Below are 57,671 nucleotides of genomic sequence, written 5' to 3' on the forward strand. Positions count from 1 at the left end.
TTCGCCTAGAAAATTGCTTTTAAGAGCCTTTAACAGGATGTCTTTTGTTTTGAATTTATGCATAATAAAGTCTTGCAAGTGTTTGCCAGATTCCAGATACTTCTGATAAGTAACTAATTTAATATCTATTCCGATTAGCCTTTTAATTCTATCGCTATGGAGGTTATACACTTCCATCACGCATAGCTCATCTTTTGGAGCTTCTCCCTTGTATTGATTATAGATGTCAAGCACATTAAATGAAGTCCCTTTAACTTGTAAAAATAAAAAAGCCTGATTCAAATTTTGATTGATCAGGCTTAATTGGCTGTTTAGATATTCACTTTGGTCACTTGGTTTGACTCGCTGTTTTTTCCCATCCCAATAGTCAGGGTTTATAAATAAACCTGTAGAGAACTCTTTCCTCTTTTTTAAGAAGGTTATACGGCATCTGAGCGCACATTTGTTGGATTGGTTCATTCGATTGCGTGCAAGCACAAACAATACATTGATAGTACTTGTATTCATTATTTTATATTTTTTTTGGTTAGTAAATGGACATGCACACCTTGTAGAAAAGATGCACACCTAATTGCACACCTTTCAGATGTAAAAAACGTATCAATGTTGCCTTTTGAAGATGAATCACCCTAAAACAAAAAAAGCCCATCCATTTGGATAAGCTCTTCATCGGTTTACTACATAAACCCTCCGCCACATTTAAGACGGACAACACAACGCGTTTGCGTTCCCTTGCAGAAGGGAACCTCCTCATATAACCTGAGAAGTATTTCAAAATATCCCCACTTTCGTGGGGACGTTGGCGGTCTGGACGAGACTCGAACTCGCGACCCCCTGCGTGACAGGCAGGTATTCTAACCAACTGAACTACCAGACCGTGCTACTATTTTAAAGACTTTATTAGCATGTCTTTGCTTATATTGCTACAAGCGAGTGCAAATATACACCCTCTATTCAATCTGACAAACATTTTTCGAAAAAAAATTTCACTTTTTATCCAAACTTCTGACGTTCCACTAAATAGGTAGTCAAAATTTTATTGAAACTCTCATTAATATTCGTCGGAACGTACTTAATACGGTATTGCGCGCACTTCAACTCTAAATCTGTAAAGTAGGTTTGTACCGCCGTTTCGTATTGCTCCTTTATGGTATCTGCATATAAATTTACAAACTCACCCGTCTCAACATCTATAAAACGCTTGGGGCGATTCGTAAAATCAAACTGCAACTCCTTTTCTTTATCAAACGTATGAAATAACACTACTTCGTGTTTGTTGTATTTTAAATGCTGTAAGGCTTCAAATAACTTTTCTGCTTCCGCATCACTTTCAAACATATCGGTAAACAAAAACACCAACGACCTTCGCTTCAGTTTTTCTGCTATTAAATGCAAATGACTGTAGGTTTTGGTCTGTACTTGTGTTTTTGATGCTACAACGGCATTATTAAGTTGCGCCAAAAGCATTTGATGATGGCGCTCACTCCCTTTTTCCGAAGAATAGAACTCATACGTATCACTATAAATACTCATCCCCACCGCATCGCGCTGACGCTTTAGCAAGTTCATAATCGCAGCACTTGCCAATACCGAGAAACCAATCTTATTTAACGAATTAATCCCTTGCTCTTTGAGTGCAGGATAATGCATCGAACTACTGTTATCAATAATTAAATGGCAACGTAAATTGGTTTCTTCTTCGTAGCGCTTGGTATAGAGCTTATCCGTTTTAGCAAAAAGCTTCCAGTCAATATGCTTGGTGCTTTCACCATTATTATAGGTTTTATGCTCCGCAAATTCCGCAGAAAAACCGTGAAACGGACTCTTATGAAGTCCAGAAATAAACCCCTCTACCACTTGCGTAGCGAGCAACTCCAGGTGTTTAAACCCAACAATTTCGTTTATTTCTTTGTCTATATTCATTAGGTTATCTTCCTTGTATCGTGATTTGTGAGTGGTGAGCGGTGAATAGTTTGTTTTATTTTTTTTGTAAATAATTTCTTGTACCAAGCAACAATTTTCCAACTGAATTAAGTTGGTTTTTTAATGTTTCAGATTCTTGAATAAAACCCAATCGTACAGATAAATAATATTGAGTCTCAACTTCAGAAAGCGAGCCTAATGCAATACTTATAAACTGTATAAATTCCTTATCGCTTTTTCTTGCCGCTCCTTCTGCCACATTTGATGGAACAGAGACCGCAGAACGTCTTATTTGACTTGTAAGCCCGTAAATTTCTTCTTTAGGAAACTGAGCGCTAATTTTATAAATAGCTTCAACTAGATCCATGCTCTTTTTCCACACATCCATGTCTTTATGATTCATACCTAAAGCATTACTTACTATTCTCCTGCGCACCATTCACGGTTCACCGTTCACAGTTCACAGTTCACAGTTCACTAATAACTACTTACACAATTCCGTCAACAATTCCGTAGGAAACAGACTCATCAGCACCCATCCAATGGTCACGATTAAAATCTTTCATTACCTTCTCAAATGTTTGTCCGCAATTATCTGCTAAAATCTGAGCACTTAATTCCTTAGTTTTAATAATTTCTTGAGCTGTAATCTGAATATCACTTGCTTGTCCACTAGCACCTCCACTAGGCTGGTGAATCATAACACGCGCATGTGGTTGGATAAAACGACGTCCTTTTTCACCTGCCGAAAGCAACAAACTTCCCATCGAAGCTGCCAATCCAGTACAGATTGTAGAAACAGGACTTTTTATCGACTTAATAGTATCGTAAATAGAAAAACCTGAAGTAACATATCCTCCCGGACTATTTATATAAAATTTAATCTCTTCATTATTAACCGAATCTAAATATAGCAATCTATCTACCACGTGGCGTGCACTTTTATCGTCTACCATACCCCATAGAAAGATAGTTCTATCATCTAACTGCTGACTTTCAATTCTATCTTGAACTTTTACTGTTTTCTTTTCCATACAAATGTCCTTGCCGTAACAAGGGTACTTTTTAAATTAACTTACAATCTTACTAAAATAAGAAAAGGCTTAACATATCGCCAAGCCTTTTATAATTTAATTTTCTAAACTTATTACAAAAGCTTATCAATCGCTTCTGCGTATACATTTTTAGGAGCAACACCTACTTGGCGTCCTACTAATTCACCTTTATCAAAAATCAAAACAGTTGGAATATTACGAACTCCGTACTTCGCTGCAAATTCTTGATTTGCATCTACATCTACCTTTCCAACAACTGCTTTACCGTCGTATTCGTCACTAATTTGATCAATGATTGGTCCAACCATTCTACAAGGACCGCACCATGCTGCCCAAAAATCAACCACTACGGGTTTATCACTTTTTAATACTGTTTCTTCAAACGTTGCGTCTGTTATCTCTAAAGCCATACTATTTGTTTTAATTACTAACACAAAAGTAGTCAAAAAAAACTCGATTCCTTACAACCTTTACATTACTTTAGACAATATCCGTATCGATTAATCTTATCATGCGGGTTGCCTTTTATTCGGCGCTGCCCAATAAAAAGCACCGGGCTTTCAGCTATATCCCCGATTCTCATCGGGGGATGCCGCTTCTATCCCTACCCGAAACACTTAAAACCCCTTTCTTATCATACATCAATGCACACCTTCAAAACCCATCGTATTTTTGAATAAAATTAATACCGTTATGAGCTACACATTAGAACAAAATACCGAAAAAAACCGCTTCGAAGTGAAAGTAGAAAGCGCAACTGCCATTGCAGAATACAAACTATTCCCTGGCGGAATTGCATATACCCACACCGAAGTTCCTAAACAATTAGAAGGCAAAGGCATAGGGAGCTTTATTGCGAAAGGAATATTAGACTACGCTCAAGAGCATAACTTACACGTAAAACCCTATTGCTCTTTTATAAAAGCATACATAGACCGACATCCTGAATACCAACAAAATTCAGTATTTCACAATAAAGATTTACAAAATGAAAACTAAAACCATAGAACGTATTGTAGCACCAAGTACCCCTCATTTTGTGGGCGACGGATTTAGAGTGCACAATTTTATACCGGGCAGCCAAGGGTTGAGTATGCCTCGCATGACGCCTTTTATCATGTTAGACTACAATTCCAAATTTTACTTCCCTCCTTCCGAAGTACCTAAAGGTGTCGGCGTACATCCGCATCGTGGTTTCGAAACGGTGACCATTGCCTACAAAGGAAAAGTGGCACATCACGACAGCAGCGGCGGTGGCGGTGTTATTGGCGAAGGCGGCGTACAATGGATGACGGCAGCTTCAGGAGTATTACACAAAGAATACCACGAAGAAAGCTTCAGTAAAACGGGAGGCGACTTTCAAATGGTGCAATTGTGGGTAAATTTACCCGCTGCACATAAAATGTCGAACCCAAAGTATCAAGCAATTTCAAAAGAGGAAATGGCAACGTACACCCTTCCGAAGCAACAAGGAACTATAGAAGTAATCGCCGGAGACTACAACGACGTAAAAGGATCGGCTTCCACCTTCACCCCATTACACATGCTAAACGCACGTTTGCACAAAGGCGGAACAGCAAACTTTTCATTTCCTGAACACTACACCACCTGTTTGTTAGTGATAGAAGGAAGTATTACCCTTCAAGATTCCGAAGTAATCGCAACCGATCATTTGGTATTGTTTGAAAACGAAGGCGAAAACATCACAATCACTGCTTCAGAAGAGGCTGTTGTTCTCGTATTAAGTGGCGAACCTATTCTCGAACCTATCGCAGCACAAGGTCCGTTTGTAATGAACACCAAAGAAGAAATTGCACAAGCCATCACCGATTACAACATGGGTAAATTTGGTTATTTAGAAGATTAAAAAATAAATTATGAAAACAATCACACACAAAGCAAACACACGAGGACATGCCAATCACGGTTGGTTAAACTCTCACCATACATTCAGTTTTGCAAACTACCAAGATCCAGAACGCATGAATTTTGGAGCCTTACGCGTTCTAAACGACGATACAGTTTCTGGCGGAAATGGGTTTGGCGCACATCCGCACCAAAACATGGAAATTATTTCCATTCCGTTGGAAGGCGATTTGCAACACATGGACAATATGGGCAACTCGACGGTTATTAAAGAAGGTGACGTGCAAATAATGAGCGCCGGAACCGGAATTACACACAGCGAATACAATAAAAACAAAGAGATTGCTGTAAAATTTCTTCAAATCTGGATGTTTCCGAATAAAGAAAATGTAAGCCCGAGATACGATCAAATTTCTACGGCTTCCATCGCAAAAGAGAATGAGTTTTATCAAATTCTGTCACCCAACAAAGACGATAGCGGAGTTTGGGCACATCAAGACGCTTGGTTTCACTTGGGGAGTTTTGACAAAGACACCACAACCAACTACACCTTTAAAAAAGAAGGTAACGGACTTTACGTCTTCCTTTTAGAAGGCGAAATTGAAGTGGAAAATCAGAAACTCGAAAAAAGAGACGGCTTCGGAATTTGGGATACAAATTCGGTTGCTTTTACTACTTTTAGTGGCAGCAAAGTGTTGCTCATGGAAGTTCCTATGAATTTTTAAACTGAAATCCTATGTCAAACATCAATACCATCGTACCCGAAAGAGCCGCCAATATTGGTAATTTTATGGTAGGACGCTTGCTTCCATTTCGCCAAAAAAGAATGGTAGGCCCTTTTGCGTTTATCGACCATATGGGACCCGCAACATTATCCGAAACCGAACATCTGGACGTAGCACCACATCCGCACATCGGATTGTCTACGCTCACCTATCTTTTTGAAGGGCATATAATGCACCGAGACAGCATTGGTTCGGTGGTAGAAATCAGTCCAGGAGCCGTGAATTGGATGACAGCAGGAAAAGGGGTGGTACATTCAGAACGGACACCAGAACGCTTTCGAGGGGTGAAAAAGTCACTCCACGGACTTCAAATTTGGGTGGCGCTTCCGAAACATTTAGAAGGGATGGAGCCTTCTTTTAGTCATGTTGAAAAAGAAGACATTCCCACTTGGCAACAAGACGGCGTTACTGTGAAACTGATTGCTGGAAAAGCATTCGGAAAAGAATCGCCAGTTCCCGTGCATAGCGACTTGTATTTTATAGAATTAAAAAGTGATATCCGACAAAAAGTTTCTATCGGTAAAGATCTTTTTGGAGAGAGTGGCTTGTACATTTTAGAAGGTGCCGTGCATAGCGAAGGCAACACCTATGAACCCAAACAACTTCTCGTTGCCAACGACAGTACGCTATGCGAATTTGAACTAGAAGCGAAAAGTACGGTGTATCTTTTTGGCGGCGAACCCTTTCCTGAAGAACGTTTTATTCATTGGAATTTTGTGGCTTCAGAAAAAGAAATGATAGAAGAAGCGAGAAATAAGTGGATTGCACAAACCTTTCCGAAGGTTCCGGGCGAAACAGACTTTGTTCCATTACCGCGTTAATAAAAAACAGCCCCGTTATTTTAAAAATCATTTCCGATTTCAAAAACAAAAGAGCTGCCTTAACAAACTTCACAAAAAAATTATACCATTGCCAACTCCTGTACTTTCAAAACATTAGATGGAATTTTCGTTCCATTTGTAACAACTGTTGGCGAAACAGGAGCTCCGTTATCAGACACTATAGAATTTACATAAGTGATAGAATTTTCAATATTGTACTCCCTTCTGAAACCAATAAGTTCTACCGTAATATTACGTTCTGCAGCACCTTCATTTACAAAGTCTTTTATTAGCTGTAGCACATCATAATCTATATAAACTGTTGCAGAAGCATCCAACACAACTTTACTATTTTCTGGTAAATGAGCAAAAGTTTGCTTTATTGCTGCTTTATTTAAAAATGATACTTCTTGTGCCAATTCCATTTGTATGGTCTCCCCTTTAGTATGCTTGTCTTTTTTAAAAAAATAAGCCAATTTTAAATTTCCTCGTAAAATAAAATAAACACTTACAGCCAAACCAATTCCAACTCCAACCAATAAGTCTGTAAATACAATAGCAACTACAGTTACTAAAAAAGGAATAAATTGAAACTTTTTACTGTTATGCCACATATGAATAAATATTCGAGGGCTCGCTAACTTATATCCAACAACTAGTAATACCGCTGCAAGGGAAGCTAAAGGGATTTTATTTAATAAAGACGGAATTGCTAAAACTGCTATCATCAAAAAGAAACCGTGGGAGATGGCCGCAATTTTAGTTCTACCTCCAGAATTCACATTTGCTGAAGTCCTAACAATTACAGATGTTACTGGAATCCCTCCAATTAAACAACTCAACATATTCCCAACACCTTGTGCTTTTAACTCTCTATTCGTATTTGTATATCTTTTTAACGGATCCATCTTATCTGCTGCCTCAATACACAATAAGGTTTCTATACTAGCAACAGCGGCTATAGTAAGCGCTACTACCCAAACGTCTATATTTACAATTTGCGAAAAGTCTGGCATACTAAATTGATTCCAAAATTGATTCATAGATTCTGGAATAGGGAGATTAACCAAATGCTCTTGACTTATCACCAAAGAAGAACCTGTTGCTTTTAAAGTTTCATTAATTGCAATACCAACTAATACCGCAATTAAAGCCCCTGGAATAGATTTTAATCGCATCAAAAAAGGGACTTTCTTAAATGCTATTAAAACCGTTAGCGAAGCCAAGACCACCAACAAGGCTCCTGGATGAATATAATTGATTGTATTTGCCAGAGTTACAAATATTTGATGCTGCCCATCAGCGTTGATAAAGAAGTAATCGCCTTCGTGCATTTCATCAAAACCCACTGCGTGCGGGAGCTGTGATAAAATTATAATGATTCCAATTGCTGCGAGCATCCCTTCAATAACGTTAGAAGGTAGGTAATTTGAAAGTACTCCAGCTTTAACAAACCCTAGCGTAATTTGGATTATCCCCGCCAAGAAACCAGCTAACAAAAAGGCTTCAAACGAACCTAAACTTGCTATAGCAGCCAACACAATCGCTGTTAACCCCGCTGCCGGTCCAGAAACACTTAATTGTGAACCACTAAGAGCCCCAACCACAATACCCGCTACCACACCTGAAATGATTCCAGAAAACAATGGGGCGCCACTCGCCAAAGCGATTCCTAAGCATAGTGGTAATGCGACCAAGAAAACCACCAATCCTGACTTAATATCAGACTTTACATATTTTGTTGTGAAATTTTTCATAGCTATTATTTTAAAATTTTATGAATTGAAAAGGCTTACAAGAGAAAACTTTCGCTGTGGTTCTTCATCAGTTACATCCAAAGAAACTTCAACAACGTTATTGACACACTTTTTTAAATACTTTGTGGTATCAAACCATTTATGATTTGGACTATGAGAGAAGGCCCCTTTCGGAACAACAGCATCTTCTACATCTAATTGCTTCAAAAAATTCTGGAAAGAATAAGAGTTGATTCCTGTAAATAACTCAAAAGAAATAGCCTCAATATGGTTTTCGTGCTCAAGAATTAAGCGACGTTCATACGCTATAAATTCATTGCTTAACTGTTTGCGAAATTGCTCTTTTGCTTTAAAGTGGGTAACCTCCCAACGAGTGTCTGGTAACTTATAACCCGCAATGAGAATAATTTCTAATTTGGTATTTGGAAAATTTAAAATAGCATACTCGACAAGCTGTAAAGACTCAACGGTAAAATCTGTAGGAATTAGTATCTTTTTCATAGTTTTTAACTTTTAACCAAACTTAATTGGCAAAAGTTAAAACAGAATAAGAATGAAATTAAAATGAGATTAGAATGCTAATACCCCTCTAAAATTAGAGGTGCTTTTTGTTTTTTAACTTAATTTTAACTATTGTACCCCTATTTTCTTGGGAGTAAACTCGAATTTCTCCAGAATGCATTTTTATGATTCGATACGCCAAAGGAAGTCCAAAACCAAAACCTTCAATCCCTCTTACATTAGAAGCTCTGAAAAATGGTTCAAAAATATTTTTCAATTCGTCTTCAGGAATTCCCACTCCCTCATCTTTTATAGTGAGTAAAATATGATCGGAATCTGATACAATTTTTAAGGTTACTTTTTTCTCTTCTGAAAACTTACAGCCATTTTCCAAGATATTACTCAACGCAACATTCAGAAGTGACTCACTTCCTAAAAGGGTAATGCAATTTTCATTTTCAGGCAGTCCTTCAAAATCTAAAATAATTTTATTATCAGGAATAGACACATCGAGGTTCTTCTTGATATCCAATACCAATTCATCAATCCGTAAAGCTTCAATCACCAACCCCTTAGAGTCAAAGTCTGTTTTCGCAAGCTTCAGAAGTCCGTTTACTAAAAAATCGAGTCTCGCCGCCTCTAATTCGATGTTTTTCAGTGTTGAAAGATAATCTTCTACACTTCGTTCTTTATTGAGCGCAATTTCGGTCTGACCTAAAATAGCTGTTAAAGGATTCCGAAGTTCATGCGATGCATTATTAATAAAATTACTCTGCAAGTCGAACGAGATTTGCAATCGATCTAGCATATTGTTAAACGTGCGTGATAAATCTGCCAACTCATCCTTTCCATGAGTCGTGTCCAACCGAAGTGATAGGTTTTCAGCACGTATTGAGTTCACCTCTTCTATAATTCTTAAAATCGGACTTAAGGCTTGCTTCGCGAAATAATGCCCTAAAAAGAATATAAAAATAATACTCACAAAAAAGGCTGCGATGAGGATGTTTCGCAGGTTGTCTAGCTTTCCAAATCCGTACAAATCTGTAGCTGAAAGCACCACTATAAAATCTCCTTTATCATCATGATACAACAATCCTGTATAGTAATACTGATCTTGCTTTAGTTCGGCATATTTTTTTGTAAATATTTTTTTATAAAAACGTTCAGGCAAAGTAGTATCTAAAGCCACCAAAGGCTTTTTTCGCTTCGCATCTACAGGGTAGATAACTTCCTTTTCGTTGGGCAAAGTTTGTAAGTGACGAAGCCTTATATCTTCATAAATATCAACATTCAAATCACCTTCATCCAAATACGCTTGTGCGGCAATAGTAGCTCTCTGACTTAACCGTAAATAAAATTCTCGTTCGGTATATTCTTTCGAAAAATAATAAATAAAGATAAAAATACCTGTTAAAAACAAGCTCGTTAAAACAACGAAAATAGATGTAATTTTTGTCCGTAATTGCATAGAATAGCTTATTCTTCTTTCAATACATACCCCATACCAATAACGGTGTGAATTAGCTTGTTATCGTACTGCTTATCTATTTTATTTCTTAAATAGTTCACATACACATCGACAACATTGGTCCCTAGATTAAAATTGATATCCCACACATTCTCCAAAATATCCATTCTACTTAACACCTTATTCCTGTTTTTTAATAAATATTCCAGCAATCGAAATTCGGTAGAGGTTAATTTTACTTCACTCCCAGCACGCTTCACTTGTTTTGCATCCCCATCCAATTCTAAATCGGCCAATGTCAATAGTTGTTCTTCATTTACAGGAACCCCAATCGTTCGGGTACGAGCTCTAATTCTAGCTAACAATTCCTTAAACTTAAAAGGTTTCAGCAGGTAATCGTCTGCACCTGCATCCAGTCCCTTTACAATATTCTCGGTTGTTCCTAAAGCGGTAAGCATGATGATGGGAAGTGTAGCATAGCCCAAATTTCGTATTTTTTTGGCAACCTCTCTTCCATCCATTCCTGGCAATATAATGTCGAGCACTACCAAATCTATTTCTTTTTGCTTCAGTAACTCCAAGCCGTTTGCACCATCGTATGCCACAAATACCTTATACCCTGATTCTTGCAGTCCTTGGCTTATAAATGCCGCCACATTGGGTTCATCTTCTATGACTAATATTTGTTTTACGATAGTAGTAGGCTTTAAAATATGGGAAACACACAAAGATACCTATTTACTAAAAAATACATTTTAGCACCACGTTAGAATTGCATTAGAATTTCAATATTTAAAAAACTTAAAACATGACACAATTAGATTAATACGGCTTAAAATTTTTGGCCGCCAATTCTTTGCGCACCCGACTTAAGCTTTCGGGCGTCATTCCCAAATACGAAGCAATCATCCATTGCGGAACACGAAGCAACAAATCTGGATATTGGGTAATAAACGTGAGGTATCTTTTTTCTGCCGAAGCGCTTAGCAACAAATTAATGCGTTTTTGCAACTGCCGAATGTGATTGTGCAACAGTTTTTTATTAAACTGCCGAAAGGTTTCACTCATTTCTGAAGCCTTGTTGATAAAATCGTCATTTACAAACACCGCTTCGGTATCTTCAATGGCTTCAATACTAAAATAGGCAGGATCGTTAAAATAAATACTCCCGCGATCGCCTGTAAACCAATTTTCGGGTGCAAACTGAACAATGTGCTCCTTCCCCGCTTCATCGAGCGTATAGGTTCGTAACAAGCCTTTTTCCACAAAAATCGTATCGCGACAAATGTCACCTTCTTTCAACAACCGCTCCCCCTTTTTAAAACTTCCCGCTTTCAAAAAAGGCTCCAAGGCAGCAACCTCAGTAAGAGTGAGACCGCCGTTTTCCACGAGATAGGATGTGATATTTTTAATAGGCATTGTGCTGTATTAGTTGTTTTTTGAAGCTATTTCCTGCTTTCCGCTCCAATCTTTTTAGTCATGCTTCCTAAAAAGGATTTCCACTGCAATCAGGGCTAGGGCTTGGAAGTTTATTTTTTAAGTTTAGCTGACATTGAATTTAAACAAGGACTCACGTCAAAATACAACCCTTCCAACCCTGCATCATTCTCAGCAACGGTTAAGTAATCGTAATGTTCAATTAACTGTTGCATGCCTCCAAAATCAAGACCGACAATTTGTATCAAATCATATTCATGCGCCGTGTAAATCACATAAAACGAATCTTCCTTAGAAGTCCCATCACCTGAACTTATTAATGCATCCACAATCATATCACGGCGGCGAATTGTTTTATCGTAATTCTCTCGATCCCTTAATTGCTCATACACATATAACTGACGGTTATAAGACCGTAAATCAAATGGATTTGTTTTTAAAATGGTTTCTGAAAACTGAAGTACATTCGTTAAATCGTCAGGGCTCAGTGTTTCTTTTTGCATGATAACACGTAGCGTATCATTCAATTTTGAGCGAGAATAGGGCGAATAGTTCTCGTTAAAGGAATAACCATAATACAAATGCCTTTTTTCCTCCAACGTTAAGGTTGTATCTGCTTCCACAAAGCGCCCCATCAAGGTTTCATAAAATAGCCCCGAATTTTTATTTTCTATGTTTTTCTTAATAACGCTGTAGTCGGGTTTTTCAAACTCCCAATTTTGAGCATATCCCAAAAAACTGACAACTAAAAATGACACTAGTAGTAGATGTTTCATGTGGTGGTGTTATTTTAAATAAATTTCGTCTCTTATGTAACTCGCATTTAGCCAAAAACAATGTTTAGTATATTCCTTTACTCCTGTTAACTTATCCGTAAGAGGTAATTTATAAGTATCATCAGCATTTCTTGTATGTGGCCTAACGTGACTTATTCTGTTTTCTGTTTTTTTGGGAAAATAGATTTGTCTTAAAATATTGGCTTTTCTTCCTATGATTTTTTTGACTGAGTATGAGCATAATTTATAAAAATAAGAAAATTTAATATTAATTATGATACACATTGTATGTTGACTAAAGCATACAATAAGTATAGTTTTAATAAATGATTAATAAATTTCTTTTACAAGAATTTGGTAACAGAATTCGGGAATTAAGAACTCAAGAAAACTTGAGTCAAGAACAACTTTCTTATAAAACAGGATTTCACAGAACTTATATAGGAATGATAGAAAGAGGTGAAAGAAATATTTCACTTACTAATATGGCTATTTTTTCTAAAGCCTTCAATTTAACACTTGACGAACTATTAAAATTTGATAACGCAAAAGAATTACTTAAAAAGTATAAATTAAAAACTGAAGATTAAGTTTTCAATAGTCAAGCATTTTAAAATGGCACTTAAAAAAAAGAATATGAGTATAGAAAATATTAGACAATTTATAAAAGAAAAAGCAGAAGAATTCGGTGCTAAGATGGACAGCGAATTCAATAAGTCTTATGTTGAAAGGAATAACACAGGACAAGAACCACTTAAAGACAATGGTGCTTATTTTGGCTTTATTCACCCAGAAGAAGAAGTATCTGGTCCATTTCATGACTTTTCTTTAACAATATTCCCTAATGATCAGAATAAACCATGGCTTGTTTGCCTCGGAATTGGTTCTAGTGGTTTTAAAAATGACTATGAACTTGCAACCTACCCTGGATTAAGACGATTGTTTTCTAATTTAACAAACGAAAGAGGCTTTTGTAAAACGGATTTTTCAGATATAGAAACTAGCTTACCTAAATCAATCACTGGAAACCCAAGCTTACAGCATATAAAAAACACTATTAAAACTTACACCAAAGTTTTACCTACTTGTCAAATCGTTAATGACCCGGAAAGCGAAGAAGGAAAAGAAGTTATTGCAGCGTTCGTAGCAGGTTATGCAAAGCTTAGAGACTGGCCTACTAACAAAGACCATCGAAAAGCAGTTACTGTAGCACTAGAACCTTTTCTTAAAACAGAAATTAATGATAAAGCAGAAGAAGTTGAGAGCCTATTAATGGAGCGAAAATATATTGTTCTTCAAGGTCCTCCAGGAACGGGAAAGACGAGAACAGCAAAAGGGGTTGCAGACAATATTAATGCAATGACATTTTTTACCCAATTTCACGCAGAAACTAGTTATTCCGACTTCATTTTTGGATTAAGACCTGACACCGCAAACGAAAAACTTCGATATAGAGGTTATTTAGGTAGTTTCTCGGAAGCATTGAAGCATGCCGTTGAGCATAGCTCAAAAAAAGTCGTTTTAATCATCGACGAAATAAATAGAGCTAACCTTTCAAATGTTTTAGGACCAATTTTTTACTTATTCGAACATAAGATGGATGTCTCAAACGTAGAAATTGAAATTTCGCCTAATTTCAAAGTAAAGAAACTACCTAACAATTTTTTCGTGATTGCTACTATGAATTCAGCCGACAGAAGTTTGGCTGTTGTAGATTTTGCCTTGAGAAGAAGATTTGCTTGGTATCCCATGACTCCAAAAATCATTAATGGCCAAAATAAAAAACTTGAGAATGTCTCTGTTAATAAGGTACCTAATGAAGAGTTTTTCTTTAAAGAAGACTTTGCTGTTATCGAAGAAATTTTTAATTGGTATGCTTCAAGTACTGAATTAAACCTTCAGCCAGGTGAAGGGTACTTCATTGCTAAAAATGAAACGGAAATGCTGAATAGAATCCGTTACGAAATCTTTCCTTTGATTAAAGAATATTTGCAAGAAGGGCTTTTACGAAATGCTAAAGAAGAGTTCAATAATTATTTCTCTACAAGAATAAACTTATCTCTCTTTGAATGACAAAATCATTAGATGTATTTTGTGAAATACCTTGTTTAACTGAACAATCAAGACAGTTAGGTGGACTTGCGTTACAGAAAAAATGGTTCAAATCGGCAGACAAAAGAGTCATTGGACAATACCTACAAAAATTTATTGACTACAATTCAGAACAATTTAAATTCTTGGGGGTTCAACCTTATATAATTGGTTCAGACCAAAGTACGGCATTAGCCTTTCATACATCAGGGTTCATTGGCTCTATTCCATTAAGAGCATCTGATACCGGAAAGCAAATCGGTGATTTTGTGGTAATGCCCAGATTTACCGGACCTGATAGATTTGAGGATTATATTGAAATTTTAGACTTACTTGGAACAGAAATTAGTCCAGAATTCAGTGACAGTTTGCCTCTAGCATCGGGTAAAAATTTTAGACCACCGTTATATTTAGAAGCTGTAAAATTTATATCGTCTCTTGAAAAGTTGACAATGAAACCTTGGTGTAAGTTTGACAACGTTGAAAAAATTTTAAATCAACCAACTGGACAAGTAAACTGGACGAAATATATCAATTCAGAATATAAAATCGAAAATCGTTTAAAGTTTCCCGTTAGAGCCAACGTATTAAGCGAGTTTCACACCGAATATGCTGAGATTAGATATGTATTCGACATTTGTAAAAGTGAACTCCTTTCAGCTAATACACCACAAAGAATTAAAAATACTCTTAGAAATAAATTAAACTTTCTTGAAGAGCGTTTATATCACCATAAGCCAAAAACAACAAATAAATTAATTATTGGGTTATCAGAAAGTCCTGTAGTTAAAAAATGTAAGGAGCAGGCAAATAAAATTTTAAATTTTAACCTTGTTGACAGTACAGCTTGGCGTGTTGACTTCTCTGATGTATTTGAAAAGTTTATACAACATATCTTTAGAGAAGCGGCAAAAGAAACTGGTGGAAGGCTTTATTCCAACTTCAAATTCCATTCTAAAACATCAAAGCACTATTCTTGGGAACTAAAGCATATTGAGCCAGACGCTATCTTTAAGAAAGAAAATTTCTTGGTTTTTATAGACGCCAAGTACAAATCAAACCTATACAACAAGTTTGACCAAAGCGAAACTCTGAAAGAAGTCCACAGACACGATTTGCATCAAATAATGGCCTACTCTTCTTTCAGTAAATCTGATTTAAAATATGGATTTCTTTGTTATCCTTCGAATCAAATAGAAATTAAAAGCATTGAATATAAAAACGGAATAAATAAAGTGACAAATACAATATTGATTTTGGGAGTACCCTTGAAAAAGGATTCCATTGCGGAAGCAATGCGACTATTGACAAATAAACTTATCGAAATTGAAAGAAAAGCAACAACCGATTAATACACAGTATAGTTAATTGGCGAAGCATTCCGTATTCGAGAATTTCGCCCGTATTATAAACATTAGAATTGTTAACTATTGGAGAGAGTAATAAGAAATAGAAGAATCCTATTTCTTATTAATTTATAGAAAGTTCAATTTCAAAATTTGAGTTTTCAAACTCAATTAAAGCTTCAGGTTTTGAATATTTATAAGCATCAATAAATTCTATTTTTTGGTTTATGTCAAAAAAATAATATGCCATTTCCTTTTTATACAAAAGCCAAGTGGTATTTATGAACCCATTTTTTTTAAGAAGCTGGAAACCAATATATTTATTTTCGGAATCTAATTTTTCTATTATTTCTTGAATTTTCATTTAATTTAATTTTTCCGCGTTAGGGATTGAACGGCGTGTTTAAGCTTTAATAAATGGTTTTTAGAAAACCATTTATTAAAGCGAGTAGTGAAAGCCCGCCTCAACGAAGCTAGCGACGTTGGGGAACGCCCAAAACCAACTAATTCAATCGGTAACTTACTTGTTTTCTTTCTAGCTCGTCTAACAATTCTTGGGTGATATTTACTTTCTGCTTTCTGCTCGGCATGCTTAGTTTCACTTTGTTTTCCACTTCGTAAATCACAAAATGCAAGTGTTTTTCACCTTTATGGGCTTCAAACAGTTCTTTTAGCAAGGAAATTCGGTCTTCTTGTATGTCTTCAACCGGCATTTGAATGGTGAGCTTACGCGCCTGTGTTTCCATGACATCGTGCAGTAATTGCATGCTGTTGTATTGCAGTCTAGGTTCGCCTTTTTTACCGGTATCACGGTTTGTCCAGCCTTCTTTCACAAACACACGTCCGTAGATAAAGGAGTTGGGCACTAAGAAATGGCGGAGCTTTAAGTATTCTTCGCCAAATATTTTGAATTCAAAACTATCGTCGTAATCTTCTACTGTAAAAATCGCCCAGCCTTTCCCCGCTTTCGATTCGCGGTGTTGCACATCTGCCACCACTCCTCCAAAGGTAAGCTCTCGATTCACAAACTTTTCTAAATTATTAAAATCGGATACCTTGCAATTACAGAAATACGATACTTCGGTTTTAAAATCGTCTAAGGGATGCCCAGAAATATAAACGCCTACCACTTCTTTTTCGAGTTTTAGCTTTTTCATGGTTCCCCACTCTTCACACGGAGGCACTTCAGGTTCCGGAATTTGAACTTCACTCGCATCGCCAAACAAACTTACTTGCGATGAGTTTTCAGTTTCTTGGTATTTATTGGCGTATCGCAATACTTTTTCTAAAAACATCACCCCATCGCCATCGTCGTGTAAATACTGCGCTCTGTGCGTATCGAAACCATCAAATCCTCCGGCCAAGGCAAGATTTTCGAATGCTTTTTTATTGGCTGCACGCAAATCGATTCGTTTCGACAAATCGAAAATAGACTTGTATTTTCCATCTTTTCGGTTTTCTACGATGGTAGCCACAGCATTTCCTCCCACTCCTTTTATCGCTCCCATTCCGAAGCGAACTGCACCTTCATCATTTACCGTAAACTTAAAAAAGGATTCGTTTACATCGGGTCCTAAAACGGGTAAGCCCATTCGCTTACACTCGTCCATAAAAAAGGTTATCTGTTTAATATCACTCATATTATTGGAAAGCACCGCCGCCATATATTCGGCAGGATAATGTGCTTTTAAGTAGGCCGTTTGGTAAGCAATCCACGCGTAACAGGTAGAGTGCGACTTGTTAAAGGCGTAACTTGCGAAGGCTTCCCAATCTTTCCAAATTTTCTCTAGTTTTTCGGCATCGTGTCCTTTTGCAGCGGCTTGCTCGATAAATTGAGGTTTCATTTTATCCAATACTGCTTTTTGCTTTTTACCCATCGCCTTACGAAGTACATCGGCTTCCCCTTTTGTAAATCCGGCGAGGCTTTGCGACAGGAGCATCACTTGCTCTTGGTATACGGTAATTCCGTAGGTTTCTTTTAGGTATTCTTCCATCGCTGGAAGGTCATATTCAATTTCCTCTTCCCCGTTTTTACGTCGAATAAAACTCGGAATATATTCCAACGGACCGGGACGATACAAAGCGTTCATCGCAATTAAATCGGCAAATACGGTTGGTTTTAGTTCCTTCATGTACTTCTGCATTCCGGCAGATTCATATTGGAAAATCCCTACAGTTTCACCACGCTGGAAGAGCTCGTATGTTTTCTCATCATCTAACGGAAAGTTATCTGGATCTAATAATATATCGTGTTTGTGCTTTACAAGTTTCACGGTGTCCTTGATAAGCGTCAAGGTTTTCAATCCCAAGAAGTCCATTTTCAGCAAGCCAGCACTTTCTACTACCGAGTTATCAAACTGGGTTACGTACAAATCACTGTCTTTTGCCGTGGCAACGGGAACGAAATCGGTAATATCGCTCGGCGTAATAATCACCCCACAGGCGTGAATTCCGGTATTTCGAACCGAGCCTTCTAAAATTTTTGCTTGATTAATGGTTTCAGCTTCTAAATCGCTTCCTTCTGCGAGGTTTAAAAGCTCGTTGACTTTTGGAAGTTCGTCGCTTCGAAATTTCTTCCGAAGTTCTTGTTCGCTCATTCCGAAAATCTTGTTCAGCTTCGTCATATTCGGAATCAACTTCGAAATACGATCGGCGTCTCCTAACGGTAAATCTAACACACGTGCGGTATCGCGAATAGACGATTTTGCTGCCATGGTTCCGTAGGTAATAATTTGCGCTACCTGATTGGCTCCATATTTTTCAATTACATAATCCATGACACGACTTCGACCTTCATCGTCAAAATCAATATCAATATCGGGCATACTCACACGATCCGGATTCAAGAAACGCTCAAAAAGCAGATCGTACTTAATAGGATCGATATTGGTAATCCACAAACAATAGGCAACCACACTTCCTGCTGCCGAACCACGACCGGGCCCAACCGATACATCCATTTTTCGGGCTTCACGAATAAAATCTTCCGTAATCAAGAAGTATCCAGGATATCCTGTTTTTTCAATTACATCTAACTCAAAGTCGAGACGTTCTACAATTTCAGGTGTTAGTTCGCCGTAGCGTTTTTTAGCGCCTAAAAAAGTTAAGTGTTTTAAAAATGCGTTCTCTCCTCGTTTCCCTCCGTCGAGTTTGTCTTCAGGATTTAGGAACTCTTCAGGAATGTCGAATTTTGGAAGTAAGACATCGCGCGCAAGACTATAGGATTCTATTTTATCAACTATTTCAGAAATAGAACTAATTGCTTCCGGAAGGTCTTTAAACAAAGCCTTCATTTCTTCTTGCGACTTGAAATAATATTCTTGATTTGGCAATCCGTAGCGATACCCACGTCCGCGACCAATAGGTGTTGCTTGCTTTTCTCCGTCTTTTACGCACAATAAAATATCGTGTGCATTCGCATTCTCTTTAGCAACGTAATAGGTGTTGTTACACGCCACTAATTTTACTTGGTGCTTTGCCGCAAAATCAACAAGTACAGTATTTACTCGGTCTTCATCTTCTTGATTGTGACGTAATATTTCCAAATAGAAATCATCGCCAAAGGTTTCTTTCCACCACAGCAAAGCTTCTTCTGCCTGATTTTCACCAACATTTAAAACCTTACTCGATACTTCCCCATACATTCCACCAGAAAGCACAATAATATCTTCTTTGTACTTTTTTATAACCTCTCGGTCTATTCGAGGCACATAATAAAAACCATCGGTATAGGCGATCGAAGCCATTTTAGCGAGGTTGTGGTATCCCTTTTTATTTTTGGCCAACAATACAATTTGATAGCCGTTATCTTTTTGTGATTTATTAAGGTGGTCTTCACAAACAAAAAACTCACACCCTACAATTCCTTTTAGTGCTTTGTCTTTATCTTCTTCAGCCAATCCTGCATTGTACGAATTTACCGCTTTCACAAAATGAAAGGCACCCATCATGTTTCCGCTATCGGTAATGGCAACGGCAGGCATTTCATTTTCCACAGCAGCATTCACTAAATCTTGCGTACTTATGGTAGATTGTAAGATGGAATATTGCGAATGGTTGTGTAAATGAGAAAATTTAACTTCTTGAAGGGTCGCTAAGTTTTCTTCTATTTCTTCGGAAGAAATGGTAACTGTTTCAACACTGGCCTCAAGCTCTTTTCGTATTTTATCGGAAGCTTTTTTAAGGTTGATATGCTTCAGTCCGATTAATTCAATCTCTTTCGGATTTGCTTCTGAAAAATTCTTAAAATAATCGGGCGCAACGTCTAATTCTTCCGCAGTATAAATCTGACGACGCACCAATTCTAAAAAACAACGTGTTGTTGCTTCTACATCGGCAGTAGCATTATGCGCTTCAGAAAAAGGCACTTTAAATAGAAATTCGTGTAGTTCTGTTAGGGTTGGAAGCTTAAATTTTCCACCGCGTCCTCCTGGCAACTGACATAATTGCGCGGTTGTTTCGGTACAGGTGTCTAATACTGGAAAATCTAGCAATGGATTTTCGATACCCAATCGATGGTATTCGGCACCCATGATATTAAGGTCGAATCCTACATTCTGACCGACAATAAATTTAGATTTAGAAAGTGCTGTATTAAACTTTTCAACAACTTCCTGAAGGGAGATTCCTTGTTGTTGTGCTAATTCGGTTGAAATTCCGTGAATTTTCTCTGCATCAAACGGAATATTAAATCCGTCCGGCTGCACTAAATAATCTTCATGCTCTATCACATTCCCCATCGCGTCGTGCAACTGCCAAGCAATCTGAATACAACGAGGCCAGTTGTCACTATCGGTTAAGGGTGCATTCCAATTCCGGGGAAGTCCGGTGGTTTCAGTATCAAAAATTAAAAACATACAACGGGATTAGCTAGAAAAAATTCTACAAGACCTATTAATAGGCTTGGAGTAAAAATAAAAAAAACAGACTAGAAATTAAAGTTAAAACACGAACAGATCTATTCTTTTATGAACAAAAAAAATGCCTCAAAATTAGAAACTTTGAGGCATTTTTTTGGCAGGAATGTTTTATTGATAAATCACATTAAATTGTCCCAATGTAATGGTACTATTAGCTGTTTGTATATAAAATGTGCCTTTGATACGATTTCTAGCGGTGTCGTGTGAAAAAACAATTAAATTCCCTGAAAGCGCATCTTCAGACCCCGTTCCATCACGATAGGAAATAGTAATACCCTCTTCTGGCAACACAACACTTCCTGTTTCAATATCTAATGGTAATTTTATTAAAATTGATCTATTTGTTGTTCCTCCGGTGATCACAATTGAATCGACTGTTTCGATTGCTGTAACAGTTACTGGATTGAAAGGATTGTCATCAATATGTGCTAAAAATGTACCCGCATTAGCCGCAGGGTCTTCCGGATCGATAACAGGTTCTTCATATCTTTTTACAGGTGCTTCAAAAAAGATTCCTCTTTGTGCCACCAATGTATCCACACCTTCTATGACTGCTGTAAAATCAAAAGTTCCAGAAATATTTCCTGCAGTTTCATCATAGTTACTAATTACAACAGTACCACTTCCGTAAGGATTGGTAAAATAAGTATCACCGCTTGCTCTTTCAAAAGAAGCGTAATTAGCACTACTTCCGCCCAGCCCATACGACCGAACTCCAATACTACTCACTTTTATGGTAAGCGTTTCACGCTGAGTAACACCTTGTATTAAATACGTACCATCCTCATTCTCTGAAACGCGGGCGTCTATAGCCTTAAAAAAAGACCCGTCTAATTGAGCTTGTAATGCAGGATCATTTGTTTCAGTATTTTCACAGCTTGAAAATACGATGGCGAATAAAAAAAATAATAGCAAATGTTTCATGGGGGCTAATTATTTGATATAAAGTGCAAATGTAAAATAAAAAGTGCAATCTATTGAATTTCAATAAAAAAATATAATATCTTTGCAGGCTAAATTATAATCGAGGTCGAGAACCTCAAAAATTAATTCTATGCCTGTAAAAATTAGATTACAAAGACATGGTAAAAAAGGGAAACCTTTTTACTGGATCGTAGCAGCAGATGCACGTTCAAAAAGAGATGGTAAATACTTAGACAAATTAGGTATCTACAACCCAACTGTAAACCCAGCACAAATTGAACTTGATGTTGATGGTGCAGTTAAATGGCTTCAAAACGGGGCGCAACCAACAGACACAGCTAGAGCAATTCTTTCTTACAAAGGTGCTTTAATGAAAAACCATTTAGTTGGTGGTGTTCGTAAAGGTGCATTAACCGAAGAACAAGCTGAAGAAAAATTCAATGCTTGGGTAGAAGAAAAAGCAAAAACGGTTGACAACAAACGTTCTAAACTTTCTGACGCCAAAGACAAAGTAAAAGCTGAAGCATTAGCTGCTGAAAAAGCAATTAATGAGAAGCGTGCTGCAGATGCTGCCGCTGCTGCTGCTCCTGCTGTAGAAGAAGTAACTGAAGAAGCTGTTGAAGCAACTGAAGAAGCTCCTGCTGCTGAAGGGACTGCATTAGACCAAGCTGCTGCTGAAGCAAAAGAAGAAACTAAAGAATAATTTTTAGACGATGCAAAAGGAGAACTGTTTCTACTTAGGCAAAGTCGTTAAAAAATATAGCTTTAAAGGGGAAATTCTCGTAAAATTAGATACAGACGAACCCGAACTTTTTACTAAAATGGAATCAGTTTTTGTGGAACAACACAAAAACTTGGTTCCATTTTTTATTGTAAAAAGTTCCCTGCACAAATCGCAATTGCTTCGAATTAAATTTGAAGATGTTGACACCGAAGCCGCTGCAGATGCTTTATTAGGAACCGAATTATACGTTCCGCTAACTTTTTTACCGAAACTGACCGGAAATAAATTTTACTACCACGAAATTATCGGGTTTACCGTAGAAGATGTTTCCTTCGGAATGGTAGGAACAATAACAGGAGTAAACGACACCACTTCGCAAGCCTTGTTTGAAATAGATCGTGATGGAACACAAATCTTGATTCCGATAAACGATTTATTTATTAAAAATGTAGATCGAGACAAAAACAACATTCTTATGGATGTTCCTGATGGCTTGATCGAACTCTACCTATAATGTCACTTCCTTTTCAATTTAAAGAGTTTACCATTGCTCAAGATCGCTGTGCCATGAAAATTGGTACCGATGGCGTTCTACTAGGTGCTTGGACGTCTATTGAGAACAATCCGAACTCTATATTAGACCTGGGTACAGGAACTGGAATTATCGCTTTACAGTTAGCGCAACGAAGTTATTGCGACCAAATTGACGCCGTCGAAATTGATACCGATGCCTACGAGCAATGCACCGATAATTTTGAAAACTCACCTTGGGCCGATCGATTGTTTTGCTACCACGCCTCTGCACAAGAGTTTGCAATGGAAATTGAAGAATCGTATGATTTGATTGTTTCGAATCCGCCGTTTTATTCTGAAGACTACAAAACAGACGACAAAGCAAGAGATACCGCTCGATTTACCGATGCGCTTCCTTTTGAACATCTTATTGGATGTGTACATCAATTACTTTCTGAAGCAGGTACGTTTGCACTCATCCTTCCGAAGAAAGAAGAAGAAAATTTTATTTCTATGGCTGCGGAAGCGGGATTATTTCCGAAGCGAATTTGTAGGGTTAAAGGCACCCCTACTTCCGAAGAAAAAAGAAGTATGATAACGTTTACCTTTCAAAAAACCAGTCCGAAATTAGAGTCGCTTACTCTCGAAATCTCAAGGCACGAATACACAGAAGACTACAAAAATTTAGTAAAGGATTTTTATTTAAAAATGTAGGTCTTTAAACAGGTGATTTTTTACATTTGTAGTACTAAAATCGAAACTGATGAAACCTGATTTATTTGAAGCTCCTGATTATTACAATCTTGACGACTTACTTACAGACGAACATAAACTTGTACGTGATGCTGCCCGTGAATGGGTAAAGCGTGACGTATCTCCTATTATAGAAGACTACGCTCAAAAAGCGGAATTTCCAACACAAATTATTAACGGATTAGCAAACATTGGTGCTTTCGGACCTTATATTCCTGAAGAATACGGTGGTGCTGGTTTAGACCAAATTTCATACGGTCTTATCATGCAAGAGATAGAACGTGGTGATAGCGGTGTACGTAGTACTGCATCGGTACAATCGTCACTAGTAATGTATCCAATCTGGAAATACGGAAACGAAGATCAACGTAAAAAATACTTACCAAAATTAGCTTCTGGTGAATGGATGGGATGTTTCGGTTTAACCGAACCTGACCACGGAAGTAATCCTGGTGGAATGGTTACCAACTTTAAAGATATGGGCGACCACTATCTTTTAAACGGAGCCAAAATGTGGATTAGCAACGCTCCTTTTGCACAAGTGGCAGTGGTGTGGGCTAAAAATGAAGAAGGACGTATTCACGGATTAATCGTTGAACGCGGTATGGAAGGATTTAGTACGCCAGAAACACATAACAAATGGTCACTACGAGCGTCTTCAACGGGAGAGCTTATTTTTGACAATGTAAAAGTGCCGAAAGAAAACTTATTACCGAACAAATCTGGTTTGGGTGCGCCACTTGGCTGTCTAGATTCTGCACGTTTTGGAATTGCTTGGGGCGCTATTGGAGCAGCAATGGATTGCTACGATACAGCCTTGCGTTATTCGAAAGAAAGAATTCAATTTGGAAAACCAATCGGACAATTTCAATTGCAACAAAAGAAACTGGCCGAAATGATTACCGAAATTACCAAAGCACAATTATTAACGTGGCGTTTGGGTGTATTACGCAACGAAGACAGAGCAACTTCTGCTCAAATCTCGATGGCGAAACGCAACAATGTAGACATGGCGATAAACATTGCTCGTGAAGCAAGACAAATGTTAGGCGGTATGGGTATTACTGGCGAATACAGTATTATGCGTCACTCTATGAACCTTGAAAGTGTAATCACGTACGAAGGAACACACGACATTCACTTGTTAATTACAGGTATGGACGTAACAGGTTTAAACGCGTTTAAATAATAGCACCCCTATTATTAAACTTATCTTAAAGGCTTCACTTCTTAGTGAAGCCTATTTATTTTTGTGATAAAAAACTATGATTTCTGAACTAAACAAACGCATTACACCCTACCGAAACACTCTAATAAATCACCCGTTATATAGTGAAATAAAAACGCCAGAACACTTAAAACTCTTTATGGAGTATCATGTTTTTGCCGTTTGGGATTTTATGTCGTTACTGAAAGCACTTCAAAATGGATTAACGTGTACCACCTTACCTTGGAAACCTGTTGGAAATCCAGAAACGCGCTATCTAATTAACGAAATTGTTTTAGCTGAAGAAACCGACATCAATAGACATGGAGAACGCGAAAGTCATTTTGAAATGTACCTTAACGCGATGAAAAAATCGAATGCAGAAACAAGTAATATTCTTTCATTTTTAAAAGCTTCGGAAACTGAAAAAGATATTTTAAAGCTGATAGATACACATCCTATTCCCGCAGCTGTTAAAACCTTTTTACGTTTTACTTTTGAAACTATTTCAGAAGGAAAAATGCACAAAATAGCGGCTGCTTTCACCTTCGGAAGAGAAGATTTAATTCCGCAAATGTTCTCATCTATCATTGAAAAGATTCAGCAAAACTTTCCAAAACATGACCTTACAGATTTTAAGTATTACTTTGACCGTCATATTGAACTGGACGAAGACGAACATGGTCCGATGGCCCTGCAAATGGTTACACAGCTTTGCGGAAACGACGGAAAAAAATGGCGCGAAGTAGAACAAGTTACCGTTGCTTCCCTAGAAGCAAGAGAAGCCCTTTGGGAAGGCATCCTTTCAGAAATATTGAACCCTAAACTTGCATAGCTGCAATCCCATAGTGTATCTTTAAACAAAAGAAAAAGGTATGTCCTCTCAAACCAGAATCAGTCGTGCCTACGATACGGCACGACGAATCTCATTTAACGACGATTCGAAATTCGTGATTTTTAGCGATTGTCATCGGGGTGACAATAGTTTTGCAGACGATTTTGCCAACAACAGAAATATCTATTTTCACGCCCTTCAGCATTACTACAATGAAGGGCACACCTATTGCGAAATAGGAGATGGCGACGAGCTCTGGGAAAACATAGAGTTTAAATCAATATTTGAAGCGCATAAAAACGTGTACGATTTAATGCGTCTTTTTTTTGTGGAAGGAAGGTTACATCGTTTGGTTGGGAATCATGATATGGTCTATCGAAACAAGCGTTTTGTAGAAAAAAATTTACACAGCTATTTTGATAAAGTGACTGCCAAAGACGTTCCGTTATTTCCAGGTATTTCATTTCCTGAAGGCTTGGTTTTAAACCATGAAACCACGGGCCAAGAACTCTTTTTCTTGCATGGGCATCAAGCCGATTGGATGAACTATCGCGGTTGGAAATTTAATCGCTTTATGGTACGAGCCGTATGGCGACAATTGCAAATTTTTGGAATAGGAGATCCAACCAGTCCCGCTAAAAACTATAAAGAGCTTATAAAAGTAGAACGACGCACCAAAAAATGGATTGCTGCAAACAAAAATATTTTCACGGTCATTGGACACACGCATCGCCCTCGTTTTCCAGAGCCAGGAGACATTGCTTTTTTTAACGATGGAAGCTGTGTACACCCAAGAAGTATTACAGGTTTAGAGATAGAAAATGGAGAAATCTCGTTAATAAAGTGGCAAATAGCAACCACCAAAGACGGAACTCTTAAAGTGATTCGAGTATTGCTAGAAGGGCCGCAGAAGCTAATAGATTATAAAACAGAATAGCCTTACTGCACACTCCTTACAGCTCCCTATCTTGTGCCAATGTTGCGTCGAAACTAGTTGCATTTCGGTTGCTTTTCGCAACCTTTCTGTGTTCCAATTCTTCTTTAAGTAATTTTTCTTGAACAGCTTGCATCTCTTTTGAAATTCTAATGATTTTTAATTGACGGAATAGCAATACCGTTATGAGCACTGCCCCAATGGCAACTAAAATATAAATAAAATTTGTAAGTGTTGTTTTTTGAGAGGCTAAGGCTAGCTTTTCTCGATTTTTTGAAAGCTCCGAATTAAGTTCTAATATTTCAACTTTACTCAGCTCTTTGGCAGTACGCAAGCTATCTCGTAACACAGCGTGTTCCTTATAATATGTTAACGCTTCTTCATAATTTTCTTCCTGTTTATAAAGAGTATATAAAAGTTCTGAAGCTTCAGATACTGCTTTAAGGTTGTCGTCTTCTTTGGCTAATTTTAAAGACAATAAAGCTTCTTTTTTTGCTTCCTCTTGATTCTGAAGCGCTAAAAAAACGCGCCCATAATTTAGATGCACAGAAGCAAAATCCATCTCTAACAACTCTAACAATTCTAGTGACCGTTCTAGATACGATCGAGAAGTTTCAATCTCCCCATTTAAAAAAGAGGTTTCTCCTAAATTGATATAATCTATTGCGAGTCCGATAGAATCATTTTCTCGCAACGAAATTTCAATAGCCCTCTCGTAATTGTCTTTTGCATTTGGAAAATCTTTCATATCCAAATAAAGACCTCCAATGTTGCTATAAATTACACTTAAGTTTCTGCTATCTCCTAATTTTAGTACAATATCTCTCGTTGCCTTGTATTTTTGAAGTGCCATTTCAAAATTCCCCAAAGAGGTATAAATCAGACCCAAATTAAACAAAGCTCTTCCTTCTTCGTCTTCATTATCATGCTCTTTGGCTAGAGAATACGCTTTTTCTGTATAATAAAAAGCACTGTCATGGTAAATCTGACTGTCAAAATAGCGCTCGCCGATAGTACCCAATAATTCAATAGTACGTTCTGGATTGGTTTCCTTTTGAAGTAAAAATGTGAGGCTATCAATGGCTCTCTGTTGCCCAATAGCTGGTACAGCAAATAGAAGTATTAATAAGAATAAACCTTTAAATTTAAAAAGCATGCAACTACTTTGAGAAAACCAAATATAGTGTTTTTTAAAAAAGGAGGATTATCCAGTAACTTTGCTTCAAGACAAGCAATATTAACTTTCAGGAGCCAACGTTACTTTCAAACCTTTCAGTTCAGGATGAATGTGGATTTGGCATCCCAATCTACTGTTCTCTTTTACATGAAATGCTTCCGCTAGCATAGCTTCTTCATCATCGCCCATTTCAGGCAATTCAGTATCACTTTCAACATAACACTGGCAAGATGCACACATTGCCATTCCGCCACAAATTCCGATGGTACCCTCAGGAGCCAACTCGTACGATCGTACCACCTCCATTAAATTCATGTTCATATCGGTAGGCGCAAGCACTTCATGTGTCACACCGTCACGATCTACAATGGTAATGTTTATATCTTGTTCCATACTACTATTTTGGGCGTTTCCTCTTTCGCTACCGCTACAGAGGGGCGGGCTTTCACTACTCGCTTCAAAAATGCTTTTTCAGAAAACCATTTTTAAAGCTCAAACACACCGTTCAATCCCTAACGCACATTAATCGATTGCTTTTACAACTGCCTTCGGAGCTTCTTTTTTAGTTCCATCAAAGCCCTCTACACCACCAACGGTTGTGTATTTCATCACATATCGCTTATCTGGATAAATACGCTGAAAAGCGCTCTGACACATCAAGGTTGCTTCGTGAAACCCACAAAGTATCAGTTTTAATTTCCCTGGATACGTATTTACATCCCCAATGGCATAAATACCCGGAATATTGGTTTGATAATCTAAGCTATTATCTACTTTAATGGCATTTTTTTCAATTTCTAATCCCCAATCGGCAATCGGCCCTAATTTAGGCGCCAAACCAAACAACGGAATAAAAGCATCGCATGCCAATGTAAACTCTTCAGCTTCTTTTTTAATTACAACTCCTTCAACTTTATCTTCTCCTACCAATCCTACTACTTCAGCAGGTGTCACTAAATTTATTTTTCCAAGATTTTTTAATTCCTGAACTTTTTCAACACTATCTAACGCACCTCTAAATTCGTTTCTTCTGTGAATTAACGTGACACTTTCAGCAATATCGGTTAGAAAAATGCTCCAATCCAACGCAGAGTCACCTCCACCAGAAATAACCACATTTTTATTGCGATACACTTCCGGATCACGAATCATATAGCTAACGCCTTTGTCTTCGTAAGCATCGATGCCTGAAATAGGTGGTTTTCTAGGTTCAAAACTCCCTAAACCTCCTGCAATAGCAACTACAGGAGCGTGGTGTTTTGTTCCTTTAGAAGTGGTTACGATAAACGTACCATCATCTAATTTGTCGATAGTCTCAGCACGTTCGCCTAAGGTAAATCCTGGTTGAAAAGGCTCAATCTGCTTCATCAAATTGTCTACCAAATCTCCTGCAAGAACTTCAGGAAAGGCTGGAATATCGTAAATAGGTTTTTTGGGATATATCTCCGAGCATTGTCCGCCAGGCTGTGGCAATGCATCTATTAAATGGCACTTTAATTTTAATAATCCTGCTTCAAAAACGGTAAAAAGACCTGTTGGCCCTGCGCCAATTATAAGTATGTCTGTTTCTATCATGTAAAACGACCTTGTAATATTTTATTCAAAAGTAAAACTATCCAACTATTTAAAAAGTGATAATTATCACGTTTACGCTACATTAATCACCTCTTCAATTTGAGGCGCATGTTTTTTAATTGTCATTTCTACCCCACTTTTAAGTGTCATCTGATTTACGGAGCAACCCACGCATGCACCTTCCAATTGTACCTTCACAATTTTACCATCGTCTATCGATACAAGTGAAATATCACCGCCATCACTTTGTAAAAAAGGTCGAATCTCATCTAGAGCTGCTTCCACCTTTGTTGTTAGTTCTTGTGTTGTCATATTATTTTTTTACGGAGCTACAACCTGCCATTGTAGTTATTTTTATTGCTTCAGTAGGTGGTAAAGATTCGTTTCTTCGCACCGTTTCGGCGACTACATTTTTAGTGATAGTTTCAAAAGCGGTTTCAATAGCTGTAGCAGTTTGCATTGCTGCAGGACGTCCTGCATCTCCAGCTTCTCGAATACTTTGCACCAATGGAATCTCTCCTAAAAATGGCACTTGTAAATCTTCAGAAAGGTTTTTTGCTCCTTCTTTTCCAAAGATATAATATTTATTTTCTGGCAATTCTTCTGGTGTGAAGTACGCCATATTCTCGATAATTCCTAACACAGGAACATCGATGTTTTCTTGTTGAAACATAGCAACTCCTTTACGAGCATCTGCCAACGCAACGGTTTGTGGTGTACTCACAACCACTGCTCCTGTAATTGGCAACGATTGCATTATACTTAAATGGATATCTCCTGTTCCTGGAGGTAAATCGATAAGCATAAAATCTAGCTCGCCCCAAGCAGCATCAAAAATTAATTGATTTAATGCTTTGGCTGCCATTGGCCCTCTCCAAATTACCGCTTGATCGGGTTGCGTAAAGAACCCAATAGACAATACTTTTACTCCGTAATTTTCGATGGGTTTCATTTTGCTTTTTCCATCAACATTGATAGACAATGGCTTTTCTAATGCCACATCGAACATAATTGGAATGGAAGGTCCGTAAATATCGGCATCTAAAATTCCCACTTTAAAACCCATTTTTGAAAGCGTTACCGCCAAGTTTGCTGTCACTGTAGATTTCCCTACACCTCCTTTACCCGAAGCAACGGCAACGATATTTTGGATTCCCGGAATTGGTTTTCCTTTTATAAGATTTGGGTTTTGCTTTGCTGGAGGTGCTTCAACAGTAATGTTAACAACTACTTTTGCATCTGCAAATACCTTTTCCTGAATTACTTTTATAACATCAGCTTCTGCTCTTTTCTTAATATGTAAGGCTGGAGTACTTAGTTTTAAATCAACAATAACCTCATCGGCAAACGTAACAACATTTTGTACTTGCCCGCTTTCTACCATATTCTTTCCTTCGCCAGCTACTGTAATTGTTTCTAAAGCGCTTAGAATATCTTGCTTCGTAATCTTCATAAATCGTATAATATTTAGATTGATTCTAAAGTGCAAATATAACGGTAAATCTTCGGAAAAGGAAGCCCAACCATTGAAATGATTTATAGTATAATAAGCAATTATGTGAGAGGTGCATAATTATTGATTTTCAGAAAAAAAGAAGACTTCGTATTGCAAAAAAAGAAACCGCTACAACTCCTTCATCGGATCCCAAAAAAGGGTGTCAAAATTTTGAACTTTATTTTCTACTACCGCTACACCTTCACTTTCCAACAGTTGCTGCATCAGGTTGGTTCCTTCAAAATGATGTTTTCCGCTTAACAATCCGATTCGGTTTACCACTCGGTGTGCAGGTACATTTTTAGCACTAGAGGCGTTCATTGCCCAACCTACCATTCGGGCGCTTCCTGCCGCTCCCAAATACTTTGCAATGGCTCCGTAAGACGTTACCCTGCCAAACGGGATTAATCGTGCAACTTCATAAACTTTATCGAAAAAACCTTCAGAAGTTGCCATTATACCTCTTTAATCACTTTTAAGAATGTAATAATTGTAATAGCTCCTGTAATAATACCAATAACGTAGTTCATATTCACCTTCAGCTTTACACTGTCTTTTTTACGTTTAAAAAACTGAATATACAGTAGCAACATAGCAAACGTTCCGAAGCCAGAAGCGATTACAGCTGCCCATAATTCGGGCAATGCAAATTTAAACCATCCAAAGCCAGAAAACGTGATACTTACATATACCCAATACGGAAATGGCAGTAGGTTTAAAATTCCTAAAAGCATTCCGTAGAAAAACCGATTGGTTTTAGAATACCCTTCTTTTTCAGGAATTTCTCGCCGAGTATCTTTCGCAATAAAAAAAAAGTAGATGGTAATACAGATAAAAATTCCGAGTGCGATTTTTTGTAGCAAATCGACGACTTCGTGATGCTGATCTAAGTATTTGGCCAACAACAATGCGACTAATGTCTGAATAATTACGGTTGCACAAACACCAAATGAAAATAGAACTGCTGCTTTTCTGCCTTCTTTCATGCTAATTTTAGCAGCCGACATATTTAGCAGTCCTGGAGGAACCACACCCAAAAATGCCGCAAAAAAACCAACAATAAAGTTTAAAAGTATAGACATTTAGGGTTTGTTTGTATTGTGAATATAACCATTTTTTACGCGTGACGAAACTTAAATTTTATATAGGTAATTTTTTTATTCACTTCTAAATACTGACTTTCATAAAAAGTTTGGATTCCTATTACATCTGCTGGAGAATGGTCATTTCCATACACATCATGATGTGCATATTCAATCGTTTCTTCCAAACCGTGCAACAAACCTAGCGTGTAACCGTGCATAAATTCGCTATCCGTTTTTAAATGTACAATACCATCTTTTTGCAACACTTTCTTGTATTTATCAAGAAATTCTTTGTTGGTTAGCCTGTGTTTGGTGCGCTTGTATTTAATTTGCGGATCTGGAAATGTAATCCAGATTTCGGACACTTCATTTTCAGCAAAAAGCAAATCGATAAGTTCTATTTGCGTTCGCATAAAACCAACATTGTCCATCCCTTCTTCTAGCGCCGTTTTAGCACCACGCCAGAAACGTGCGCCTTTGATGTCGATTCCAAGAAAGTTTTTTTCAGGATGTGCTTTGGCAAGATTTACCGAATACTCTCCTTTTCCACATCCTAACTCTAACACAATGGGGTTGTCGTTTTTAAAGAAATTTTTACCCCAATTTCCTTTTAACTGCAAGGTGTCGTTTTCGGCTTCTTCGCGCGTTGGCTGAATTACATTTTTAAATGTTTCATTCTCTTTAAAGCGCTTTAATTTGTTTTTACTTCCCACAAACTTAATTTTTTGGTAAAACTAAGGAAATATTATGTGCCTTGTATTATTCGTACTTTTGTTTTATCATAAAGTGTTAACACATAGAAGAAAAAATTGAGCAAAAAAACCATATTGGTAGCTCCATTACACTGGGGGCTTGGCCACGCAACACGTTGCATTCCGATTGTACAGGAACTTCTAAAAAATAATTTCAATGTTTTATTGGCTTCAGATGGAGCTGCATTGTTATTGCTTCAGAAAGAATTTCCGCAGTTACCTTCTATAGCGCTTCCACCGTATAATATCGTGTACCCCAAAAAAGGTAAAAACTTTAAATGGAAGTTACTTCAGAAGCTTCCACATATTCAGAAAACAATTATTTCAGAAAAAAAATTAATTAAAACCCTAGTTGCTGAAGGAAAAATTGACGGAATTATTAGCGATAACAGACTGGGTGTTTTTAACAAAAATGTGCCTTCCGTTTTTGTTACACATCAATTGAATGTGCTTACCGGAAACACAACCTACGTTACCAGTAAAATGCATCAAAAGATTATCAAAAAATTTGATGAGTGTTGGGTGCCAGACGTGGAAGCTCCTATTAATTTAAGTGGAAAGCTCGGACATATTAAAAATGCAGATTTCCCTATTAAGTATATTGGCGCATTGAGTAGGCTTCAGAAAAAAGAAGCACCTAAAAAGTATGATATTTTAGCGGTATTGTCGGGTCCAGAACCTCAACGAACCTTATTGGAAGAGAAGCTACTCGAAGCATTTAAAGGAACCGACAAAAGTGTGTTATTGGTTCAGGGCTTGGTTAGTATGAATCAAAAATCCTATGTTTTAGACGGAATTAGTATCACTAATTTCATGCAAACGGAGCAGTTAGAAGAAGCGATTAACCAAAGTGAAATTGTTATTTCTCGTTCTGGATACACCACGCTTTTAGACTTAGCCGCCTTGGAGAAAAAAGCGTTTTTTATACCAACTCCAGGTCAGTATGAACAAAAATATTTAGCAAAACGTCTTAAATCATTAGGAATTGTCCCGAGTTGTAAACAAGATAAATTCACTTTAGAAAAGCTACATAAAATCCCTCTTTACAAGGGACTAACAGCCTTTGGTATGGAAACTAATTTTAAAGAATTATTTGGACTTTTCGAGCGTGAACGAAAACTCTGATCCCACGCCTATCTCACTTTCGACATAGATTTTTTCGTTGTGTCCTTCAACAATATGTTTTACAATGGCAAGTCCTAAACCACTCCCTCCTTCTTTTCGAGAGCCACTTTTATCTACGCGGTAAAAACGTTCAAAAATTCGTTGAATATTTTTCTTCTCAATACCTTCTCCATTATCGGTAACGCGAACGATTACTTTATTTTTAATTAAGTGTTCTATACTAATTTCGGTGGTTCCGTCTGGCTTTCCGTATTTAATAGAATTAACGACCAAATTGGTAAGCACCTGCTGAATTCGTTCTCTATCGGCATTTACAAAAATGCTTTCCTTATAGTCAGTATCGAACGTGAGGGTAATATTTTTTCTAGCGGCTTTCATCTCTAACAAATCAAACACGTTTTGCACCAATTTTACAATATTAAAATCTTCTTGATACAATTGTAATCCTCCCACTTCCAATTGGGTAATCATATCTAAATCTTTCACGATATAGATAAGACGCTCTACCCCTTTATTCGCTCTTTTTAGGTATTTTTTTCGAACTTTCTTGTCTTTTAAAGCTCCGTCCAAAAGCGTTAAAATATACCCTTGTACTGTAAACAATGGAGTTTTAAGTTCGTGAGAGACATTTCCTATAAATTCTTTACGGTAATTCTCTCGAATTTTAAGGGTTTCAATTTCTAGCTTTTTGTCTTGTGCAAATCGTTCTACATCTCTTGTTAGCGTTTTAATATCGGTTGTGATTTGTTTTTTACTGAAATCTTTCGCCTCCAGTAACGTAATATCATCGTATATTTTTTTAATTCGCTTGTAGATAAACCGTTCTACTCGATACTGAATAATTAAAAAAGAAGAGATATAACAAATAAATATGAAGGAGATTAAAAACCAAAAATTAAGCCCTTCGGAAACATAAAAAAAAACACTCATTACGAGTGTTAAAAAAAGGGTGATATACGAAGATGTATATGCCGCAAATCGGTATGTATTTCTAAATTCACTCGCCATTACACTACAAACTTATACCCAACTCCTTTAATGGTTTTAAACTTTTCATCGCCTATTTTTTCACGTAACTTACGAATGTGCACATCGATGGTTCTACCACCTACAATTACCTCATTTCCCCAAACACGATCTAAAATATCTTCACGTTTAAAAACTTTACCTGGCTTTGAAGCTAGAAGTGATAGCAATTCAAATTCTTTTCTAGGTAGAACAAGTTCTTTGCCTGAAATTGAAATTTTATACTCTTCTCTATTAATTATTAAGTTTCCTAAATTAATAGTGCTTTCTTCTTCTGCGTTTTGCTTAAAGCGACGTAACAATGCTTTTACCTTACTCACCAAAACTTTTGGCTTAATAGGTTTCGTAATATAATCGTCGGCACCTGCATCAAAACCTGCAACTTGAGAATAATCTTCTCCTCTTGCGGTTAAAAATGTAATAATTGTTTCGGACAGCTCTGGAATTTTTCTAATTTTTTCGCAGGCTTCAATCCCATCCATCTCTGGCATCATTACGTCTAAAATGATAAGATGTGGTTGGTGTTTTTTTGCCGCACTCACCGCTTTAACACCATTGTTTGCAGTAAACACTTCATACCCTTCCGAAGAAAGATTATACCCTACAATTTCTAAGATATCTGGCTCATCATCAACCAAAAGGATTCTTATGTCTTTCTTTTTCATGTCTAAAATTTCATTTTTACGTTATAAATATAGTGTTAAATACGGTTTACACACAGTTTCAAAAACAATTAATAACGTTTACGTAACATGGTTTCGCCTCTATCAAGCTCTTAAAACAGGCTATGTTATTTTATCGTTAAACTAATTGAAAGATCATTTTTAAGAGTGTGAGAGACTTGATTTTATGTATCTTTGCGCCATAATTTTAAACAAATAATTTGATGAAAAAAATTACTTTTTTAGCTGCTCTTTTAATGAGTGGTGTTTCTTTTGCTCAAATCGTCGCTTCAACAAGTTTCCAAGAGGAAGTTATAACTGCTGGAGTTAATGACGCAAAATATTTCGATTTAGGTGACGCAAACGTTGCTCACGATTTAGTAAACAACCCGCTTCAAACACCTCTTAACCAAAATGGTGTTGTAGAATTAGGTGTTGATGCTCGTTATGAACCGTATGACACTCCAGATGTTGGTTTAACAGATGGTGATTTTATTGGCATCACAAGCTTTACTCCTTCTGCAGATGTAGGATATACAGATGGTGACCAAGGATACCAAATTACAGATGTAGATGGTAACTTTATTTTAGAATTTGCTACTGTAGATTTAACAGGTGTTACTGGTGCAACAGTTTCTATTGATTACCTTTTTGGAATTAATAGCAACCCATTAAACGGAAACTTTGAAGGTGATGGTACTGAAAACGCTTCTTCTTCTGACAGATTCCGTATCTACGTAAAAGACCTTACAAACAATACTGAAATCGACATTGTTGATTCTACTGGAAGCGATATCGACGATTTAGTGCCTTTTGATGCTACTTCTGGCGAATACCAATTAGAGTGGATCACTGGAACTGCTGCTTTAACAACTGGATCTACAGTACAATTAGTAGTTGAAGCTAGATGTAACGCTGGTGGTGAAGCATTTTTCTTAGACAACGTTATTTTCGACGGAATCTTAGGAACAAATGATCTTCAAAACGACCAATTTGCAATCTACCCGAACCCAGCAACAAAAGGATTTGTAAACATCTCTTCTACTGTTGCAGGTGCAAAACAAGTAGCTGTATACGATGTTCTTGGAAAAGAAGTAATCAACACTACAATTGCAAACGACAGATTAAACATTGCTGACCTTAACAGCGGAATCTACATTGTTAAGATTGTACAAGGAACTGCTTCTATTACTAAAAAATTAGTAGTAAACTAATTTAGCACTCCTTTAAAATTTAAAAGCTTCTGTTTTTGCAGAAGCTTTTTTTTATTCCCTATTTTTGAATAGATTTTTTCTGAAACAACCACATGCTGGAAAAAGATATTTTTACCATTACTTCTTCTGAAGATTTTGAGATACAAACCCTCAAGGTTTTTCAATATCAATACAAGAACATCGCTGTTTACAGACAATTTTGCGACTTATTGAACGTACACCCTTCCGAAGTAAAAACCGTCACAGACATTCCATTTTTACCCATTCAGTTTTTTAAAAGTCATTCTATTATTGCCGAAGGTTTGTCCCCAAAAACAACCTTTACAAGTAGCGGGACCACAGGCGCTATTACAAGCAAGCATTTGGTGGCCAATGTAGATCTTTACGAAAAAAGTTTTACAGAAGGCTTTTTAAGAACTTACGGAAACCCTTCCGAATATACCATCTTGGCATTGCTTCCGTCCTACCTTGAACGCGATGGTTCTTCACTAATATACATGGTGGCAGACCTAATAAAAAAAAGTGACAATCCGCACAGTGGCTTCTACCTCAACGACACCGATGCACTCATTGAAAAATTAACGGAACTCGAAAAAAACAATCAAAAAACAATTTTGTTAGGTGTTTCCTATGCCTTACTGGATTTGATTGAAAAACAAACCTTTCAGCTTAAAAACACCCTCATCATGGAAACGGGCGGCATGAAAGGAAAACGAAAAGAACTCATTAAATACGAACTTCACGATTTGTTAAAAATTGGGTTTGGCGTTTCAGAAATTCACAGTGAATACGGAATGACAGAACTGCTCTCACAAGCCTATTCCAAAGGAAATGGTGTTTTTACTTGTCCGCCCTGGATGAAGATCTATACCCGCGACACCGAAGACGCACTGTCTTACACTCAAGGTAACACAGGCGGTATTAATGTGGTGGATTTAGCAAACCTGTATTCTTGCGCGTTTATTGCCACCCAAGATTTAGGGAAATGCTACGACGATGGCAGTTTCGAAATTATTGGTAGATTTGATGCTAGCGACATTCGTGGCTGCAACTTAATGGTGCTTTAATGACGAACAAACCAACTTCAACAAGCGACGGTTGTCTGTGGATTTTCATTTCCATAGTGTGCAGCGTTATTGGCTTCGGACTCATAAAAATAACCACCGGACTTTCAGACGGCATTGCGGGTGTTTTTGCAATTATTGTTTCCATCTTGGTTACCATAAAACTATTAGGAAAACCTTCCGCAAAACTTATTTTTAGACAAGGGGTATTTCTGTTTCTGTTTTTCTTCGGAATTAAATTTATTGGCGGTATTTTTTTAAATGCATTACAAACCATTCACATAGAAGAACCTCCTAGTCCTTCTGAAGAAATTGTAGCCACACACACTATTATCGAAAACAATGATACCATTCCGGTATTTTCAAGTTATAGAACATGGCGCGATAACTTCGGAAACCAATACAACGGAGCACTCACAGTACGTCAACAAGATTATCTATCGCTAGAAAATAGTGTTGCTAGATTTCGTCCTCCGGCCACAGGGAATTTTTGGGGAAACTTATATCTATACATGGCTAAAAAAGACACGCCAAGCTTAGATTTGGTGCTAAATACCTTTAATGAAATTCGGAAAAGCGAAAACCTCAACCAAATGGAATTCGCCGAAATGGTAGTTACTTGCATTCAAGATATTCCGTATTCATTTGTATTTCAAGAAGAATGCTTGCCAGCCAATAACTACGAACGTTCTATTAGAACCGTTTTAGAAGACTGTCCAGATTGCTGTATTGGAAACAAGCTTTACGGAATTCAAAATCCAGTCTCTTTTCTTCAAAATCTAAAAGGAGACTGTGACACTAGAACCGTTTTAGCCTACGCCATTTTAAGTCATTTTAAGTACGATGTAGCCATTGTAAACAGCGACTTTTACAAACACTCTATTATCGGAATCAACCTTCCTGCACGAGGCGCTACGAAGGTTTATAACGGAAAAAAATACATTCTTTGGGAAACAACGGCCAAATACTATAACGTTGGCGTGCTTCCTAGTAATTTCAACAATGTAAATCATTGGAACGTGGTACTAACTAGTAAATAATAATTTTATGAACTCACAACTTTTCACCCTAGCGCTCTTAGAGATAATTCTGTCTATCGGAATTTCTGTGGTCGTTATTTTCATTTCGTACATCCTCTTAAAAAAGTTATTTTTCAAGAAAGAAACACTGCAAGGAGACAATCTAGCATTTGTAATTTTCACGTCAGGAATTATGCTATCTATTGGTATTATTTTAAGTGAAGTTGTTCCGTCAATCACCAATGTAATCCGACTTTCAGCAACGCAAAACGAAGCCATTAGCATCACTACTATTATTGGATATTCAACCTTGTATCTTTTTATTGGTTTTGTTTGCGCACTATGTATAAACCTTGCTGTTTTTTTACTATTCTCTCTTCTTACCAAAGGAGTAAATGAGTTTAAAGAGATACAACGCAACAATATTGCTGTAGCTATTTTGGTGGCAACCATACTCATTAGCATCACACTTATCGCAAAAGATAGTATTTCGTTATTAATCAGCTCTTTAGTGCCGTATCCAGAAGTTACAAATTATTTATAAAAACAATGTAAGGTAACTAACAAACCGTCGACTATTACTTCAGTTAAAATATTTAATGGTTTATGAAGAAGAGGAGTTAAGACTCTTTCATAGTTGGTTGGTTAGTTGAAAAAACCCCTAAGTCTACAGTAGATTTAGGGGTTTTATTTAATTTTTATTTCTGAAAGCTTGCGTTTTTACTACACTACTTTAATAATGAAGTAGTTTTTCTTACCACGTTGCAACAACACAAATTGGTTGTTGATTAAATCTGAAGTTGAAACACTAAATGCATCTGTAACTTTTTCTCTATTTACAGAAATTGAATTCTCTTTCAAGGCACGACGCGCTTCACCGTTCGATTTTAAGAAGCCTGTCTTTTCTGCTAAAGCTCCTATAATATCCAACCCAGCTTCAATTTCTGCCATTGGCACTTCTGTTTGTGGAACTCCGTCAAACACATCTAAAAAGGTTTGCTCGTCTAGTTCTTTTAAATCGTCTGCTGAAGAATTACCAAATAATATTGCAGAAGCTTTCACTGCTTTCTCATATTCTTCTTCATTGTGAACCGTACACGTTACTTCTTGTGCCAAACGCTTTTGAAGCAAGCGCATGTGCGGCGCTTCTTTGTGTTCAGCAACAATTGCTTCAATTGTTTGTTGATCTAAGAATGTAAATATTTTAATGTATTTCTCAGCATCATCATCACTAGTATTTAACCAGTATTGGTAAAATTTATAGGGTGAAGTTCGTTTTGCATCTAACCAAACATTTCCACCTTCACTTTTTCCAAACTTGCTTCCGTCACTTTTAGTAATTAACGGACAGGTAAGTGCGTACCCTTTACCTCCACCAATACGACGAATTAATTCGGTACCCGTTGTGATGTTTCCCCATTGATCGCTACCGCCCATTTGAAGCGTGCAACCTTCATTTTTATACAAATGCAAGAAGTCATATCCTTGTACCAATTGGTATGTAAACTCTGTGAAAGACAATCCGTCAGCATTCTCGCCCGTCAATCTTTTTTTCACAGAATCTTTCGCCATCATATAATTTACCGTAATATGTTTTCCAACATCACGAATAAAATCTAAAAATGAAAACTCTTTCATCCAATCGTAATTATTTACGAGTAAAGCTTGATTCTCGGCTCCCGAATTAAAATCTAAAAATTGTGACAATTGAGCACGTACACATTCTTGATTGTGGCGTAATGTTTTTTCATCTAAAAAATTACGTTCATTAGATTTTCCCGAAGGATCACCAATCATTCCCGTAGCACCCCCTACCAAAGCAACGGGTTTATGTCCGCATCTTTGATAAAAAGACAACAACATAATAGGTACTAAATTACCTATGTGAAGTGAATCTGCTGTTGGATCAAACCCAATATACGCGGCGCGCATTTGCTCCATTAAATGGGTTTCTGTTTCTGGCATTACATCATGGACCATTCCTCTCCATTGTAACTCTTCTACGAAATTTTTTAGTTTCAAAATTGTGTCTTTTTTTAATAATTCAACAAAGATAGTCGGATATGGCTAAAAGATGAAAGTATATTACAAAAAAGACTATTTTTGAGTATATGATTTTAGTTACGGGCGGCACAGGATTAGTAGGTTCACATTTGTTGTATTTTCTTCTGAAAAACAACGAGTCAATTCGTGCGATACACCGAAAATCAAGTAATATACAAGCCGTTAAAAAAGTGTTTTCTTTTTACACTGAAACTCCTGAAGAAACACAGTCGCTTTTCAACAAAATTGAATGGGTAGAAGCCGATATTACTGAAATTCCTTCACTTTCCGAAGCATTTAAAAATATCACCAAGGTATATCATTGCGCTGCATACATAAGTTTTGACCCCAAACATTATTACAGACTTAAAAAAATAAACATTGAAGGTACTGCCAACGTAGTAAACCTTTGTTTGTCTCATAAGATCGAAAAAATGATGTATGTGAGTTCTATTGCAACCTTAGGAAAAGAACTTAATAACGCACCTATTTCTGAAGCTACCGAGTGGAATCCTGAAACAAAAAATAGTGTGTATGCCATTACTAAATACGGTGCCGAAATGGAAGTTTGGCGTGGAACTCAAGAAGGACTAAATGCAATTATTGTAAACCCTGGAATTATTTTAGGTTCTGGATATTGGAATTCTGGTAGTGGTGTTATTTTAAAATCGGTCGCTAAGGGAATCCCTTTTTATACGCCTGGCGGAATTGGCATTGTGGATGTTAGAGACGTTGTAACTGTACTCATTTCGCTCATGAAAAAAGCGGTGATAAACGAACGGTATATACTCGTAGGTAAAACGGTATCTTACAAAGATTTCCTTACCGAATTGGCAACCAACCTCCATCAAAAACCACCTACAAAAAAGGCTTCGAAATGGTTATTAACGATTTTTGCAGCTTTAGATAGTGTTGTAAGCACTCTTTTTGGCACAAAACGGAAGTTGTTAAAAACCACGATTACTTCGCTTTACAATTTTTCTATTTACGACACTTCTAAAATAGAAAAAGAGTTGAATTTTACATTTACCCCTTATAAAGAAACAATCGCTAGAGTCGCGACTAATTACCTTCAGAAAGACCTACGGAAGTAATGCTTCTTGCGGATCTATTAAGTTTTGCTTTGGTTTTTTTTGAAGCAGATTCGGTGTAACCTCAACACTATCCACCTTTACACCATCAATACTATCTTGTTTCCGTTGGGCTTCTTCACGTTGCAAACGAATTTTTTCTAAACTATCTACTTCTTTTTTGTAACGTACCATCCGTTCTTCAACTTTCAAAAATAATTTATTATACATCCCTAAATCTGAAGTATAATAGGCATTAGTTTCTGCAAATTGTGTGCTATCAATTCCATACTTTAGATAAACAAACTTTTCTAAGGCCAATTTTTTTTCAATAATAATTCTATTGTCTATACTCCGTGCCGCATTAATGAGATAGACTTCTGTCATAATTTCGACCATTTTATCTTCAGGAATTAAATTTGCAGGCATTTCGGGACGTTTTACATCCTGACACGCCAACAAGCAAAAACAAAAAACAATAGCTGTAATGTATTTCATTATCGGTTAAATGTTAATCGTTCTGGTACGCTCTTATTTGGGAATTTTCCGTTTTCATACACCAAGACTCCATTCACAATAGTATGCGTAACTCGCGATTTAAACGTAGTTCCTTCAAACGGAGACCAACCGCATTTGTATAGTATATTCTCTTTATTAACCGTCCAAGGCGCAAATGGATTTACCAAAACGACATCGGCTTTATACCCTCTTTTAATATACCCTCTATCTTTAATTTGAAACAAAATAGCAGGATTGTGTGCTGTTTTTTCAACCAACTTTTCCACCGAAATAAATCCTTTATGATGCATTTCGAATAAGGCTGCTAATGCATGTTGCACCAAAGGACCTCCAGAAGGGGCTTTTGTATAATTATTATTTTTCTCCTCTAGTGTATGAGGTGCGTGATCTGTAGCAATAACATCAATACGATCGTCGAGCAACGCTTTCCACAAACCATCTTTATCTTTTTGTGTTTTAACGGCTGGGTTCCATTTTATTTTAGTGCCCTTGGTTGCATAATCTTGGTCGGTAAACCACAAATGATGCACACAGACCTCGGCTGTAATTTTCTTTTCTGAAAGTGGTTTTTTGTTGCTAAAAAGATGCGTTTCCTTTTCAGTAGAAAGGTGAAACACATGCAATCTAGCACCTGTTTTTTTTGCCAACTCAATTGCTTTAGAAGAAGAAATATAACACGCTTCTTCACTTCGAATTAAAGGGTGTTTTTCAATCGGAATATCCTCTCCAAATTCTGCTACATACACAGACATGTTTTGCTTGATTGTTGTTTCGTCTTCACAATGCGCCGAAATAAGCAAATCAGTTTTACTGAAAATTTCTTCTAAGGTTTCAGGGTTGTCCACCAACATATTTCCTGTAGAAGATCCTAAAAACAACTTAAGTCCCGCTACTTTTGAAGGATCTACCTTTAAAATTTCATCTAAATTGTCGTTGGTACCTCCAAACATAAACGAATAGTTTACCCAAGAGGTTTCTTTTGCGATTGCAAATTTTTCTTCCAACAAATCAATTGTGGTTGCCTGCGGAACAGTATTCGGCATTTCAATAAAAGACGTAATTCCGCCCGCTGCTGCCGCTTTAGATTCGGTAGCTATATTCGCTTTGTGCGTAAGGCCCGGCTCTCTAAAATGCACTTGGTCGTCAATCATTCCAGGAATTAGATAGCAGCCATCGGCATCAATTACTTTCGTGTCTGCCGATTTTACACTAATGCTTTCAGCAATTTCAGCTATACGATCGTCTTGAATAAGAACATCTCCATTGATGATGGTTCCCTCGTTTACTATTTGCGCGTTTTTTATTAAAATTGTGTTCATTAGATATCTAGGCTGTTAAACAGGCTTTTAAATTTCATTTTTAATACTCCAAAAATAGCTTCAGAAATAATTCCTGAACTCATTTTAGATTCTCCCTTCGTTCTATCGGTAAATACAACAGGCACTTCTTTTATTTTAAAGTTACTTAAATAGGTTTTGTATTTCATTTCTATCTGAAACGCGTATCCTATAAAGTGTATTTTATCTAAGTTGATCTTTTCTAAAACAGCACGTCTATAACAGATAAAACCAGCTGTGGTATCGTGAATTTCCATTCTAGTTACAAATTGGACGTATTTTGAAGCCAACCAAGAAAGTAATACCCTACTCATTGGCCAATTTACAACATTTACCCCTGTTACATAGCGTGAACCAATTGCCATGTCAAAACCTTCTTTTTCGCAAGCATTATACAACCGAATTAAATCGTTTGGTTTGTGTGAGAAATCGGCATCCATTTCAAAAATATATTGATAATCGCGTTCCAATGCCCATTTAAAACCTGCAATATAAGCTGTTCCTAATCCACCTTTCTTCTCGCGTTCTAACAAAAAGACACGTCCCTTGTATGCTTCAAAAAGCTGTTTCACCGCTGCGCCCGTTCCGTCGGGTGAGTTATCGTCCACCACTAAAACATCGAATTCACGTTGCAACGAAAAAACATTCCGAAGCAATCGTTCAATATTTTCAATTTCATTGTAAGTGGGTATTACCACTAAAGCGTTGGACATGCTCCTTTTTTAAGGCAAATGTACCGTTTTTTTGACTATTATATGTTAGAGAAAATCTAATTCAACTCCTTTTTACACGTTTTAATTTACAGTACCTTTATCCCAAAATTTAGAGTGCAATACGTAGAGCGTTATACCGAATCCTTAGATTGGATCACCCTTTTTTTAGTTGGGTGTGTCGTGCTTTATACGATTGCTAAATATGCGTATCCAAAAAGATTTGATGAGTTTATATTACTCCCTATCAACAATAAATACTTTTTTGTTCATGGAAAAAATGACGATATAAAGCACCCTTTTAACATCTTATTGTTTATCAATCAAGTAATTTCTGTAAGTATTTTTTTGTTTTTATTTTTGAAAGTTATGCGTCCAGAAGTGTTAAAAACGAATCCTTGGTTGTTTCTTCAGATCTGTTCAGGTTATTCAATCTTTATATTAATTAAGTTTTCAATAGAAAAAATTGTAGGCTCCATTTTCTCTATTGATGCACTAATAAACAACTACTTATACCAAAAATTAAGCTACCGAAATCTTCTCGCAATTGCTTTATTTATTGGGAATCTTATCTTTTTTTACACTCTAGAACCTTCCCTAAATATTTTACTTAGCTTTATCGCAATTATCCTCATTTTAAACGGCATTGCCCTCTTTAATAGTTACAAGTCAATTGGAAAAATAATTTTGGCTAATTTCTTCTATTTTATTTTGTATCTTTGCGCTCTTGAAATCGCACCTTATTATATATTATACAAGGTGTTACATTAGCGTAGTAGGAAACATAAAAATATTGATTGTATGAAAGTGAAAACTATTTTAGTTTCGCAGCCAGAACCTAAGGTTGAGAACTCTCCATATTTTGATTTAATTGAAAAACAAAAAGTAAAAATTGACTTTGTTCCTTTTATCCATGTAGAAGGTGTCTCAGGAAAAGATGTTCGCTCTCAAAAAGTTGATCTTTCGCAATTCACAGCCATTATTTTAACTAGTAGAAATTCTGTAGATCATTTTTTCAGAATTGCAGAAGAACTTCGTTTTAAAGTGCCAGATACTTTAAAATATTTCTGCTTGAGTGAAGCAGTTGCTTACTACCTGCAAAAATATGTGGTATACAGAAAGCGAAAAATATATGTTGGTAAAAGAACATTCCCTGAACTTTCTCCACTCATAAAAAAATACAAAAACGAAAAGTTTTTACTTCCTACTTCCGACAAACTAAAACCAGAAGTACCAGCAATACTAAACGAATTAAAAGTAAACTGGAAAGAGGCTACATTTTACAAAACCGTTGTAAGCGATTTAAGCGGACTTCGAAATGTGTATTATGACATATTAGTTTTCTTTAGCCCTAGTGGAATCGAATCATTGTTTGAAAACTTCCCAGATTTTGAGCAAAATGACACTAGAATTGCTGTTTTTGGTAACACCACAGTGAAAGCTGCGGGCGAAAAAGGGCTTCGTGTAGACATTCACGCGCCAACACCAGAAACACCTTCTATGACAATGGCATTGGAAAAATACATTAAAGAAGTAAACCATAAAAAATAACATCCTTCTTTAAAATGACGAATAAAAAAAGGCTTACCAAACGGTAAGCCTTTTTTAGTTTATAGATATTGTCTTCTGGTTATCCCGCTATAGGAGCTCCAGATAAAATTTCATCATTTGCATACTCTTCAAACTTCGCAAAGTTTTCTTTAAACGAAGCTGCCAATTCGTTGGCTTGAATATCGTACGCTTTTTGATTCTTCCAAGTTCCTTTCGGATTTAAAACTTCACTTGGCACATTTTCACAGCTTTGTGGTACTTGTAATCCAAAAATAGGATGTTTCTCGAAAGCTACATCTTTCAGTTTACCGTCAAGAGCAGCCGTAATCATAGCACGTGTGTACTTTAATTTCATTCTGCTTCCAACACCGTAAGGACCACCTGTCCAACCTGTATTTATTAACCATACATTCACACCAGCATCTTTCATTTTCTTACTCAACATCTCGGCGTACTTTGTTGGATGTAACGGCATGAAAGGCGCTCCAAAACAAGCTGAAAAGCTTGGTGTTGGTTCGTTAATTCCTTCTTCAGTACCTGCTACTTTCGCTGTATAACCACTAATAAAATGATATGCAGCTTGACCCGGCGTGAGCTTAGAGATTGGAGGCAATACTCCAAAAGCATCTGCTGTTAAAAAGAAAATATTTTTAGGGTTTTCTCCAATAGAAGGCACTTGAATATTTTCAATATGATAAATTGGGTAACTTACACGTGTGTTTTGTGTGATAGAAGTATCTTCAAAATCAACTTCCCCTTTTTCATTCATAATTACATTTTCCAAAATTGCTCCTGGCTTAATGGCATTATAAATATCTGGCTCATTCTCTTGCGAAAGATTAATCACTTTTGCATAGCAACCTCCTTCAAAATTGAAGATGGTGTTTTCTGCTGTCCATCCGTGTTCATCGTCTCCGATTAACTTTCTTTCAGGATCTGCAGACAAGGTTGTTTTACCCGTCCCTGATAATCCGAAGAAAATAGCGGTTTCACCATTATCACCAACATTTGCAGAACAGTGCATAGGCATTGTGTTCTTATCAACTGGAAGAATAAAGTTTAATGCAGAAAAAATTCCTTTTTTAATTTCTCCTGTATATCCTGTTCCTCCAATCAAGGCGATTTTTTTGGTAAAGTTTAAGATCGCAAAATTGTGTTGTCTTGTTCCATCCACAGCAGGATCTGCCTTAAAATCTGGAGCATTTACAATCAGCCATTCTGGATCAAATCCTTGCAATTCTTCTTCCGTAGGACGTAAAAACATGTTATGTGCAAACATATTAGACCAAGGATGTTCGGTAATTACACGAATGTTTAACTTGTATTTTTCATCTGCACAAGCATAACTATCTCTCACAAAAACTTCTTTTTCTGAAAGGTAGCTGGTAACTTTATCATACAGCTTGTCGAACTTGTCTGTTGGGAAAGGAATATTGATATTCCCCCACCATACTTTGTCTCGAGTTACATCATCTTTTACGATAAAACGATCCTTTGGAGATCGCCCCGTAAACTCGCCAGTATTTACAGCCAAAGCACCACTACTCGCAAGTTTTCCTTGCCCTTTTTCTAATGTTTTGTTGTGGAGTTCCTCAGAAGAGAGTTGATAATTAATTTTTGCATTTTTGATTCCGTAAGCATCTAGCGAAATCGTTTTCGTAGTTTGGTTATTAGTGACCATACTTTGTTTTAATTGTTGTGACTGCAAAAATAATAAATCTGAAAGAGATAAGCTGTTTAAATTAATAAATTTATCCCTATTTCATTGTTAATAATCCAAAAGTCAATCGCAACCATCCAATTATAAAGAGCAAACCTCCAATGGGAGTAATCGGTCCAAGAAAAGAAACCTCAAAAGGAAGAATAGACTTTAAGGCCAATAAATAAATTGATCCTGAAAAGAAAATGATTCCGAAGACAAAAAACAAAAATACCCATTTACGGGTTGTAACTGGTATGGCCGACGCAAAACCAACTACCAATAAAGCGAGCACATGATACATTTGATATCGAACCCCTGTTTCAAATGTTGCCAACGAAGCACTATCCACACTATTCTTTAATCCATGGGCTCCAAAAGCACCAATAGCTATTGTTAAAGCAGCTAAGATACTTGCTGTGACAACTATTTTTTTATCTATATTACTCATCGGATACGGTACATTTTAGTACTTTCGCTAGCACATAACGAATACAACAAAGTTAACGAAAAACTCACAAATGAGAAACATTTTAATCATAGGAGCAGGGCGCTCGGCCACAAGTTTAATCCGATATTTATTAGAGAAATCGGAATCTGAAGAACTTTATATTACTATTGGTGATATTTCTATTCAGAACGCACAAAAACTTACCGAAAACCATCCCAATGGAAGAGGTATTTTTCTAGATGTTTTTAATGAAACACAACGTAAAGAAGCTGTCGAAAATAGTGATTTAGTAATCTCTATGCTCCCAGCTCGTTACCATATTGAAGTTGCTAAAGACTGTATCGAATTTAGAAAACACCTTGTTACCGCTTCTTATGTTAGCGACCAAATGCAACTACTAGATCCTATGGCGAAAGCAAAAGGATTGGTTTTTATGAACGAGATTGGTTTAGACCCTGGTATAGATCATATGAGTGCCATGCAAGTGATAGATCGCATCCGAGACAAAGGTGGTAAAATGCTATTGTTCGAATCATTTACAGGTGGTTTAATTGCTCCTGAAAGTGATAACAACTTATGGAATTATAAGTTTACATGGAACCCGAGAAATGTGGTACTTGCCGGACAAGGAGGCGCAGCCGAATTTCTTCAAGAAGGAAAATACAAATACATTCCCTACCATAGATTATTTAGAAGAACCGAATTTATTTCTGTGGATGACTACGGAAAGTTTGAAGTCTACGCCAACCGAAATTCATTAAAATACCAGTCGGTGTATGGCCTGGACGATATTTTAACTCTGTACCGAGGAACCATTCGTCGTGTTGGCTTCAGTAAGGCTTGGAACATGTTTGTACAACTCGGAATGACAGACGATACTTATACCATACCTGATTCTGAAAATTTATCGTACCGCGAATTCGTAAATTCATTTTTACCATACTCACCAACAGATAGCGTTGAGTTGAAGCTACGTCATAATCTGAAAATTGACCAAGACGATTTAATGTGGGATAAAATTTTAGACCTAGACATTCTAAACGGCGAAAAGAAAATCGGAATTGCAGATGCTACGCCTGCACAAGCACTTCAGAAAATTCTAGAAGACAAATGGACACTAGACGAAGACGACAAAGACATGATTATTATGTACCATAAATTTGGGTACGAATTAGACGGCAAAAAATACCAAATAGATAGTAATATGGTCTCTATTGGCGACGATCAAACCTACACCTCTATGGCCAAAACTGTTGGATTGCCAGTGGCTATTGCAGCACTTAAAATTTTAAATGGAGAAATTACAACTCCTGGAGTTCAAGTCCCGATTTTAAAAGAAGTGTACGAACCAATTTTAAAAGAATTGGAAAGCTACGGAATCACTTTCAAAGAAACGGAAACTCAATATTTAGGGTACAACCCAAACAACGTTGTGGCTTAATACTGAAAGGTAAGCACCATTTAATAGTACTTAATTGCTCTGAAGAAGTTCTTTTTTTCAGAGCAATTTATTTTTTAATAAATCTGAATCATTTGTTATTTTAACGAATACGCAGGTAAATAAAACTCGAACGTACTCCCTTCATTGGGCACACTTGTAATCGTTATATTGGTTCCATGCAATTCCATGATTTTTTTAACTATCGCCAAACCGAGTCCGATGCCTTTTTTCTTTTGAGAGGTTTCATTTTGTCGGAAGCGTTCAAAAATATACTTCTGATCCTCTTTCGCTACGCCCGGACCTGTATCCTTAATTTTCACGACAACATTTTTCGCATCATGCGCCACAATTATTTCGATGACTCCATTAGAAGGGGTGAATTTAATTGCATTGTCCATTAAATTCTGAATCGCGCGCTCTACAAGGCTAATATCTGCAAACACCAAAGGGGTTTCACCCACAACGGCAACTTTTAGATCAATATCCTCTTCACGCGCCAACCCTTGATAATTGGAATGGATATCATAAATTAGATCTGTTATTGGAAAAGGTTCGTTTATAGGTTTTGTTTGTTTTGCTTCCAATTTTGAATATTCAAACAACTGCGAAACCAACTTCGTAAGCTGTTTTATATTTCTTTCAATAATAGCTACGTATTCTGTTTGTTCAGTTTCGCTCAAGGTATGCTTCTTAATCTGAAGCGTTTCAATATAGCCTTGCATAACTGCCAACGGTGTTCTTAAATCATGAGACACATTGGCGATGAGTTCTCTTCGCAAAACATCTACCGATTTAATTTCTTCCATATTTCTGGAAATAGTATCTGCCATTTCATTAAAAGTAACCGCCAACGTAGCCAAATCAGATTTTTCAGCATTGGGTATTCTACTTTCAATATCTCCATCACGAAATCGTTTCACATGATAAATAACCGTTCTCAAATTTTTGGTAAGAAACCACACACTAAGCCACCCTAAAAGGATTAAAAAAAGCATTGTAAGGATTGTGGCCGCAGTACCAAGTTTCAGAAAATAGCTAGATACTAATGAATTGTAAACATTCTGATACGCTTCACCCGCCAATACAATATAAATATAGCCTTGATAACCATCTTTCTCATAATGAGCCGCAGAAAATATCTTCTTCTCGCCCGGATTTCGAGGGTCATCTCCCAAAATATGTATCTTCTCTTCGCTTGCTACAAACTCCTTGATCGGCTTTAAATCTACATGCTTGGAGGGTTCGTTCGGATTGGAATGATCGAGCACTACGGAATACAAAATTTCTCCTTGTTCATTCAACAAATACACTTCAATCGCCCTATTCACAGCCATCATATCGTGCATAATGTCACCAAAAAGCGGACTATTTACACTTCCATCTTCCAAAAAGGGAGAAGCATCTTTAAATTTTTCATCAATTAAATGTTCGGCAACATTTGCATTTAACTTTTGAGCTGTTTCTTGCTGAAATTTACTTCCGAAGAAAATAGAAAGCACGATATACGTTATTCCCATTAACACAATAATCAAGAAAAACGAAATGCTCAGTTTGGTAATCAGCTTGTTTGAAATCGTAGTATTTTTCATTAGAGTTTCGGTATATCTTCGTTAAACTTATAACCTACACCCCAAGTGGTAATAATGTAAGTGGGTTTTGCCATTTCGGGTTCAATTTTTGCCCGAAGACGGTTTATATGTGAGTTTACAGTATGCTCGTACCCTTCAAAATCGTAGCCCCAAATAAGACTCAACAGTTGTGATCGGCTAAAACTTTTTCCGGGACTAGCCGCCATCAAAGCAAGCAATTCAAATTCTTTTGGAGAAAGCTCTACGCGCTGACCTTTCTGAATAACTTTCCGTTTCTCTAGGTTTATTTCGAGTCCGTCAAACTTCAATTCAGAAATAGTTTCGTTTGCGACCGACTTACGGTCCATCTCAGAACGCCGAAACACAGCTTTCACACGAGCGATAAACTCACGAACACTAAAAGGTTTTGAAATATAATCGTCTGCACCAATCTCTAACCCCAAGACTCTGTCAATTTCTTCTGTTTTGGCGGTTAGCATAATTACGGGAGTGCTTTGCTTGGCTCTAATTTGCCTACAAACTTCAAAACCATCCATAATAGGCATGGAAATATCAAGAATGACCAAATCTGGTTTTTCGGTAAGAGCGAGATCAAGACCTTCTTTGCCGTTGTATGCCTTTAAAACTTCACAATCAATATCACGTAGATGAATTTCAATTAAATTGATAAGTTCCCTATCATCTTCTATAATCAATACTTTTTTCATCTCTTTAATTTGAACAACGATTCTACATTTTATTTTTCAGTGCTAAATGAAGCTTTTTATATCACAAAACTATCACATCCTTCTTTTTTGAATCACATTATATATACTACTACAAAATACAACTAAAAATTGGGGCACATTTTTGAAGGAAAATAGGCTTCAGAAAAGAGTATCACAAAACCGTTATTATTTCGTGAGACTATTGCAATACTATAGGTCGTGCTTTGCAATAGAAACAAACAAAAACAATATTATGAAAACAATTAAAAAAATTATGCTTGGCTTACTCGCAGCTCCAGCCTTACTACTGGTAGGATGTAGTAGTGACGATGACGCGACTCCACAAAACGGAAACCTAACCTTAGCGATTACCAATTTAGAAGATTTAGGAACCAATGCACGTTATGAAGGATGGCTTCTTGTAGACGGAACACCTATTTCAACGGGAACTTTTTCGGTTGATGCTAGCGGTGTATTATCAGAAACATCTTTTTCAGTAGCTACGGAAACGCTCAATGATGCCACAAAATTCATTCTTACTGTAGAACCAAATCCGGACAGCGACCCTGCTCCGTCGGCTCAAAAATTAATCGCGGGAGACTTTAACGGAACTACTGCAGCCGTCTCAACTTCTGTAGCACCCGCTATTGGAGATTTTAGTTCTGTTGCTGGATCCTTTTTTCTTCGTAGTCCAACAGACGAACCTGTAGGTTCTGTAAACAACGGAAATGACGAAAGCGGTGTTTGGTTCGGACTTCCCGGAGCGCCACCAACTCCAGATTTTACACTTCCAACACTTCCTGAAGGATGGGTATATGAAGGATGGGTTGTTGGAGAAACAGGTCCCTTATCAACAGGTCAATTTACTGCATTCGACACTGTCGATTTAAATGCAGGCGCTAGTAGTAGTTTTAGCGGAACAGAACAGGTAGGCCCTCCAATTCCAGGAGAAGACTTTTTCAACAATGCTCCCACAGGAGAAACTTTTCCTTTGGATATTCGCGGTAGAACTGTAGTTATAAGTATCGAACCGTCTCCAGACAATAGTCCGGCACCATTTTTACTAAAGCCTCTTGCTGCTGTCGCTGGCAATGACACCGCTCCTGCGACTTACAGTTTTAATCAAAATCTTGGCTCGTTCCCTACAGGAACAGTAACACGATAGTTTTAATTGTTTTTTTGCTTCTGAATCTGAAATGATTCAGAAAAACTCCCCAATTCATTACTAATAGAAAATGCCCGCGAAAACGGGCATTTTTTTATTCTAAATTTTTTATGTTTTTGAAGTTTATCGTCTTCCTAAGAACATACTTATAAAATAAAGTAAGGTTGCTAACGATCCTATCGCAGCGACAACATACGTACGCGCTGCCCATTTTAAAGCATCTTTTGCACCAGCATGTTCTTGCTGAGTAACCATATTTTTATCTTCTAACCACGCCAATGCTCTGTTACTCGCATCAAATTCTACCGGAAGCGTAATAAACGAAAAAGCCGTTGTTACCGCAAAGAGTAAAATTCCGATGAAAAAGATCGTATTTCCTAACATCGTTCCCGTAGCAGACAATACAAGTCCGGCCATGATTACAATGTTCGATAGCTTGCTCGAAATACCAACTGCGGGTACAATTTTAGAACGCAACGTTAACCAACTATACGCTGTGGCATGTTGTACCGCGTGTCCGCATTCGTGCGCTGCTACTGCCGCTGCCGCTGCATTGCGTTGCGCATATACCGCTTCGCTTAAATTTACTGTTTTATTTACTGGATTGTAATGGTCTGTAAGTTGTCCTGCGACAGAAATCACTTTTACATCGGTGATTCCGTTATCGGCTAACATTTTTTCGGCAATTTCTTTACCGCTCATTCCATTTTGTAAATGTACTTGTGAGTAATGCTTAAACTTACTTTTAAGCTTATTACTTACATACATACTCACCAAAAAAATGGCTCCTGCTAAAATATAATATCCAATCATTGTTGTTTTGTTTTTTAAATCTAATAAAAGATACTACAAAAAGTATGCTAGATTTTATCCCACAATATTTACAATCTTTCCAGGAACAATAATCACCTTTTTAGGCGTGCGTCCTTCTAGATATTGTTGTGTTTTCTCATGTGCCATTACTGCTGACTCAATGTCATCTTTACTCATATCTAATGGTAACTCTAGCGTAAATCGCATCTTTCCATTGAATGAAATTGGATATTCTTTTGCACTTTCTACCAAATGTTTAGCTTCAAAAATAGGGAAAGCTACTTCCGAAATACTTTCAGAATGTCCTAACAAACTCCAAAGCTCCTCTGCGATATGAGGTGCATACGGAGAAATTAATACCACCAACGGCTCCAAAATTTCTCTACTTGTACATTTTTGAGCCGATAATTCGTTTACGGCAATCATAAAGGTGGAAACCGACGTATTAAAACTGAAGTTTTCAATATCCTCTTGTACTTTTTTAATGGTTTTATGCAGTGTTTTTAAACTGTCTTTGCTCGCAGCGTCTTCCGATACAGAAAAACCTTCTTCAGCACCTGAATGATACAATTTCCACAATTTTTTCAGAAAATTAGAAACCCCTGTAATTCCAGCAGTACTCCAAGGCTTCGCTTGCTCTAACGGACCTAAAAACATTTCGTACATACGCAACGTATCGGCACCGTACTGCTCGCAAATCGCATCTGGATTCACCACATTGTACTTCGACTTCGACATTTTCTCCACCTCGCGTGTTACCTTAAAGCTTCCGTCGTCTTCCGTGATAAACGTAGCGTCTTTAAAGTCTTCACGCCAGTTTTTAAAAGCTTCAACATCTAAATTATTATGAATATCAACAAAAGAAACATCAGTATGAATCCCTTGAACCTTTTTATCTTTTATTTTCGAAGCTGTAACAAACGTATTTTCACCTTCAATTCTATTTACAAAAGCACTTTCACCCAAAATCATTCCTTGGTTGATCAACTTTTTGAAAGGTTCGTCTACTTGTAAATGCCCTAAATCGAACAATACTTTCACCCAAAAACGACTGTATAACAAGTGACCGGTAGCATGTTCGCTTCCTCCTAAGTACAAATCGACATTCCCCCAATACTTCATAACTTCTTCTGAAGCCAATGCTGTATCATTTTGTGGATCCATATAACGGAACAAGTAACAACTACTTCCCGCCCATCCTGGCATGGTGTTTAATTCTAACGGAAAAACCGTAACATCGTCAATGAGCGAATTGGCTACTACTTTATTGGTTGTAACGTCCCACGCCCAAACATCGGCGCGACCTAAAGGCGGCTCTCCAGTTTCGGTTGGCAAGTATTTTTCTATTGCTGGTAATTGAATCGGTAAATGCTCCAAAGCAATCATTTGTGGCATTCCGTTTTTATAATATACTGGAAAAGGCTCTCCCCAATAGCGCTGACGTGAAAATACAGCATCGCGCAATCGGTAATTAATTTTTCCAGTTCCTGCTTCTTTTTGCTCTAAAGCTTCAATGGCTTTTTGAGTTGCTTCCGCATACCCAAGACCATTTAAAAAGTCACTATTTGCAATAACAGTTTTGTCTTTATCGGCGTATGCTTCTTCAGAAATATCGACACCTTCAAAAATATTCGGAATCGCAATATCAAAATGTTTTGCGAAATCGTAATCACGTTGATCCCCGCAAGGTACACTCATTACCGCTCCCGTTCCGTAGCCAGCCAACACATAGTCTCCAATCCAAATAGGAATTGCTTCTCCTGTAAAAGGATGCTCGGCATAGGCACCTGTAAACGCACCACTAATGGTTTTTACGTCTGCCATACGCTCGCGTTCGCTTCGTTTTGCAGTGGCTTCAATATAATCTGAAACTGCTGTTTTTTGTGCTTCCGTAGTCAGTTTTGCAACCAAATCGTGTTCTGGCGCTAACGTCATAAAACTCACTCCAAAAATAGTATCAGGACGTGTGGTAAATACTTCAATGGTTTCGTCGCTGTCTTTCACTTTGAAGGTAACACTCGACCCTTTCGATCTTCCAATCCAGTTGGTTTGTGTGTCTTTAAGCGGCTGTGGCCAGTCGATGGTATCCAATCCGTCTAGTAAACGTTGGGCATAGGCAGTAATACGCATGCTCCATTGTTTCATTTTTTTACGCACCACGGGATGTCCACCACGTTCTGAAACGCCATTGACAATCTCGTCGTTCGCAAGTACTGTTTTTAGTTCTGGACACCAATTTACTTCCGTTTCAGCCAAGTAAGTGAGTCGGTATTTAAGGAGTGTTTTTTCTTTTTCTGCTTCGGAAAATGCATTCCATTCGTTGGCAGTAAAAGGAGTTATATCGGCTTCAGAGGCAACTTGTACGGTTGTATTTCCTTCCGAAGAAAAAATAGTTACTAGCTCTGAAATAGGACGTGCTTTGTCTGAAGCTTTATCGTACCAACTTTCAAATAATTGAATGAAAATCCATTGTGTCCATTTGTAATAGCCAGGATCTGAAGTTCGCACTTCGCGACTCCAATCGAATGAAAATCCAATTTTATCTAACTGTTTTCTATAGCCTTCAATTTTGGTTCCTTGGTTGTCAACGCCGCCTTCAATATTCACTTTAGTTGTTTCTGAAGGATGCTGCCCTGTCTGAATTGCATACTGCTCTGCAGGCAATCCAAAACTATCGTATCCCATTGGATGCAACACATTGAAACCTTGATGACGCTTGTACCGAGCGTACACATCACTTGCAATATACCCCAGCGGATGTCCAACGTGCAGTCCCGCTCCCGAAGGATAAGGAAACATATCTAACACATAATATTTAGGTTTTTCTGTGTTATTTGTCGCTTTGAACGTTTGGTTTTCTGCCCAATATTTTTGCCATTTAGACTCGATATCGTTGAAGTAATATTTGCTCATTTTTCTAGTTTCTTAAGAAGCGCAAATTTACAAGTATTGTACGAAAGACAAAACTTTAAACGTTACTTACTTGCAGGTGTAAAATTCATTGTATTTTTACCGTTAGAATCAAAATTATTATATGGCATCTTCTTTTGAAAAATATCAAAAACGCAGATTAATATCGTCTTACTTTTCGGTAGTAATTAGTATTTCCTTGGTCCTATTTTTATTAGGTTTATTAGGATTATTAGTACTGAACACCAAAAAAGTAGCAGATCACTTTAAAGAAAAAATAGCACTCACCATCTATTTAAAAGACACCGCCAAAGAGGTTGAAATCACACAGTTAAAGCAAAGTTTAGCCTTGGCCGAATACACAAAATCTGCCGAGTATATCTCAAAAGAGCAGGCTGCCGAAGAGCACAGCGCTACTATTGGCGAAAATTTCATGGAGTTTTTAGGGTACAACCCTTTACAAAATAGTATCGATGTTTATTTATTGGCCGATTATGTTTCGCCAGAAAAATTAGAAGAAATCACTACCGAATTAGTCGCCAAAAATTTTGTAGACGAAGTGGTGTATGACAAGCCTTTAATTGCGTTGCTTAACGACAACGTGAAAAAAATTAGCCTTTGGGTTTTAATCATAAGCGGCTTGTTTACATTTATTGCTGTATTGCTTATTAATAGTTCTATCCGACTTTCAGTATACGCGAAACGATTTACAATCAAAACCATGCAAATGGTGGGCGCGACCAAACGCTTTATTCGAAGACCTTTTATTTGGAAAAGTGTAAAATTAGGGGTTCTAGGCGCTATTTTAGCAATGATTGGAATGGCTGCGGTTTTGTT

The 57,671-nt window shown here is 37.1% G+C and carries 58 protein-coding genes and 1 tRNA gene (2 of these 59 only partly in view); 24 read left to right on the forward strand and 35 right to left on the reverse strand.

Annotation, left to right across the window (positions count from 1 at the left end; genetic code table 11):
* The 6 genes from BLQ00_RS02375 to trxA all read right to left on the reverse strand — a co-directional run.
* On the reverse strand, positions 1 to 507 hold the beginning of the coding sequence (locus BLQ00_RS02375; protein WP_093139989.1) for a site-specific integrase. The gene continues 693 nt to the left of window position 1, outside the view; only the first 507 of its 1,200 coding nucleotides appear in the window; the start codon lies at positions 505 to 507; the stop codon falls past the left edge of the window.
* Between the two features lie 293 nt (positions 508 to 800).
* Positions 801 to 877 (reverse strand) — tRNA-Asp (locus BLQ00_RS02380).
* Positions 878 to 993: 116 nt separating this feature from the next.
* Positions 994 to 1,923, reverse strand: a complete 930-nt coding sequence (locus BLQ00_RS02385) for a DUF58 domain-containing protein (RefSeq protein ID WP_093141871.1) — start codon at positions 1,921 to 1,923, stop codon at positions 994 to 996.
* A gap of 55 nt (positions 1,924 to 1,978) precedes the next feature.
* On the reverse strand, positions 1,979 to 2,326 hold the full coding sequence (locus BLQ00_RS02390) for a four helix bundle protein (protein WP_093139992.1): 348 nt from the start codon (positions 2,324 to 2,326) through the stop codon (positions 1,979 to 1,981).
* 85 nt (positions 2,327 to 2,411) lie between these two features.
* Positions 2,412 to 2,957 (reverse strand): ClpP family protease, encoded by a 546-nt coding sequence (locus tag BLQ00_RS02395; protein WP_093139995.1) that lies wholly within the window; start codon positions 2,955 to 2,957, stop codon positions 2,412 to 2,414.
* 113 nt (positions 2,958 to 3,070) lie between these two features.
* Entirely contained in the window at positions 3,071 to 3,388 is a 318-nt protein-coding gene (gene trxA, locus BLQ00_RS02400; protein ID WP_093139998.1) for a thioredoxin, read from the reverse strand.
* Positions 3,389 to 3,671: 283 nt separating this feature from the next.
* On the opposite strand from trxA, the gene BLQ00_RS02405 reads away from it, so the two are divergent.
* From BLQ00_RS02405 to BLQ00_RS02420, 4 genes are read left to right on the forward strand one after another with little or no spacing between them, the layout of a single operon-like run.
* On the forward strand, positions 3,672 to 3,977 hold the full coding sequence (locus tag BLQ00_RS02405; RefSeq protein WP_093140001.1) for a GNAT family N-acetyltransferase: 306 nt from the start codon (positions 3,672 to 3,674) through the stop codon (positions 3,975 to 3,977).
* On the forward strand, positions 3,967 to 4,845 hold the full coding sequence (locus BLQ00_RS02410) for a pirin family protein (RefSeq protein WP_093140004.1): 879 nt from the start codon (positions 3,967 to 3,969) through the stop codon (positions 4,843 to 4,845). Before BLQ00_RS02405 ends, BLQ00_RS02410 begins: the two co-directional genes overlap by 11 nt.
* A 10-nt stretch (positions 4,846 to 4,855) precedes the next feature.
* On the forward strand, positions 4,856 to 5,569 hold the full coding sequence (locus tag BLQ00_RS02415) for a pirin family protein (protein WP_093140007.1): 714 nt from the start codon (positions 4,856 to 4,858) through the stop codon (positions 5,567 to 5,569).
* Between the two features lie 11 nt (positions 5,570 to 5,580).
* On the forward strand, positions 5,581 to 6,450 hold the full coding sequence (locus BLQ00_RS02420) for a pirin family protein (RefSeq protein ID WP_093140010.1): 870 nt from the start codon (positions 5,581 to 5,583) through the stop codon (positions 6,448 to 6,450).
* 80 nt (positions 6,451 to 6,530) lie between these two features.
* On the opposite strand, the gene BLQ00_RS02425 is transcribed toward BLQ00_RS02420, so the two are convergent.
* The 6 genes from BLQ00_RS02425 to BLQ00_RS02450 form a co-directional block, all read right to left on the reverse strand.
* Entirely contained in the window at positions 6,531 to 8,207 is a 1,677-nt protein-coding gene (locus BLQ00_RS02425; RefSeq protein ID WP_093140013.1) for a SulP family inorganic anion transporter, read from the reverse strand.
* An 18-nt stretch (positions 8,208 to 8,225) separates the two neighbouring features.
* Positions 8,226 to 8,708 carry an adenine nucleotide alpha hydrolase family protein gene (locus BLQ00_RS02430; protein WP_093140016.1) on the reverse strand — a complete coding sequence of 161 codons (483 nt, stop codon included), beginning with the start codon at positions 8,706 to 8,708 and terminating at the stop codon, positions 8,226 to 8,228.
* A 94-nt stretch (positions 8,709 to 8,802) separates the two neighbouring features.
* Positions 8,803 to 10,176, reverse strand: a complete 1,374-nt coding sequence (locus BLQ00_RS02435) for a HAMP domain-containing sensor histidine kinase (protein WP_093140019.1) — start codon at positions 10,174 to 10,176, stop codon at positions 8,803 to 8,805.
* Positions 10,177 to 10,184: 8 nt separating this feature from the next.
* Positions 10,185 to 10,904 (reverse strand): response regulator transcription factor, encoded by a 720-nt coding sequence (locus BLQ00_RS02440; protein ID WP_229792581.1) that lies wholly within the window; start codon positions 10,902 to 10,904, stop codon positions 10,185 to 10,187.
* Between the two features lie 94 nt (positions 10,905 to 10,998).
* Positions 10,999 to 11,595, reverse strand: a complete 597-nt coding sequence (locus BLQ00_RS02445) for a Crp/Fnr family transcriptional regulator (protein WP_093140022.1) — start codon at positions 11,593 to 11,595, stop codon at positions 10,999 to 11,001.
* Positions 11,596 to 11,705: 110 nt separating this feature from the next.
* On the reverse strand, positions 11,706 to 12,389 hold the full coding sequence (locus BLQ00_RS02450; RefSeq protein WP_093140025.1) for a DUF4919 domain-containing protein: 684 nt from the start codon (positions 12,387 to 12,389) through the stop codon (positions 11,706 to 11,708).
* 326 nt (positions 12,390 to 12,715) lie between these two features.
* Here BLQ00_RS02450 and BLQ00_RS02460 point away from each other — a divergent pair, with 326 nt between their 5' ends.
* Genes BLQ00_RS02460 through BLQ00_RS02470 form a run of 3 tightly spaced genes read left to right on the forward strand, consistent with a single transcriptional unit; the run spans position 12,716 to position 15,832 of the window.
* A complete protein-coding gene (locus tag BLQ00_RS02460; protein WP_093140028.1) occupies positions 12,716 to 12,979 on the forward strand; it encodes a helix-turn-helix domain-containing protein in 264 nt (87 codons plus the stop codon).
* Positions 12,980 to 13,025: 46 nt separating this feature from the next.
* Positions 13,026 to 14,462, forward strand: a complete 1,437-nt coding sequence (locus BLQ00_RS02465; RefSeq protein ID WP_093141876.1) for an McrB family protein — start codon at positions 13,026 to 13,028, stop codon at positions 14,460 to 14,462.
* Entirely contained in the window at positions 14,459 to 15,832 is a 1,374-nt protein-coding gene (locus tag BLQ00_RS02470; protein WP_093140031.1) for an McrC family protein, read from the forward strand. Before BLQ00_RS02465 ends, BLQ00_RS02470 begins: the two co-directional genes overlap by 4 nt.
* Before the next feature lie 118 nt (positions 15,833 to 15,950).
* Here the strand turns inward: BLQ00_RS02470 and BLQ00_RS02475 are convergent, their stop codons facing one another.
* From BLQ00_RS02475 to BLQ00_RS02485, 3 genes are all read right to left on the reverse strand, one after another.
* Positions 15,951 to 16,190 carry a hypothetical protein gene (locus BLQ00_RS02475; protein ID WP_093140035.1) on the reverse strand — a complete coding sequence of 80 codons (240 nt, stop codon included), beginning with the start codon at positions 16,188 to 16,190 and terminating at the stop codon, positions 15,951 to 15,953.
* Between the two features lie 139 nt (positions 16,191 to 16,329).
* Positions 16,330 to 20,682 carry a DNA polymerase III subunit alpha gene (dnaE, locus tag BLQ00_RS02480; protein WP_093140038.1) on the reverse strand — a complete coding sequence of 1,451 codons (4,353 nt, stop codon included), beginning with the start codon at positions 20,680 to 20,682 and terminating at the stop codon, positions 16,330 to 16,332.
* Positions 20,683 to 20,853: 171 nt separating this feature from the next.
* Complete coding sequence (locus BLQ00_RS02485; RefSeq protein ID WP_093140041.1) at positions 20,854 to 21,669, reverse strand: DUF6252 domain-containing protein; 816 nt, start codon at positions 21,667 to 21,669, stop codon at positions 20,854 to 20,856.
* Positions 21,670 to 21,799: 130 nt separating this feature from the next.
* Here BLQ00_RS02485 and BLQ00_RS02490 point away from each other — a divergent pair, with 130 nt between their 5' ends.
* The 6 genes from BLQ00_RS02490 (at position 21,800) to BLQ00_RS02515 (ending at position 26,638) form a co-directional block, all read left to right on the forward strand.
* A complete protein-coding gene (locus BLQ00_RS02490) occupies positions 21,800 to 22,372 on the forward strand; it encodes a 30S ribosomal protein S16 (RefSeq protein ID WP_093140044.1) in 573 nt (190 codons plus the stop codon).
* A 10-nt stretch (positions 22,373 to 22,382) separates the two neighbouring features.
* Entirely contained in the window at positions 22,383 to 22,907 is a 525-nt protein-coding gene (rimM, locus tag BLQ00_RS02495) for a ribosome maturation factor RimM (RefSeq protein ID WP_093140047.1), read from the forward strand.
* Positions 22,907 to 23,620 carry a tRNA1(Val) (adenine(37)-N6)-methyltransferase gene (locus tag BLQ00_RS02500; RefSeq protein ID WP_093140050.1) on the forward strand — a complete coding sequence of 238 codons (714 nt, stop codon included), beginning with the start codon at positions 22,907 to 22,909 and terminating at the stop codon, positions 23,618 to 23,620. Before rimM ends, BLQ00_RS02500 begins: the two co-directional genes overlap by 1 nt.
* Positions 23,621 to 23,669: 49 nt before the next feature.
* Entirely contained in the window at positions 23,670 to 24,848 is a 1,179-nt protein-coding gene (locus BLQ00_RS02505; RefSeq protein WP_093140053.1) for an acyl-CoA dehydrogenase family protein, read from the forward strand.
* Between the two features lie 76 nt (positions 24,849 to 24,924).
* Positions 24,925 to 25,701 (forward strand): DUF3050 domain-containing protein, encoded by a 777-nt coding sequence (locus BLQ00_RS02510; protein ID WP_093140056.1) that lies wholly within the window; start codon positions 24,925 to 24,927, stop codon positions 25,699 to 25,701.
* A gap of 40 nt (positions 25,702 to 25,741) precedes the next feature.
* Complete coding sequence (locus tag BLQ00_RS02515) at positions 25,742 to 26,638, forward strand: metallophosphoesterase family protein (protein ID WP_093140059.1); 897 nt, start codon at positions 25,742 to 25,744, stop codon at positions 26,636 to 26,638.
* 16 nt (positions 26,639 to 26,654) lie between these two features.
* Here BLQ00_RS02515 and BLQ00_RS02520 read toward each other — a convergent pair whose 3' ends face one another.
* The 8 genes from BLQ00_RS02520 to trmB form a co-directional block, all read right to left on the reverse strand.
* Positions 26,655 to 27,791, reverse strand: a complete 1,137-nt coding sequence (locus tag BLQ00_RS02520; protein ID WP_093140062.1) for a tetratricopeptide repeat protein — start codon at positions 27,789 to 27,791, stop codon at positions 26,655 to 26,657.
* A gap of 81 nt (positions 27,792 to 27,872) precedes the next feature.
* Complete coding sequence (locus BLQ00_RS02525) at positions 27,873 to 28,205, reverse strand: 2Fe-2S iron-sulfur cluster-binding family protein (RefSeq protein ID WP_093140065.1); 333 nt, start codon at positions 28,203 to 28,205, stop codon at positions 27,873 to 27,875.
* A gap of 129 nt (positions 28,206 to 28,334) precedes the next feature.
* Positions 28,335 to 29,387, reverse strand: coding sequence for an NAD(P)/FAD-dependent oxidoreductase (locus BLQ00_RS02530; protein ID WP_093140067.1), 1,053 nt, complete (start codon positions 29,385 to 29,387; stop codon positions 28,335 to 28,337).
* 72 nt (positions 29,388 to 29,459) lie between these two features.
* Positions 29,460 to 29,699, reverse strand: coding sequence for a NifU family protein (locus BLQ00_RS02535; RefSeq protein ID WP_093140070.1), 240 nt, complete (start codon positions 29,697 to 29,699; stop codon positions 29,460 to 29,462).
* Between the two features lies 1 nt (position 29,700).
* On the reverse strand, positions 29,701 to 30,840 hold the full coding sequence (locus tag BLQ00_RS02540; protein ID WP_093140073.1) for an Mrp/NBP35 family ATP-binding protein: 1,140 nt from the start codon (positions 30,838 to 30,840) through the stop codon (positions 29,701 to 29,703).
* A 171-nt stretch (positions 30,841 to 31,011) separates the two neighbouring features.
* Entirely contained in the window at positions 31,012 to 31,338 is a 327-nt protein-coding gene (locus BLQ00_RS02545; protein WP_093140076.1) for an MGMT family protein, read from the reverse strand.
* The gene (locus tag BLQ00_RS02550) at positions 31,338 to 31,964 is read right to left on the reverse strand and encodes a lysine transporter LysE (RefSeq protein WP_093140079.1); all 627 of its coding nucleotides are present in this window, start codon (positions 31,962 to 31,964) and stop codon (positions 31,338 to 31,340) included. The genes BLQ00_RS02545 and BLQ00_RS02550 overlap by 1 nt, the downstream gene beginning before the upstream one ends.
* 35 nt (positions 31,965 to 31,999) lie before the next feature.
* A complete protein-coding gene (trmB, locus tag BLQ00_RS02555) occupies positions 32,000 to 32,680 on the reverse strand; it encodes a tRNA (guanosine(46)-N7)-methyltransferase TrmB (RefSeq protein WP_093140081.1) in 681 nt (226 codons plus the stop codon).
* Positions 32,681 to 32,776: 96 nt separating this feature from the next.
* Here trmB and BLQ00_RS02560 point away from each other — a divergent pair, with 96 nt between their 5' ends.
* Entirely contained in the window at positions 32,777 to 33,844 is a 1,068-nt protein-coding gene (locus BLQ00_RS02560) for a glycosyltransferase (protein ID WP_229792579.1), read from the forward strand.
* On the opposite strand, the gene BLQ00_RS02565 is transcribed toward BLQ00_RS02560, so the two are convergent.
* Both BLQ00_RS02565 and BLQ00_RS02570 read right to left on the reverse strand, forming a co-directional pair.
* Complete coding sequence (locus BLQ00_RS02565) at positions 33,809 to 34,774, reverse strand: sensor histidine kinase (protein WP_373287747.1); 966 nt, start codon at positions 34,772 to 34,774, stop codon at positions 33,809 to 33,811. The genes BLQ00_RS02560 and BLQ00_RS02565 overlap by 36 nt on opposite strands.
* 77 nt (positions 34,775 to 34,851) lie before the next feature.
* Positions 34,852 to 35,535, reverse strand: coding sequence for a response regulator transcription factor (locus BLQ00_RS02570; RefSeq protein WP_093140087.1), 684 nt, complete (start codon positions 35,533 to 35,535; stop codon positions 34,852 to 34,854).
* 221 nt (positions 35,536 to 35,756) lie between these two features.
* Here BLQ00_RS02570 and BLQ00_RS02575 point away from each other — a divergent pair, with 221 nt between their 5' ends.
* The 4 genes from BLQ00_RS02575 to BLQ00_RS02590 all read left to right on the forward strand — a co-directional run bounded on the left by BLQ00_RS02575 (position 35,757) and on the right by BLQ00_RS02590 (position 39,373).
* Entirely contained in the window at positions 35,757 to 36,746 is a 990-nt protein-coding gene (locus tag BLQ00_RS02575) for a T9SS type A sorting domain-containing protein (protein ID WP_093140090.1), read from the forward strand.
* A gap of 92 nt (positions 36,747 to 36,838) precedes the next feature.
* Positions 36,839 to 37,813 (forward strand): LuxE/PaaK family acyltransferase, encoded by a 975-nt coding sequence (locus tag BLQ00_RS02580; RefSeq protein WP_093140093.1) that lies wholly within the window; start codon positions 36,839 to 36,841, stop codon positions 37,811 to 37,813.
* Positions 37,813 to 38,850, forward strand: coding sequence for a hypothetical protein (locus tag BLQ00_RS02585; RefSeq protein WP_093140097.1), 1,038 nt, complete (start codon positions 37,813 to 37,815; stop codon positions 38,848 to 38,850). The genes BLQ00_RS02580 and BLQ00_RS02585 overlap by 1 nt, the downstream gene beginning before the upstream one ends.
* A gap of 7 nt (positions 38,851 to 38,857) precedes the next feature.
* The gene (locus tag BLQ00_RS02590) at positions 38,858 to 39,373 is read left to right on the forward strand and encodes a DUF350 domain-containing protein (RefSeq protein WP_093140100.1); all 516 of its coding nucleotides are present in this window, start codon (positions 38,858 to 38,860) and stop codon (positions 39,371 to 39,373) included.
* Positions 39,374 to 39,552: 179 nt separating this feature from the next.
* Here the strand turns inward: BLQ00_RS02590 and tyrS are convergent, their stop codons facing one another.
* Entirely contained in the window at positions 39,553 to 40,851 is a 1,299-nt protein-coding gene (gene tyrS, locus BLQ00_RS02595; RefSeq protein ID WP_093140104.1) for a tyrosine--tRNA ligase, read from the reverse strand.
* An 89-nt stretch (positions 40,852 to 40,940) separates the two neighbouring features.
* Here tyrS and BLQ00_RS02600 point away from each other — a divergent pair, with 89 nt between their 5' ends.
* Complete coding sequence (locus BLQ00_RS02600; RefSeq protein ID WP_093140107.1) at positions 40,941 to 41,966, forward strand: NAD-dependent epimerase/dehydratase family protein; 1,026 nt, start codon at positions 40,941 to 40,943, stop codon at positions 41,964 to 41,966.
* Here the strand turns inward: BLQ00_RS02600 and BLQ00_RS02605 are convergent.
* From BLQ00_RS02605 to BLQ00_RS02615, 3 genes are read right to left on the reverse strand one after another with little or no spacing between them, the layout of a single operon-like run.
* Complete coding sequence (locus BLQ00_RS02605; RefSeq protein WP_093140109.1) at positions 41,955 to 42,440, reverse strand: DUF4296 domain-containing protein; 486 nt, start codon at positions 42,438 to 42,440, stop codon at positions 41,955 to 41,957. The genes BLQ00_RS02600 and BLQ00_RS02605 overlap by 12 nt on opposite strands.
* Entirely contained in the window at positions 42,440 to 43,780 is a 1,341-nt protein-coding gene (locus BLQ00_RS02610; RefSeq protein WP_093140112.1) for a dihydroorotase, read from the reverse strand. Before BLQ00_RS02610 ends, BLQ00_RS02605 begins: the two co-directional genes overlap by 1 nt.
* Positions 43,780 to 44,511 carry a polyprenol monophosphomannose synthase gene (locus tag BLQ00_RS02615; protein ID WP_093140115.1) on the reverse strand — a complete coding sequence of 244 codons (732 nt, stop codon included), beginning with the start codon at positions 44,509 to 44,511 and terminating at the stop codon, positions 43,780 to 43,782. The genes BLQ00_RS02610 and BLQ00_RS02615 overlap by 1 nt, the downstream gene beginning before the upstream one ends.
* 114 nt (positions 44,512 to 44,625) lie before the next feature.
* Between BLQ00_RS02615 and BLQ00_RS02620 the strand changes: the two genes are divergently transcribed.
* Complete coding sequence (locus BLQ00_RS02620; RefSeq protein WP_175445401.1) at positions 44,626 to 45,279, forward strand: DUF4271 domain-containing protein; 654 nt, start codon at positions 44,626 to 44,628, stop codon at positions 45,277 to 45,279.
* A gap of 30 nt (positions 45,280 to 45,309) precedes the next feature.
* Entirely contained in the window at positions 45,310 to 46,059 is a 750-nt protein-coding gene (locus tag BLQ00_RS02625; protein ID WP_093140120.1) for a uroporphyrinogen-III synthase, read from the forward strand.
* A 79-nt stretch (positions 46,060 to 46,138) separates the two neighbouring features.
* On the opposite strand, the gene pckA is transcribed toward BLQ00_RS02625, so the two are convergent.
* Together pckA and BLQ00_RS02635 are read right to left on the reverse strand one after the other, a co-directional pair.
* Positions 46,139 to 47,740 (reverse strand): phosphoenolpyruvate carboxykinase (ATP), encoded by a 1,602-nt coding sequence (gene pckA, locus BLQ00_RS02630; RefSeq protein WP_093140123.1) that lies wholly within the window; start codon positions 47,738 to 47,740, stop codon positions 46,139 to 46,141.
* Positions 47,741 to 47,816: 76 nt separating this feature from the next.
* Entirely contained in the window at positions 47,817 to 48,209 is a 393-nt protein-coding gene (locus BLQ00_RS02635; RefSeq protein ID WP_308425254.1) for a DUF423 domain-containing protein, read from the reverse strand.
* A gap of 70 nt (positions 48,210 to 48,279) precedes the next feature.
* On the opposite strand from BLQ00_RS02635, the gene BLQ00_RS02640 reads away from it, so the two are divergent.
* Positions 48,280 to 49,650, forward strand: a complete 1,371-nt coding sequence (locus tag BLQ00_RS02640) for a saccharopine dehydrogenase family protein (protein ID WP_093140125.1) — start codon at positions 48,280 to 48,282, stop codon at positions 49,648 to 49,650.
* Between the two features lie 95 nt (positions 49,651 to 49,745).
* On the opposite strand, the gene BLQ00_RS02645 is transcribed toward BLQ00_RS02640, so the two are convergent.
* Together BLQ00_RS02645 and BLQ00_RS02650 are read right to left on the reverse strand one after the other, a co-directional pair.
* On the reverse strand, positions 49,746 to 51,239 hold the full coding sequence (locus tag BLQ00_RS02645) for a sensor histidine kinase (protein WP_093140128.1): 1,494 nt from the start codon (positions 51,237 to 51,239) through the stop codon (positions 49,746 to 49,748).
* A complete protein-coding gene (locus BLQ00_RS02650; RefSeq protein WP_093140130.1) occupies positions 51,239 to 51,946 on the reverse strand; it encodes a response regulator transcription factor in 708 nt (235 codons plus the stop codon). Before BLQ00_RS02650 ends, BLQ00_RS02645 begins: the two co-directional genes overlap by 1 nt.
* Before the next feature lie 253 nt (positions 51,947 to 52,199).
* On the opposite strand from BLQ00_RS02650, the gene BLQ00_RS02655 reads away from it, so the two are divergent.
* A complete protein-coding gene (locus BLQ00_RS02655) occupies positions 52,200 to 53,111 on the forward strand; it encodes an anti-sigma factor (protein ID WP_217629419.1) in 912 nt (303 codons plus the stop codon).
* A gap of 123 nt (positions 53,112 to 53,234) precedes the next feature.
* On the opposite strand, the gene BLQ00_RS02660 is transcribed toward BLQ00_RS02655, so the two are convergent.
* Positions 53,235 to 53,924, reverse strand: coding sequence for a zinc metallopeptidase (locus BLQ00_RS02660; RefSeq protein ID WP_093140132.1), 690 nt, complete (start codon positions 53,922 to 53,924; stop codon positions 53,235 to 53,237).
* A gap of 54 nt (positions 53,925 to 53,978) precedes the next feature.
* Positions 53,979 to 56,837, reverse strand: a complete 2,859-nt coding sequence (gene leuS, locus BLQ00_RS02665) for a leucine--tRNA ligase (protein WP_093140134.1) — start codon at positions 56,835 to 56,837, stop codon at positions 53,979 to 53,981.
* Between the two features lie 121 nt (positions 56,838 to 56,958).
* On the opposite strand from leuS, the gene BLQ00_RS02670 reads away from it, so the two are divergent.
* Positions 56,959 to 57,671 carry the 5' portion of a cell division protein FtsX gene (locus BLQ00_RS02670; RefSeq protein ID WP_093140136.1) on the forward strand. The gene runs 166 nt beyond the window's last position, so 713 of the gene's 879 nt are visible here — the first part of the coding sequence; it begins with the start codon at positions 56,959 to 56,961; its stop codon lies off the right edge, out of view.

Origin of the sequence: Ulvibacter litoralis (genome assembly GCF_900102055.1) — a bacterium.
In the GTDB taxonomy this organism is placed as follows: Bacteria; Bacteroidota; Bacteroidia; order Flavobacteriales; family Flavobacteriaceae; genus Ulvibacter; species Ulvibacter litoralis.

Bases quoted from the DNA above. Each gene is read 5' to 3' on its own strand.
- BLQ00_RS02385 (WP_093141871.1), bottom strand. From the start codon at position 1,923: ATGAATATAGACAAAGAAATAAACGAAATTGTTGGGTTTAAACACCTG.
- BLQ00_RS02390 (WP_093139992.1), bottom strand. From the start codon at position 2,326: ATGAATCATAAAGACATGGATGTGTGGAAAAAGAGCATGGATCTAGTT.
- BLQ00_RS02395 (WP_093139995.1), bottom strand. From the start codon at position 2,957: ATGGAAAAGAAAACAGTAAAAGTTCAAGATAGAATTGAAAGTCAGCAG.
- trxA (WP_093139998.1), bottom strand. From the start codon at position 3,388: ATGGCTTTAGAGATAACAGACGCAACGTTTGAAGAAACAGTATTAAAA.
- BLQ00_RS02405 (WP_093140001.1), top strand. From the start codon at position 3,672: ATGAGCTACACATTAGAACAAAATACCGAAAAAAACCGCTTCGAAGTG.
- BLQ00_RS02410 (WP_093140004.1), top strand. From the start codon at position 3,967: ATGAAAACTAAAACCATAGAACGTATTGTAGCACCAAGTACCCCTCAT.
- BLQ00_RS02415 (WP_093140007.1), top strand. From the start codon at position 4,856: ATGAAAACAATCACACACAAAGCAAACACACGAGGACATGCCAATCAC.
- BLQ00_RS02420 (WP_093140010.1), top strand. From the start codon at position 5,581: ATGTCAAACATCAATACCATCGTACCCGAAAGAGCCGCCAATATTGGT.
- BLQ00_RS02425 (WP_093140013.1), bottom strand. From the start codon at position 8,207: ATGAAAAATTTCACAACAAAATATGTAAAGTCTGATATTAAGTCAGGA.
- BLQ00_RS02430 (WP_093140016.1), bottom strand. From the start codon at position 8,708: ATGAAAAAGATACTAATTCCTACAGATTTTACCGTTGAGTCTTTACAG.
- BLQ00_RS02435 (WP_093140019.1), bottom strand. From the start codon at position 10,176: ATGCAATTACGGACAAAAATTACATCTATTTTCGTTGTTTTAACGAGC.
- BLQ00_RS02445 (WP_093140022.1), bottom strand. From the start codon at position 11,595: ATGCCTATTAAAAATATCACATCCTATCTCGTGGAAAACGGCGGTCTC.
- BLQ00_RS02450 (WP_093140025.1), bottom strand. From the start codon at position 12,389: ATGAAACATCTACTACTAGTGTCATTTTTAGTTGTCAGTTTTTTGGGA.
- BLQ00_RS02460 (WP_093140028.1), top strand. From the start codon at position 12,716: ATGATTAATAAATTTCTTTTACAAGAATTTGGTAACAGAATTCGGGAA.
- BLQ00_RS02465 (WP_093141876.1), top strand. From the start codon at position 13,026: ATGAGTATAGAAAATATTAGACAATTTATAAAAGAAAAAGCAGAAGAA.
- BLQ00_RS02470 (WP_093140031.1), top strand. From the start codon at position 14,459: ATGACAAAATCATTAGATGTATTTTGTGAAATACCTTGTTTAACTGAA.
- BLQ00_RS02475 (WP_093140035.1), bottom strand. From the start codon at position 16,190: ATGAAAATTCAAGAAATAATAGAAAAATTAGATTCCGAAAATAAATAT.
- dnaE (WP_093140038.1), bottom strand. From the start codon at position 20,682: ATGTTTTTAATTTTTGATACTGAAACCACCGGACTTCCCCGGAATTGG.
- BLQ00_RS02485 (WP_093140041.1), bottom strand. From the start codon at position 21,669: ATGAAACATTTGCTATTATTTTTTTTATTCGCCATCGTATTTTCAAGC.
- BLQ00_RS02490 (WP_093140044.1), top strand. From the start codon at position 21,800: ATGCCTGTAAAAATTAGATTACAAAGACATGGTAAAAAAGGGAAACCT.
- rimM (WP_093140047.1), top strand. From the start codon at position 22,383: ATGCAAAAGGAGAACTGTTTCTACTTAGGCAAAGTCGTTAAAAAATAT.
- BLQ00_RS02500 (WP_093140050.1), top strand. From the start codon at position 22,907: ATGTCACTTCCTTTTCAATTTAAAGAGTTTACCATTGCTCAAGATCGC.
- BLQ00_RS02505 (WP_093140053.1), top strand. From the start codon at position 23,670: ATGAAACCTGATTTATTTGAAGCTCCTGATTATTACAATCTTGACGAC.
- BLQ00_RS02510 (WP_093140056.1), top strand. From the start codon at position 24,925: ATGATTTCTGAACTAAACAAACGCATTACACCCTACCGAAACACTCTA.
- BLQ00_RS02515 (WP_093140059.1), top strand. From the start codon at position 25,742: ATGTCCTCTCAAACCAGAATCAGTCGTGCCTACGATACGGCACGACGA.
- BLQ00_RS02520 (WP_093140062.1), bottom strand. From the start codon at position 27,791: ATGCTTTTTAAATTTAAAGGTTTATTCTTATTAATACTTCTATTTGCT.
- BLQ00_RS02525 (WP_093140065.1), bottom strand. From the start codon at position 28,205: ATGGAACAAGATATAAACATTACCATTGTAGATCGTGACGGTGTGACA.
- BLQ00_RS02530 (WP_093140067.1), bottom strand. From the start codon at position 29,387: ATGATAGAAACAGACATACTTATAATTGGCGCAGGGCCAACAGGTCTT.
- BLQ00_RS02535 (WP_093140070.1), bottom strand. From the start codon at position 29,699: ATGACAACACAAGAACTAACAACAAAGGTGGAAGCAGCTCTAGATGAG.
- BLQ00_RS02540 (WP_093140073.1), bottom strand. From the start codon at position 30,840: ATGAAGATTACGAAGCAAGATATTCTAAGCGCTTTAGAAACAATTACA.
- BLQ00_RS02545 (WP_093140076.1), bottom strand. From the start codon at position 31,338: ATGGCAACTTCTGAAGGTTTTTTCGATAAAGTTTATGAAGTTGCACGA.
- BLQ00_RS02550 (WP_093140079.1), bottom strand. From the start codon at position 31,964: ATGTCTATACTTTTAAACTTTATTGTTGGTTTTTTTGCGGCATTTTTG.
- BLQ00_RS02565 (WP_373287747.1), bottom strand. From the start codon at position 34,774: ATGAGTGTTTTTTTTTATGTTTCCGAAGGGCTTAATTTTTGGTTTTTA.
- BLQ00_RS02570 (WP_093140087.1), bottom strand. From the start codon at position 35,535: ATGAAAAAGAAAGACATAAGAATCCTTTTGGTTGATGATGAGCCAGAT.
- BLQ00_RS02575 (WP_093140090.1), top strand. From the start codon at position 35,757: ATGAAAAAAATTACTTTTTTAGCTGCTCTTTTAATGAGTGGTGTTTCT.
- BLQ00_RS02580 (WP_093140093.1), top strand. From the start codon at position 36,839: ATGCTGGAAAAAGATATTTTTACCATTACTTCTTCTGAAGATTTTGAG.
- BLQ00_RS02585 (WP_093140097.1), top strand. From the start codon at position 37,813: ATGACGAACAAACCAACTTCAACAAGCGACGGTTGTCTGTGGATTTTC.
- BLQ00_RS02590 (WP_093140100.1), top strand. From the start codon at position 38,858: ATGAACTCACAACTTTTCACCCTAGCGCTCTTAGAGATAATTCTGTCT.
- BLQ00_RS02600 (WP_093140107.1), top strand. From the start codon at position 40,941: ATGATTTTAGTTACGGGCGGCACAGGATTAGTAGGTTCACATTTGTTG.
- BLQ00_RS02605 (WP_093140109.1), bottom strand. From the start codon at position 42,440: ATGAAATACATTACAGCTATTGTTTTTTGTTTTTGCTTGTTGGCGTGT.
- BLQ00_RS02610 (WP_093140112.1), bottom strand. From the start codon at position 43,780: ATGAACACAATTTTAATAAAAAACGCGCAAATAGTAAACGAGGGAACC.
- BLQ00_RS02615 (WP_093140115.1), bottom strand. From the start codon at position 44,511: ATGTCCAACGCTTTAGTGGTAATACCCACTTACAATGAAATTGAAAAT.
- BLQ00_RS02625 (WP_093140120.1), top strand. From the start codon at position 45,310: ATGAAAGTGAAAACTATTTTAGTTTCGCAGCCAGAACCTAAGGTTGAG.
- pckA (WP_093140123.1), bottom strand. From the start codon at position 47,740: ATGGTCACTAATAACCAAACTACGAAAACGATTTCGCTAGATGCTTAC.
- BLQ00_RS02635 (WP_308425254.1), bottom strand. From the start codon at position 48,209: ATGAGTAATATAGATAAAAAAATAGTTGTCACAGCAAGTATCTTAGCT.
- BLQ00_RS02640 (WP_093140125.1), top strand. From the start codon at position 48,280: ATGAGAAACATTTTAATCATAGGAGCAGGGCGCTCGGCCACAAGTTTA.
- BLQ00_RS02645 (WP_093140128.1), bottom strand. From the start codon at position 51,239: ATGAAAAATACTACGATTTCAAACAAGCTGATTACCAAACTGAGCATT.
- BLQ00_RS02650 (WP_093140130.1), bottom strand. From the start codon at position 51,946: ATGAAAAAAGTATTGATTATAGAAGATGATAGGGAACTTATCAATTTA.
- BLQ00_RS02655 (WP_217629419.1), top strand. From the start codon at position 52,200: ATGAAAACAATTAAAAAAATTATGCTTGGCTTACTCGCAGCTCCAGCC.
- BLQ00_RS02660 (WP_093140132.1), bottom strand. From the start codon at position 53,924: ATGATTGGATATTATATTTTAGCAGGAGCCATTTTTTTGGTGAGTATG.
- leuS (WP_093140134.1), bottom strand. From the start codon at position 56,837: ATGAGCAAATATTACTTCAACGATATCGAGTCTAAATGGCAAAAATAT.